Raw genomic sequence first — 57,671 nt, forward strand, 5'->3', positions numbered from 1 at the left:
GAGCGTTCCTGTGGACGCGGAGTGGAAGCGGGTGCGCGCCGGAACCTGCCGGTTGCCGTGCGGGTGCCGGTTCGTGGGTGTGGGTGCCGGAGTCGGCAGGTTGCCGCGCGGCTGCCGAACCGTGGGTGTGGGTGTCGCGGGCCGGCCGTTGCCGGTGGGGATGCGGGTGTCGCGCGAGCGGGTGGGGGTGCGGGCCGCATGAGCGTTCCTGTGGACGCGGAGTGGAAGCGGGTGCGCGCCGGAACCTGCCGGTTGCCGTGCGGGTGCCGGTTCGTGGGTGTGGGTGCCGGAGTCGGCCGGTTGCCGCGCGGCTGCCGAACCGTGGGTGTGGGTGTCGCGGGCCGGCCGTTGCCGGTGGGGATGCGGGTGTGCCGGGTGCGGGTGGGGGTGTGGGGCGGATGAGCGTTCTTGTGGACACGGAGCTGGAGCGGGTGCGTGCGGTGCTGGACGGGCTGCTCGCGGCGTGGCTGCCCGGCCGGCGCTGGTTCGCGGGCAAGGACACCGGGACGCCTGCCGTCACCACCCGGCTCCTGGAGCGGGTGCTGCCGGGCGATCCGGGGCTCCTGGTCGCGGTGTTCGACACCGGCGCCGACGGCCCGTACCAGGCGTTGATCGGGATGCGCCGGGGGCCGGCCCCGGTGCCGTCCGAGGCGGTGATCGGCCGCTCGACCGCACCTGGCGGGCCGGTCCTGACGCTGTACGAGGGCACGCAGGACCCGGAGTTGATGACCAGGCTGCTGGAGCGCTTCGACGCCGACGAGCAGGGGCCGGTGCGCTTCGAGCGCCTGCCCGGCAGCGAGCTGCCCTTCGGGGTGCCCGGAGTGGCGAGCACGGCGGAGCAGTCCAACACCTCGGTGGCCTTCGCCGACCGGGCGATGTTCAAGGTGCTGCGCCGGCCCGTGCCCGGGACCAGCCCGGAGCTGGAGCTGCTCGGCGCGCTGCAGCGGGCCGGCTCGGTGCCGAGCGCGGCGCCGCTGGCCCAGGTGCGGACCACGGGCGAGTCCCCGGTGGGCGCCTTCACGCTCGGCATCGTGCAGGAGTTCGTGCGCTCGCGCGGGGACGGCTGGGCGGCGGCCACCGCCCAGGCCCGCGTGTGCCTGGCGGCCGGGCGCGGCACCGAGGCGCCGCTCGGCGGCTTCGCCGAGGAGTCGTACGCGCTGGGCCTGGCCACCGCCCGGGTGCACACCGCCCTCGCCGAGCAGCTCGGCAGCCGGCCGCTCACCGGGCCGGAGAGCGCGGCCCTGCTCGACCTGCTGGGCGAGCGCCTGGCGGAGGGACTGCGGTCCGTGCCCCAGCTGTCCCCGTACACGGCCGGGTTGTGGGAGCTGCACGAGGAGCTGCGGGGCAGCGTCCTGGGCGGCCGGACGCCGCTGGTCCAGCGGATCCACGGCGATCTGCACCTGGGGCAGGTGCTGCGCACCGAACAGGGCTGGGTGCTCATCGACTTCGAGGGCGAACCCGGACACTCGCCGCAGGAACGCCGCCGGCCGCAGCCGGCCCTGCGCGATGTCGCCGCGATGCTGCGCTCCTTCGACTACGCGGCCCACCACGCCCTGACCGAGGTGCTGGACCGCCCGCCGGCCGAGACGCCGTCCGGCGATCCGCACGCGGCCCGGCTGGCCCGCCGGGCCACGGCCTGGGCGGTGCACAACCGGCAGGCGTACTGCGCCGGTTATGCCGCCGGGGGCGGCCAGGACCCGCGCCGCGAACCGCTGCTGGTGCGTTCCTTCGAGGCGGACAAGGCCGTCTACGAGGCGGTGTACGAGGCCCACAACCGGCCCGAATGGCTGCCCATCCCGCTGCTCGCCGTACGCCGGCTGACCGAAGAAATCCAGCAGCAGAATTGAAAGTTCAGGAAGTCCGCGACCGCTCTTTGTCGGTGAGATACGGGTCCGCTGAAGATGTGACACGTTCGCGAAATGTCAAGAACGGGAGATTCGATGGTTCATCAGTCCCGGACGAATTCAAAATCATAATGCGAAGGGTGTGACCATGTCCGACACCGTCAACTTCACGTTCTCCGACACCATCGCGGGCCGGGTGGCCGGATTCGACCGCGAGGCGCGCGTCTTCACCCTCGTCACCGCGGACGGCCGCCACTTCGACGTCTCGCTGGACGGCGGGCCCGGCGCGGAGCTGCTGCACAACCTCGGGGAGCCCTACCAGGACGCCTCCGGCCACATCGACTCACTGCTGGAGGAGGGCCGCTACGTCCTGGCGTACGGCATCTTCTACCCGCAGGCGGACGGGCTGCGGTTCGAGGCCAAGCGGCTGATCTTCACCGGCCGGCAGACGGACGACCACCGGTTCGAGGAGGCCGGCTGGTGGATCCGGCAGATCCGTGAGATAGCCGGCTTCTACCGCCGGGCCCAGTTCGGCGACGGGCCGGCCGACTTCTCGCGCTACCGCACCGAGATCCGGCTCAGCGGTGACAAGACCGCGAGCCACGTCCAGGAGACGGACACCATCTCCCGGCTGGTCTACGGCATGGCCTCCGCGTTCCTGCTGACCGGCGACGACGAGTACCTGGAGATCGCCGAGCGGGGCACCGAGTACCTGCGCGAGCACATGCGGTTCGTGGACGCCGACGAGAACGTCGTGTACTGGTACCACGGCCTCAAGGTCGACGGCGACATCGAGACCAAGCTCTTCACCTCGGAGTTCTCCGACGACTACGACGCGCTGCCCGCCTACGAGCAGATCTACGCGCTGGCCGGCCCGATCCAGACCTACCGGATCACCGGCGACCCGCGCATCAAGGCCGACGCGGACGCCACCATCCGGCTCTTCGACCGGTTCTACCTGGACCCGGAGCACGGTGGCTACTTCTCGCACATCGACCCGATCCTGCTCAGCCCGGAGCACGAGTCGCTCGGCCCCAACCGGGCCCGCAAGAACTGGAACTCCGTCGGCGACCACGCACCGGCCTACCTGATCAACCTGTACCTGGCCACCGGCGAGAAGACCTACGCCGACATGCTGGAGTACACCTTCGACACCATCGTCGGCCGCTTCCCCGACCCCGAGCACAGCCCCTTCGTGCAGGAACGGTTCCACAAGGACTGGTCCCACGACACCACGCACGGCTGGCAGCAGAACCGCGCGGTCGTCGGCCACAACCTCAAGATCGCCTGGAACCTGCTGCGGATGCACTCGCTGCGTCCCAAGCAGAGCTATCTGGAGCTGGCCACCGCCCTCGGCGAGACCATGCCCGAGTGGGGCGCGGACCGGCAGCGCGGCGGCTGGTACGACGTGGTGGAGCGGATCCGGGTGGCCGGCGAGGACCGGCACCGGTTCACCTGGCACGACCGCAAGGCGTGGTGGCAGCAGGAGCAGGCGATCCTCGCCTACCTCATCCTGCACGGCACCACGCACCGCGCGGACTTCCAGAGCGAGGCCCGGGACGCCCAGGCCTTCTACAACGCCTTCTTCCTCGACCACGACGAGGGCGCCGTCTACTTCAACGTGCTCGCGAACGGGCTGCCGTATCTGCTCGGGGTCGAGCGGCTCAAGGGCAGCCACTCGATGTCGATGTACCACTCGGCAGAGCTGTGCTACCTCGCGGCCGTCTACAACAACCTGCTGCTGGGGGGCAGCGCCATGGACTTCTGGTTCAAGCCCGACCCCGCGCTGGTCGAGGGCCGGGTGCTGCGTGTGGCGCCGGACCTGCTGCCGCGCGGATCCGTACGCATCGAGTCCGTCGAGATCGACGGCGAGCCGCACAGCGCCTTCGACGCCGAGGGCCTGCTCGTGCACCTGCCCGAGACGTCCGGGCGGGTCAAGGTCAAGGTCCGGCTGGCCCCGGTGGCCCGGGCGGAGGTGGCGGCATGACCGTCAAGCTCAGCTCCCGTACCGAGGGCGACACCGCGGTGGTCGTCCTCGAAGGAGAGATCAACTCCACCACGTCCGGCGGGCTCCAGGCCCAGCTGCTGCCGTTCGTCGGGCAGGGCAGCCGGCTGCTGATCGACCTCAGCGGGGTCAGCTACGTCTCCAGCGCGGGCCTGCGCACCCTGCTGATCGTGCACCGCAGGGCCCAGCAGCTGCAGACCGCGGTGATCCTGGTGGGCCTGTCGGAGGAGGTCCGGTTCGTGATGTCCGCCACCGGGTTCCTGGACTTCTTCCAGATCGAGGAAGACCTGGACGCCGCACGGGAACACACGGGCCGATGACCGTCCAGGAGACACGTGAGCGCGTCGACGCGTTCCCCACCCGCCGGATCGGCGGCTACCGGGTCCGGGCCGGACGGCCCTTCCCGTACGGCGCCCATCCGGTACCGGGGGGGATCAACTTCTCGGTCTACTCCGACCGGGCCACCGCGATGCGGCTGGTCCTCTTCGAGCGGGGCGCCCGCCGGCCCGTCGCCGAACTGGAGTTCCCGCCGGAGTTCCGCATCGGCAGCGTGTACGCGATGACGGTCTTCGACCTGGACGCGGAGAACCTGGAGTACGGCTTCCGCGCCGACGGCCCCTTCGACCCGGAGGCCGGCGACCGGTTCGACCCGGGCAAGGTGCTCAGCGACCCCTACGCCCGGCTGGTCTCCGGCCGGGACGTGTGGGGGCGGGAGCCGGACTGGCACGACGTCTACCCCTACCGCGCGAAGGTGCTCGACGACGACTTCGACTGGGGCGACGACACTCCGCTCAACATCCCCACCGAGGACCTGGTCGTCTACGAGACCCACGTCCGCGGCTTCACCCGCCACCCCTCGTCCGGGGTGAGCGCCCCGGGCACCTACGCCGGTCTGCGGGAGAAGATCCCCTACCTGACGGACCTCGGCGTCAACTGCGTGGAGCTGCTGCCGGTGTTCGAGTTCGACGAGCTGGACAACCCGCGCACCGACCCGGCCACCGGCGGACGGCTCCACAACTACTGGGGCTACAACACCGTTTCGTTCTTCGCGCCCAAGGCCGGGTACGCGGCCACGGGCCGGTTCGGGATGCAGGCCGACGAGTTCAAGACCCTCGTCAGGGAGCTGCACCGGGCCGGCATCGAGGTCATGCTCGACGTGGTGTTCAACCACACCGCCGAGGGCAACGAGCACGGCCCGACCATCTCGTTCCGCGGCCTGGACAACGCCACGTACTACATGCTCACGCCGCGGGGCGAGTACTACAACTTCAGCGGGACCGGCAACACCGTCAACTGCAACCACCCCGTGGTGCGCGACTTCGTGCTGTCCTGTTTGCGCTACTGGGTGGCCGAGTACCACATCGACGGCTTCCGCTTCGATCTCGCGGCCATCCTCGACCGGGCGCCCGACGGCACCCCGCTGCCCAATCCGCCCCTGCTGGAGCAGCTGGCCCACGACCCGATCCTGCGCCACACCAAGCTGATCGCCGAGGCCTGGGACGCGGCCGGCCTCTACCAGGTGGGCGCGTTCCCGAACTACGGCCGCTGGTCGGAGTGGAACGGCAAGTACCGGGACACCGTGCGCCGCTTCGTCAAGGGCGAGCCGGGTCTGGTCGGCGAGCTGGCCACCCGGATGGCCGGCTCCCCCGACCTGTACCGGGGCCGCACCTCCTCGGCGTCGGTCAACTTCATCACCGCGCACGACGGATTCACCCTCAACGACCTGGTGTCGTACAACGACAAGCACAACGAGGCCAACGGCGAGGACAACCGCGACGGCGGCAACGACAACCACAGCTGGAACTGCGGCGAGGAGGGGCCCAGCGCCTCGGCGCACGTCCGGGACCTCAGGACGCGCCAGATGAAGAACCTGCTGGGCATCCTCCTCACCAGCCAGGGCGTTCCGATGGTCCTGGCCGGGGACGAGGTCGGGCGCACCCAGCTCGGCAACAACAACGGCTACTGCCAGGACAACGAGCTCTCCTGGTTCGACTGGGGGCTCGTCGAGGCCAACGCCGAACTGCTGGAGTTCTCCCGGCGCCTGATCGCCTTCCGGCACGTCCACCCGGTCCTGCGCTCCGCCGACCACCCGGTCGGCTCCGACCGGGTCGGCAGTGGATACCCCGACATCAGCTGGCACGGGGTACGGGCCTGGCACCCGGACTGGTCCACGCACAGCAGGGTGCTCGGGCTGATGCGGTGCGGCCGGCACGCCAAGGGCGGCACCGTCGCCGACGACCACGTCTACATCGCGGTGAACGCCCACTGGGAGTCGCACGACCTGGAGCTGCCCGGCCTGCCCGAGGGACAGGCGTGGCATCTGTTCGCCGACACCTCTCTCGCCGCCCCGCACGGTCTCGCCGAGGTCGGCGGCGAGCGCGAGCTGCACCATCCGGGCCGTTACCACCTCGGCCCGCACGCGCTGGTGATCCTCGTCGGCCGCGACCGGCGCACCGGCTGACCCGCGGCACGCACGCCTCGCAGACGCATGCCTCGAGACGGAGGCCTCACTCACAGAAGGAGAGCTGTTCATGTCGTTCGACGGAAAGCTGAGCGTGTCCGAGGGCATCGCGACGATCGAGATCAAGGGTGAACTCGACGCGTCCACCGCACCCCGCTTCCACGACCTGGTCGACCGGGCCGCCGAGCAGGGCGCGGTGCGGCTGGAGATAGACGCCCGGAACCTCGACTTCATGGCCAGCGCGGGCCTGCGCTCCCTGGTCTTCGCCCGCCAGAAGATGGGCGACGAGGTGCGCATCGCCGTGATCGGGGCCACGGAGCCGGTGAGCCGGACCATCCGGCTCGCGGGCTTCGACCACAGCATCGAGCTGATCGACGCCTGAGAGGGGCGCAAGATGGCGATCGACTCCGGAGCCGCCTCGGCCGGACCCACCGCTGGACAGGAGTGGTGCGAGGCGGGCTGCGCCGGTCAGCCGCTCGCCGGGACCACGGCGGCGCTGAGGATCGCGGCCGACCTCGAATCCCTTGACCTGGTCGCCCGGTTCGTCCTCGAACTCGGGCGGTCGGGCCGGCTGACCAGCAGCGAGACCTACCGGTTGCGGCTGGCTGCCGACGAGCTGGCGACCAACATCGTCATGCACGGCTACTGCGGGGCACCGGGCGGCATCTGCGTGGACGGCGGGGTCACCCCGGACCGGGTGTGGGTGCGTTTCTCCGACGACGCCCCGCCCTTCGATCCCCGCGGCGGCATGAAGGCGCCCGACCTGGAGGTACCCCTGGCCCGGCGCGCCGTCGGCGGACTCGGGGTCTTCCTGGCGCTGACGGCGGTGGACCGCTTCGACTACGAGCTGGTGGCGGGGCGCAACGTCAGCGTGCTGACGATCCACCGCGACCACCACGGATAGATGAGACGAGATGTCACATACGAAGGTGCTGCTCCTTGACGAACACCGCCGGGCCCCGGCCGAGTTGCTGGCCACGCTGGAGGCACTGCGGTTCGAGGTCCGCCGCCGGACGCCGGGCGAGGCGCTCGCGCTGGCGCCGGGCGAGCTGGGCGAGACCGAGGTGCTGCTCGTCTCCGCCCGGCTCGCACCGGCCACGGTGAGAGCGGTCGTACGGCGGCTGGACGACGAGGGACGGCAGCCGACCGTCGTGGCGTTCGCCGACCACGATCTTCACCTGCTCGGCGGGCACGTCCAGGCCGGCTCCGACTACCTGGTACCGCCGTTCCATCCCGAGCTGGTCCGCGCCCGGCTGCGCAACTGCCATGAGCGCGCCGAGTTCAGCCGCACCCTGGAGGACGTGGCCGCCCACGCCGAACTGCTCAGCTACGAGCGGGAGCTGGAGATCGGCCGGGAGATCCAGCTCGGGTTCCTGCCGGACGCCCTGCCCAGCCCCGACGGCTGGGAGATCGACGTCCGCTTCCGGCCTGCCCGCACCGTCGCCGGGGACTTCTACGACGTCTTCGAACTGGTCAACCGGCGCCGGCTGGCCCTCGTGGTGGCCGACGTCTGCGACAAGGGCGTGGGCGCCGCCCTGTTCATGGCGCTGATCCGCAGCCTGCTGCGGCACACCGCCGAGCAGAGCGGGCTGCAGAACCTGATCGCCGCCGACGTGCTGAACGAGTCCACCGTCTGGGAGGAGCAGACCCGAGCGATCCCCGTCGTGGGAGCCACCCCGCTGCTGAACGCGGTGGTGGGCACCAACAACTACCTGACCCGCAACCACATCAGACAGGGCTACTTCGCCACCCTGTTCTTCGGTGTCCTCGACCCGGTCACCGGCAACCTCGTCTACATCAACGGCGGCCACAACCCGCCGGTCCTGGTCAGTGCCGACGGATCCGAGCCGGTGCTCCTGGAGCCCACCGGGCCGGCCGTCGGCGTCATCCCCGACGTCACCTTCTCGCTGGGCTACGCGCAGATCAGCCCGGGTGACACCCTCTTCATCTACACGGACGGGGTCACCGAGGCGCGTTCCGGAACGGGACGGTTCTTCGGGAACGACCTGATGCTCAAGCAGCTGACCGAGGCGGCGGTGCGCGGCGAGGAACTCCTCGACCACATGGACGGTGTGCTCAACGAGTTCGTCGGTCCCGCCGAGCAGTCGGACGACATCACCATGATGGCCGTGCACCGACGCGCCTCCTGACGGAATCCCGGGTGGAGACCATGTCGCAGATCATCACCGTGCACTCGTACCGGGGCGGTACGGGCAAGTCCAGCACGGCCGCCAACCTGGCGGTGCTGCTGGCCTCCTCCGGGCACCGGGTCGCACTGGTGGACACCGACATCCAGACGCCTGCCCTGGACGTCATGTTCGGCGACGCGCTCGGCACGGTCCGGCACTCCCTGAGCGACTACCTGATCGGGCGCTGCGAGATCGAGGAGGCCGCCTACGCCGCGGAGGCGGACGCCGGGCACGACGGCTTCTTCGTGGTGCCGGCCCGCAGCCGGGCCGCGGGCATCAACGAGATCATGGGGCGCGGCTACGACGTCGGGCTGCTCCGCGAGGGCTTCGACCGGCTGATCGACTCGCTCGCCCTCGACGTGCTGCTCCTCGACACCCACGCCGGGTTCAACAACGAGACGGTCACCTCGATGGCCAGCTCGGACGCCCTGGTGGTGGTCACCCGGGCGGACCGGCTGGACATGGCGGGCGCCGCCGAGACGATGTCGCTCGCCGAGCGCCTCGGCTGCGGGCAGCTGAGCGTGGCGGTGAACCTGGTGCCGGCCGGAACGGCACCGGAGCCGCTGCGCGCGAAGGTGGAGAACGCCTTCGGCACCCGGATCACCGTGGCGCTGCCCTACGCCACCGAGATGGCGTCACTGGCCGGTGAGCGGCTGTTCAGCACGGCCTATCCGCACCACCCGCTGGTGGCCGGCTACCGCCGCATCATCGCCGACGTGAGCAACGGGACCACGGCGCTGCGCCGGCCCGCGCCGCATCCCCATTCCCTGCCCTGACCCCGGTCCGCGCGACATCCGGCGCAACGTCCGGGCCCACGACCGTACTTCGGTGCCAGGAGGCATGACCATGCAAGGCAAGCCCGACGTCCGTCGGCCGGCCCCCACCGTCGGCCGGATACCCGTGCGGGACGTCCGCCCCCAGGTGGACGCGGGCCGCCGCCCCGTCCGTGCCGTGCCGGGCGAGCTGTTCGAGGTGTCCGCCACCGTCTTCCGGGAGGGACACGACGCGGTCGCCGCGAACGTCGTCCTGACCGGTCCGGACGGTGTGCCCGGACCCTGGACGCCCATGCGGCTGCTCGCCCCCGGCACCGACCGGTACGCCGCGCAGGTCTCGGCCGGCCGGGAGGGCGAGTGGACGTACCGGGTCGAGGCGTGGACCGATCCCCTGGCCACCTGGCGGCACACCGCACGCATCAAGATCCCGGCCCGGATCGACGTGGAGCTGGTCCTGGCGGAGGGGGCGCTGCTGCTGGAGCGGGCGCTGCACAAACTGCCGGCCGCCGCTCCGGAGCGGGCCCGTGAGGTGCTCGGGACGGCGCGCGACCGGCTCCTGGACGGCAGACTCGCCCCCGACGACCGGCTCTCCGCCGCACTCGACGCCGAGGTGACCGGCATCCTGGCCGCTCATCCGCTGCGCGAGCTGGTGACCTGTTCCGAGGAACTGCCGCTGCGCGTCGACCGGGCGCGGGCGCTGTCCGGGTCCTGGTACGAGTTCTTCCCGCGCTCCGAGGGGGCCGTGCCGGCCACGGTGAATGCCGAGGGCGTACTGGAGCCGCCCCGCTCGGGGACCCTGCGCACCGCCGCTGAGCGGCTGGAGGCCGTCGCCGCGATGGGCTTCGACGTGGTGTACCTGCCGCCCGTCCATCCCATCGGCACCACCCACCGCAAGGGCCGCGGCAACACCCTGGCCGCGGGCCCGCACGACCCGGGATCGCCGTGGGCGATCGGCTCACCGGACGGCGGCCACGACGCCGTCCACCCGGACCTCGGCACCCTGGACGACTTCGACCACTTCGTCGCCCGGGCCGCCGAACTCGGTCTGGAGGTGGCGCTCGACTTCGCGCTGCAGTGCTCACCGGACCACCCCTGGGTCACCGAGCACCCGGAGTGGTTCCGGCACCGGCTGGACGGCTCGATCGCCTACGCCGAGAACCCGCCGAAGAAGTACCAGGACATCTATCCCCTCGACTTCGACACCGAACCCGAGGGGCTGTACGCGGAGTGCCTGCGCGTACTGCGCCACTGGATGGCCCACGGGGTGCGGATCTTCCGCGTGGACAACCCGCACACCAAACCCGTCTGGTTCTGGGAGCGGCTCATCGAGGAGGTGCGCTCCACCGACCCCGACGTGCTCTTCCTCGCCGAGGCGTTCACCCGTCCCGCGATGATGCACAGCCTGGCCCGGGTCGGCTTCCACCAGTCGTACACGTACTTCACCTGGCGCAACTCCAAGGAGGAGGTCGAGTCCTACCTCGCCGAACTGGCCGGGCTCGGCGGCGAGGAGAGTGCGGCCTACCTGCGGCCGAACCTCTTCGTGAACACCCCGGACATCCTCAACGCCTTCCTGCAGTACGGCGGCCGCGCGGCCTTCGCGGTCCGCGCCGTGCTCGCCGCGACGGCGGCCCCCACCTGGGGTGTCTACGCGGGCTACGAGCTGTACGAGAACGTGCCCGCCGGACCGGGCAGCGAGGAGTACCTCGACTCGGAGAAGTACCAGTACCGGCCCCGGGACTGGAAGGCGGCCGACGCCTCCGGCGGCACCCTCGCCCCGCTGATCACCACGCTCAACCGGCTGCGCCGCGAACACCCCGCCCTGCGCCAGCTGCGCAACGTGCGCTTCCACCGGGCGGACAACGACGCGGTGGTCTGCTTCTCCAAGCGGGTCGGGGACGACTGGGTGCTGGTGGTCCTCAACCTCGATCCGCACAGCGTGCGGGAGGCGACGGTCCATCTCGACCTGCCGGCCCTCGGCCTCGACCGCGCCGACACCTTCGACGCGCACGACGCGCTGTCCGGCGAGACGTACCGCTGGGGCCGTGAGAACTACGTACGCCTCGATCCGGAGCACCAGGTCGCCCACATCATCACGGACAGGACGCGCCTCTCGTGAACCCGCCGGTTTCCCCCCACCCCGTCCGGACGGCCCCCGCACGGCTGCCGGCCACCGACCTCAAACGCCTGACCACCGGCGAGTCGAGCGATCCGCACGCGCTGCTCGGCCCGCACCGGGGACCCGAGGGTGTGACCCTGCGCGTTCTCAAGCCGCTCGCGGAGGCGGTGTGGGCGATCGGCCCGGCCGGGGAGGTCCTGGCCGAGCTGGCCCACGAGGGCGGCGGCGTCTTCTCCGGGCTGCTGCCCGACGGCAGGTCCGACTACCGGCTGCGGGTGCGGTACGCCGAGTGCGACTGCGAGACGGACGACCCGTACCGCTTCCCGCCCGTGCCGGGGGAGCTGGACCTGTACCTGATCGCCGAGGGCCGGCACGAGCGGCTGTGGACGGTGCTCGGCGCCCAGGTGCGCGAGCACCGTTCCGTCTCCGGCACCGCGTTCGCGGTCTGGGCGCCCAACGCCCGCGCCGTCCGGGTCGTCGGCGACTTCAACCACTGGGACGGCACCGGGCACCCCATGCGGTCGCTGGGCACCTCCGGCGTGTGGGAACTGTTCGTGCCGGACGTCGGCGACGGCTGCCGGTACAAGTTCGAGATCCTCGGACCCGACGGCACCTGGCGGCAGAAGGCCGATCCGCTGGCCCGCTCCGCGGAGGCCGCGCCCGGCACCGCCTCCGTCGTCTTCGCCTCCCGCCACCGGTGGACGGACGCCGAATGGATGGCGGCCCGCGGCCGGCGGCGCGCCGAGCGGGCGCCGATGAGCGTGTACGAACTGCACCTCGGCTCCTGGCGGCCGGGCCGGACCTACCGGCAGCTGGCCACCGAACTGCCCGGCTACGTCAAGGCGCTGGGCTTCACCCACGTGGAGTTCCTGCCCGTCGCCGAGCACCCGTTCCGCGGCTCCTGGGGCTACCAGGTCACCTCGTACTACGCGCCCATGGCCGCGCTCGGCACCCCCGACGACTTCAGGTACCTGGTCGACGCGCTGCACCGGGCCGGCATCGGCGTGATCCTCGACTGGGTGCCGGCACACTTCCCGAAGGACGACTGGGCGCTGGCCCGGTTCGACGGCGCCGCCCTGTACGAGCACCCCGACCCGCGGCGCGGCGAGCACCCCGACTGGGGCACCCTCGTCTTCGACTACGGCCGCGAGCAGGTGCGCAACTTCCTGGTCGCCAACGCCCTCTACTGGTGCACCGAGTTTCACATCGACGGTCTCAGGGTGGACGCCGTCGCCTCCATGCTCTACCTCGACTACTCGCGGCCCGAGGGCGGCTGGCTGCCCAACGCGTACGGCGGCCGGGAGCACCTGGAGGCGGTGGAGTTCCTGCAGGAGATGAACGCCGCCGTCTACCGCAGCTGTCCCGGGGTGGTCACCGTCGCAGAGGAGTCCACCGCCTGGGAGGGCGTGACCCGGCGCACCGACCACGGCGGGCTCGGCTTCGGGTTCAAGTGGAACATGGGCTGGATGCACGACTCCCTGGTCTACATGGGCAAGGACCCCGTGCACCGGCAGTACCACCACCACGCGCTGACCTTCCCCATGGTGTACGCCTACGCGGAGAACCACCTGCTGCCGATCAGCCACGACGAAGTGGTGCACGGCAAGGGCTCGTTGCTCGGGAAGATGCCCGGCGACCCCTGGCAGCGGTTCGCCGGTGTGCGGGCCTACCTGGCCTTCATGTGGGGCTTCCCCGGCAAGCATCTGCTCTTCATGGGGCAGGAGTTCGCCCAGGCGGGCGAGTGGTCGCACGACACCGGGCTCGACTGGGCGGCGCTCGGCCACGCTCCCCACGCGGGCGTGCGCGACCTGGTGAGCGACCTCAACGCGCACTATCTCGGGCTGCCCGCCCTGTGGGACCTGGACGCCGCCCCCGAGGGATTCAGCTGGCTGGACGCGGACGCGGCCGAGGACAACGTGTACTCCTTCGTCCGCCACGACGCCGACGGCACCCCGCTGGTGTGCGTGCACCACTTCCAGCCGAGCGTGCGCCACGGCTACCGCATCGGCCTGCCCGCCGGCGGCGAGTGGACCGAGATCCTCAACACCGACGCGGACCGCTACGGCGGCTCGGGCGTGGTCAACTCCGAGCCGCTGCGGGCCGGTCCGGTCCCCTGGCAGGGCCAGGGGTGGAGCACCGAGGTCACCCTGCCGCCGCTGGGTGTCATCTGGCTGCGGCCGCGGCGCCGGGCCGCGGGCGGGGAACGCGACGAAGAGGGGACATACGCATGAGCGACTACCTGTGGGACGAGTACCGGCGCATTCTCGGCGGGGCCCGCACGATCGCCGTGGTGGGCGCCTCGGCGGAGCCGGGCAAGGCCGCGCACGAGATCCCGGCCTACCTCCAGGGCAAGGGCTTCAACGTCATCCCGGTCAACCCGCACCACCGCGAGGTGCTGGGCCGGCCGGCCTTCGCCACGCTGCTCGACATCGGTGAACCGGTCGACGTCGTCGACGTGTTCCGGCCGGCGCCGCAGACCCCCGCCGTGGCCCGGCAGGCCCTGGAGATCGGGGCGCGGGCCCTGTGGCTGCAGCTCGGCATCGTCTCCGACGAGGCACGCGACATCGCCGAGGCGGGCGGCCTGCGCGTGGTCATGAACCGCTGCCTCGGGGCGGTGTACGCGGAGCTGGAGCTGGCCGGGGCACTGAGCCGGACGACCTGAGAAAGGGGACCGACGCATGAGGCTCGTCGACACCATCGTCGTGGGAGGTGGCCCGGCGGGCCTCTCCGCGGCGCTCTACCTGGCCCGCTACAACCGCGAGGTCCTGGTCTTCGACACCGGCCACGGGCGCTCGACGCACCACCAGACCAACCACAACTACCTCGGCTTCCCCGAGGGCATCCCCACCGTCGACCTCCGCAAGCTCGGCCGGGAGCAGCTCGGCCGCTACGCCAACGCCCGGGTCCTGCACCACCTGGTCACGCACGCCGAGGGCGATGCCGAGCGGGGCTTCACGGTCCGCTCCCAGGGGCACGCCTGGCGGGCCCGGGCACTGGTGCTGGCCACCGGCGTCCTCGACCACTTCCCGCACTTCGAGGGCTGGGAGTCGTACGTCGGCCGGTCGATGTTCTGGTGCATCACCTGCGACGGGTACGAGAACCGGGGGCGGCGCATCCTGGTCGTCGGGCACACCGACGCGGCCGCCGGTGAGGCCATGCAGCTGCACAGCCTCACCGACCGGGTGCGGGTGCTGACCAACAGCGGGAGCGACGAGATCAGCCCGAAGTTCCGCCGCCGTCTGGAGCGCGCCGGCATCCCGGTGGTGCACGACCGGATCGGGGAGGCCGAGGGCGCGGACGGGATGCTGTCGGCCGTGCTGACCCGCGAGGGCCGGCGGCTGGAGCTGGACGCGCTGTTCTCCATCCAGGGCGCCACCCCCGAGACCACGCTCGCCCGGCAGCTGGGCGTCCGGCTCGCCGCCACCGGATATGTCGAGGTGGATTCCGAGCAGAGGACCAGCGTGCCGGGCGTCTACGCGGCCGGCGACCTCACCGCGCTGCACTCCCACCAGGTGACGGCCGCCGTCCACGAGGGAGCGCAGGCGGCGTCGGCCGCCAACTACTTCCTGCATCCGCCGGAGCTGAAGGCGGACTGAGCACGGGTGCGGGTCAGCGGCGGGCGCCCTGGATCTGGGCGGCCGCCTCGGTCAGGCGGGACAGGTCGTCGGCGGTCAGCGTGATGTCCGCGGCGGCCGTGTTCTGCTCCAGGTAGCTGATCCGCTTGGTGCCCGGGATCGGCACGATGTCGGCGCCCTGGGCGTGCACCCAGGCCAGCGCGATCTGGCCGGGCAGCACGTCGCGGGCGGCGGCGATCTCCCGGATCACGTCGACGACCTTCTGGTTGGCGTCCAGGTTGTCCTGCGAGAACCGCGGCAGGTTGCGGCGCATGTCGTTCGAGGCCATGGTGTCCCGGCTGGTGACCGCGCCGGTCAGGAAGCCCCGGCCGAGCGGGGAGAACGGGACCACGCCGATGCCCAGCCGGCGGGCGGTGGGCAGCACCTCCGCCTCGATCTCGCGGCTCCACAGCGAGTACTCGCTCTGCAGGGCGGTGATCGGGTGCACGGCGTGGGCGCGCTCCAGCTCGTCCGCGGACACCTCGGAGACGCCGATGTAGCGGACCTTGCCGGCCTGCACCAGCTCCGCCATGGTGCCGATGGACTCCTCGAGGGGCGTCTTCGGGTCCACCCGGTGCAGGTAGTACAGGTCGACGTGGTCCACCCCGAGGCGCTCCAGCGACTCGTCGATGCAGCCGCGGATGTAGTCCGGGTCGGCCCGCAGCATCATGCCCGCGCCGGGCTTCACGTCGACGATGCCGCACTTCGTGGCGAGGGTCACCTCGTCCCGGCGCTCCCGCAGCGCGTACCCGACCAGCTTCTCGTTGGCGCCCACGCCGTACAGGCCGGTCGCCCCGTACACGTTGGCCGTGTCGATCAGGGTGACGCCCAGATCGAGGGCCCGGTGGATGGTCCTGATCGACTCCTCGTCGTTGCCGACTCCGTACGACTGGCTCATGCCCATGCAGCCGAGTCCCTGTGCGGAGACCCGCAGACCCTGGCTGCCCAGAGCGACCTGACGCATCAGTGTTTCCCTTCGTGGTGGTGGAACCAGTGGCTGAGCCGGCGGCCCACCGCGTGGCCGCCGGTCAGCAGGTAGAACGCGTGCGCGAGCCCGGTCCGCCGACCGTGCCGCACCCACAGGAAGTGGTGGTGGGGCCGGCTGTCGTGCGGGTTCGGAAGTGCATAGACCAGGACGAACGACACCAGACTAAGCGCCGCCATGAGCAACAGGGCCGATTGATAGGCGACTTGGTAACGGCTTGACGCTGCGGCCGTGCCCGGGTGGGCGCCGAGGACGGAGAAGACCGTACCGATTCCGGCCACCCCGAGAGCCTGGCCGATCTGGAACGCGGTGGTCAGGGCACCCGACGCGGAGCCCTTGTCGGAGGGGCGGATACCGGTCAGGACGACACCGATCAGCGGCGACATCGTCAGGCCCTGGGCCGTGCCGATCAGCAGCAGGGGCAGGGCCAGCTCGCCCGCCGACAGACCGGAGCCGGTGCCGCGCACGGTGGCCCAGGCGGCGATCAGACCGCCGAGCAGCAGCACGTGCCCGAGCACCAGCACGGACCGGCCGAGTCGCGGCACGAGCCGGGGCACCACCAGCGACGAGGCGAAGAACGCGATGCCGACCGGGGCGAACGCGAGCCCCGCCTGCAGCGGGTCGAGTCCGAGGCCGACCTGGAAGGTCAGCGAGGTGTAGACGGCGAGGCCGACGATGGTGATGAAGTACAGGACGCCGATCGCGATGCCCACCCCGAAGGCCCGCTGCCGGAACAGGGACGGGCGCAGCAGCGGGGTGCGGCCGGTGCGGTCCAGGCGCTGCTCGTACCGGATGAACAGGGCGAACCCGGGGACGGCTGCGGCGAACATCACCCAGGTCCACCAGGCCCAGCCCACGCCGGGACCGATCAGCAGCGGCAGCACGAGCAGCAGCAGGGCGCCGCCGAGCAGCCCGGTGCCGGCCAGGTCGATGTGGGGGCGGCCGGCGGGTTCGTCCCGGGCCATGACCCGGCGGCCGGTGAGCAGCGCGGCGGTGCCGAGCGGGACCAGCACCAGGAAAGCGGGGCGCCAGGCCAGCCCCGCCAGGTTCAGCTGGATCAGCGCGCCGCCCACGAGCTGGCCCACGACGATGGCGACGCCGATGGTGGCGCCGAACAGGCCGAGCGCGAAGTTGCGTTCGGCGCCCTCGAAGGTGTCCTGGATGATCGACAGGATCTGCGGGTAGATCAGCGCGGCGCCGAAGCCCTGCACCAGGCGGGCGCCGATGAGCACGGGCGCGTTGGGCGCCAGGCCGCTGACCAGCACGGCGACGGTGAACAGCACCAGACCGGCGAGCAGCACACGGCGCCGGCCCATCACGTCACCGAGCCGGCCGCCCGTGATCAGGAAGACGGCGTACACCAGCCCGTACCCGGCCACCACGAACTGCACGGCCCCGAACCCGACGTGCAGGGTCGCCTGGAGGGACGGCATCGCGAGGTTGGCGATGGACACTCCGCCGACGACCAGGAAGGTGCAGGTGAGTCCGACGGCGAGGACGAACCAGCGGGCGCGGCCGGTGGGCGGGGCGGCGAGGGGCGGGTACGGATCGGCTGCCCCGACCGCCTCCCCGGTCGTCGGTGCCGTCATGCGGACGCCAGGGCCAGGACGGTCGCCACGGCCGTGTCCGTGGCCGAGGCCGGGTTCTGGCCCGTGACCAGGCGGCCGTCGGTCACCGCGTGGGCGGTGAACTCGGGGGCGCTCTCGTGCTTGCCGCCCAGCTCCTCCAGGGCGGTCTGCAGCGCGAAGGGAACGACACCGGTCAGGCCCATCGCGGCCTCCTCGGCGTTGCTGAACCCGGTCAGCCGCTTGCCCTCGACCAGCGGGCGCCCGTCGGAGAGCCGCACCCCGACCAGCGCCGCCGGGCCGTGGCAGAGCGCCGCGACCACACCGCCCGCCTCGTAGACGTCCCGGGCGAGCGCGGCCAGGGCCGGGTTGCCGGGGAAGTCCCACATGGTGCCGTGGCCGCCCGCGAAGAAGACCGCGTCGTAGCCGGCCGGGTCCACGTCCTCGGCGCGCAGCGTGCCGGCCAGCTTCGCGCTCATCTCCGGGTCCTCCAGGAAGGCCTTCTGGACCCTGTCGTCCATGTCGACGCCGGAGGCCGGGGGGCGGCCGCCGCGCACCGACGCGAGGTCGACGCGGTGGCCGGCCTCGCTGAACACCCGCCAGGGGTGGGCGACTTCGGGCATGTAGTAGCCGGTGGCGCGGCCGGTGTCGCCCAGCTCCGCGTGGCTGGTGAGGACGATGAGGACCGTCTTGGTACGGGACATGGTCGGTCTCCTGAGGGGGACGTCAGGCCTGGGGAGCGGCGAGGTTGCGGAAACGGGGGCCGTAGAACACCGGCCGGTCGAGGTCGGTGTAGTTGTGCAGGAAGCCGAACTCGGCCGGGTACAGGCGCGGCAGGTCGTCGATGAGCGCGGGCGGGATCTGGCGCTGCATGAAGGTGAAGGAGGAGAACACCCGCAGCTTCATCATGTTGTGGACCGCCTCGCCGAAGGTCGGCCACTGCTGCTCGGGATCGCCGTTCCACATCGCGTCGAGGTGGGCCATCATGTCGGTGTAGTCCTGGTCGAAGACGAGCAGCGCCTCCGTGATCTCCTTGCCGTCCGGGTCCTCGGCCAGCAGCTTGTCGTAGCCGTCCGCCGGGACCGCGAGGGTGTTGATCACCGACGGCCAGTCGATCTTCGCGCCCTGGAAGTGCACGGCCTCGGTCTCGGGGGTCAGCTCGACCGCCGGCTCGGGCTCACGGTAGGTGCGCCCGTACCAGAGCTCCGCGAACTTCCCGTAGTGGGACTCCTCGTGCTGGTAGGCGGCGCCGGTCCGGATCGTCCCGCTGGTCGCGCCCTCCCCCTGCTGCAGGATCTCGTCGATGCCCTCGAGCAACTGGTCCACCGGGTCGACCCCCGGCGTCGGCACGATGGTCTTGAAGCCGATGTTGTCGCCCACCTGGTTGGCCACCCCGCCACCCTGCACGGCGGCGCGCAGTTCCGCGGCGTTGGCGACGATGGCGTCCTTGATCTGGGCGTAGAGCTTGCCGATGGTCGGGAAGTCCTCGTGGCCGTACTCCTCCGGCAACAGGAAGAGCGGGGACTCCAGCCGCATGAAGTTGCGCAGCTGCGGCTTGGAGAGCCGGGCGAGCCCGATGTGCAGGTCCGGCTCCACACCGCCGGGCAGGCCGTGCGAGGGGAACTTCGGGTCGAGGTCCTTGATCCTGGGCCGGCCGCCGATCGCGGCGAGCATGTTGGCGGCGATGGACATGTGCACCATCTCCTCCATCAGCACGCTGCGGATCGTGTTGTAGCTGGTGAAGTTCTGCACCTCCAGCGAGAGCATCGCCGAGGTGTAGATGGGCAGGGTGGAGTGCTCCAGCTCGATCGCCGTCTGGAGCGCGGAGCGGATCCAGGCGACGTTGTGCCGGACCGGGACCTTGACGGGCTCGTCCTGGGCGGTGGTCATGGCTCGCTTCCTTTCATCGGGTGGGTCAGCTGAGGGGAAGGGGCGTGTGCCGCCCGGTCGTTCAGGCGTCCTGCGTGGCCCTCGCCCGGCTGAGCAGGCCCACCAGGAGCAGCGAGCCGAGGCCGAGCACGAGGACGGCGAGGCCGATCCGGTGCATCGAGACCAGCGTTCCGAGTACGGCGACGCCCAGCGCGGAGCCGGCCTGGCGGGAGGCGTTCAGCGCTCCCTGGGCGGTGGCGGCGAACTGCTGCGGCGCGGCCGTCGCCATGTCGGCGGTCGAGGCCGGGATCGACGTGGTGGCGCACAGGGCGAGAGCGAGCTGGGCAGCGACGAGGAGCGCGAGGGGGGTCTCGGTCCCCGAGAAGGAGAGGATCAGGCCGGAGAGGGCACCGGCGGAGAGACCGAAGAGGATCAGCGGCCGGGTGCCGATCTTCGCGACCAGGCGGCCGGTGAAGAACGGCAGCACCGCGAGCGGCAGCGTCATGGGCAGGAACGCGAGCCCGGTCCGGAGCGCCGACATCTGCCGTTCCTCGACCATCCACTGGGTCATCGCGAACAGCAGCCCGTAGAAGGCGAACGAGGCGGCGGAACCTGCCACCAGGTCGGCCCGCACCCGGGACAGCGAGAGCAGCGCCGGGGGCAGCGCCGGGTCCTGGGCACGGCGTTCCACGAAGGCGAGCGCGACGAAGGCCAGCACCGCGATCGCGATGGCCGCCACCGGCACGGCACGCGCCCAGCCGTCGGTGCCGCCGTCGACCAGGCCGAAGGTGAGTGAGCCCAGGCCGACGACGGACAGCAGCAGGCCCGGGTAGTCGATCGGCCGGTGGGTGGCGGGCCGGTCGGCCGACAGGTTCCGCGCCAGGACCACGGTGATCAGCGCGATCGGCGGGTTGACGAGGAAGACCAGCTGCCAGCCGCCGAGGGCCACCAGGGCGCCGCCCAGCACGGGGCCCGAGACCAGACCGAGCGCGCTGATCGCCGCCCAGGCACCCACGGCGCGGGAGCGTTTGGCGGGGTCCGGATACAGCCCGGCGAGCAGGGCGAGCGAGGCGGGCACCAGCCCCGCCGCGGCGACGCCCAGCAGCGCACGTCCGGCGATCAGCAGCCCCGCGGAGTTCGCCGCCGCGCACAGCGCCGAGACGACACCGAACGAGATCAGGGCCGCACGGTAGATCCGGCGCGGTCCCCAGCGGTCCGCGATGGAACCGGCGGCCAGCATCAGGCCCGCGAACACCACGGTGTACGCGTCCACCGTCCACGGCAGCGCACTCGCCGAGGCGTGCAGATCGTCGCGCAGGTCCGGCACCGCCACGTTCAGGATGGAGGCGTCGAGCAGGACCAGGAAGTTGCCCACGACGATGCCTGCGAAGCGACCCGCCGTGCGCGTGCTCCGCCGTGCCCGCCGGCTCTCGCCGGCCGGCCGAGTCAGCAGCTCAGAGCTCTCAGAAGTCATGGCGCCAGGCTTCCCGGCCCGCGTGCGGGCGGCCAGAAACCCGGATGGACTTCGTGAACTCGGCCTGATGCGCGTCGGTACGACGGCCCTCGCCGCGGCTCCGGCCACCGTACCGACGCGGCCGCGAACCAGGCGCGTCGGAAAGCGCCGCCGAGTTCAGGAAGTAGCCGCGGGAGGCTCTGAGGATATTCCCGGGCGCGCTAGCTTCGCCACCAGAGACCGGAAATTCCGTGCAGCGCCGGGACATTGGGTGAATGCCGCGGACCGGTAATCCGGAGTGGAGCGGAGAGGGATTTCATGACTGAGATCAAAAGCATCGGGGTGCTCGCGTACGACCGCTGCAGCGAGTCGGACACCATCATTCCCTGGGAGATCCTGATCGGTGTCGCGGTCTATCTGAAGGAAACGACCGGCGAGGACATCGAGGTCAAGCTGGTGGCCCTGGAAGAGGGTCCGGTCACCATGCAGATGGGCGCGAAGGTCGAGCCGCACGCCGTGCTCCGGGACGACGACCTCTACGACGTGCTGTACATCCCGGGTGGCCGCGGCTCCGGTGTCGCCACCAAGAACGAGCGGATCCTCGACACGATCCGGCACCACCACGTCAACGGCAAGTTCATCGGCGCCAACTGCGTCGGCGTCGGCATCCTGCAGCGCGCCGGAATCCTCGGCAAGACCCCGGTGACCTGCAGCCCGCCCATCTCCCGCCGGCTCAAGGAGGAGGGCGCCAACGTCGTGGAGCCGCGCCGGATGTGGCTCGGCGCGCCGGAGGACCGCATCTGGACCACCGCCGGTGCCGCGTCGATCAACGCGGGCACCCTCGCGATGGTCAACCACCTGTTCGGCGACGAGGTCGGCAAGGAGATGTCGATGTGGTTCGACACCCGCGCCGCCGAGGGCCACGCCCTGTTCGGCCCGGTGGGCACCGAGCTGTTCGGGTACCCCGAGGCCGAGGCCAAGATCCAGGACGAGACCGCCGACATCCTGCTGCCGCCGCTGCACTGACGCCCCGCCGGCCGAGCAGACTGGAGGACCAGTGATCACCTGCACCACCGTCCTGGACGTCGCCGAGGGCAGTGAGGAGCCCTTCGAGAGGGTGCTCAAGCTCCTGGTGAAGCAGGTCAGGGAGAACGAGCCCGGCACTCCGGTGTTCGAGTTCGTACGCCACCGGACCACGCCCCGCCGGTATCTGGTCGTCGAGCAGTACGTGGACGACGCGGCGCTCGCCGAGCACAGCGCCAAGGAATACCTCAAGGAAATCGTCCCGGAAATGCTGACGTACCTCGCGCAGCCGCCGCAGCTCGACGCGTACGACCCGGTAGACGGGTGAACCGGAAATTCAGGGAGCGGAGATGAGCGAGCAGCCCTACTTCCACATCGGTGTGGTCGTGCCCGATCTGGAGGCGGCGATCGAATACTACTCGCGGATACACGGGCTCGAATTCACCAAGCCCGCGCACGTGACGAATCCGCGACTCGAGGATCCGCACCCGCACGAGCAGGTCGTGCATGTGGCCTTCTCGAAACAGGGCCCGCCGTACTACGAGTTGATCGAGTCCGACGGGGACGAGGGAATCTTCTCGTCCGCCAACGAGGGCCGGATCCTCTACCTCGGGCTCTGGGAGCCGGACATGGAGGGCCGGCTCGAGGCACTCCAGGCCGAGGGGATCGCCGTCGAAGCGGCCTCCCGCAGCGCGGAGGGCGCCACCCCGGGCTGGATCATCACGGAGCCCGACCTCCTGGGAGTCCGGTACGAGTACGTCGATCTCGCCGAGAAGCAGGCCATCGAGACCTGGATCGAGACCGATGAGTTCCCGGGTCTGTGACCCCGGACCCCGGTAGCGGTTCGGAGAGGGAGAACCCATGAAGTATGACCACATAGTCGTCGGCGCGGGCTCTTCGGGTGCCGTGCTCGCGAGCCGGCTCACCGAGGACACCGGCGTCAACGTCCTGCTCCTCGAAGCCGGACCCGACTGGGCGGACATCTCCCAGATCCCCGGCGACATCACGAACGCGCGGACCGTGTCCGTGGAGGAGCACGACTGGGGCTACACCGCCGAGGCCGTGCCGGGCCGTTCGCTGACGTACGCCCGCGGCAAGGTGGCCGGCGGCTGCTCGGCCGTCAACGGCGCCATCGCGCTGCGCGGCATCCCGGCGGACTACGACGAGTGGGCCCAGCTGGGCAACGACTCGTGGTCGTGGAACGAACTCCTCCCGTACTTCCGCCGGATCGAGGACGACCAGGACTTCGACGGCCCGTTCCACGGCAAGGGCGGCCCCACCCCGATCGTCCGGCACACCCGGGACCAGCTGGTGCCGTTCCAGGCCGCCTATCTGGAGGCCTGCATCGACCAGGGCTTCGGCTACGTCGAGGACCACAACGACCCGGAGTCCACCGGTGTCGGCATGATCCCCATGAACCGCCGCGGCGACCTGCGGGTCTCCACCGCCGTCGCCTACCTCACCGAGGCCCGCGGGCGGAAGAACCTCACCATCCGCTCGGGCGCGACCGTGCACCGGGTGCTCTTCGAGGGCACCAGGGCGGTCGGTGTCGAGGTGGAGACCGGCGGCCGGCTGGAGAGGATCAGCGCCGACCACGTCACGCTCTCCGCCGGTGCCCTCAACTCGCCCGCGATCCTGCTGCGTTCCGGCGTCGGCCCGAAGGAGCAGCTGCGCGCCCTCGGTATCGAGGTGGTCCTCGACCAGCCGAACGTCGGCGAGAACCTGATCGAGCACCAGCAGATCACGGTGGGCCTGCTGCCCAGGGAGGGCGTCACCGACCCGGACGACCCGGACGTCCAGGTCCTGGTGCGGTACACCAACCCGGGCTCGCAGAACTTCAACGACATGCAGATGTACTTCGTCAGCCGCTATGTCGAGGTCACCCACCGGCCGATCAGCGTGATGAGCGTGCTGCAGAAGCCGGAGTGCCGCGGCCGGGTCTCGCTCGGCAGCGCCGACCCCACGGTGCAGCCGGACATCTTCCTCAACTCCTACGGCACCGACGCCGACCGCAGGATCGCCCTGGACGGGGTCCGGCAGGCCTGGGACATCGCCAACTCCAAGCAGATCCGCGACCTCTCCAGCGGCCTGTCCGAGAAGCTGACGCAGCGCCAGGTGAGCGACGACGCCCTGCTGCTGCAGTACATCCGGGAGAACTCGGCCACTCTGTGGCACCCGGTCGGCACCACGAAGATGGGCCCGAGCAGCGACGAGAGCGCGGTCGTGGACCAGCGGCTGCGGGTGCACGGTCTCGACAACCTGAGCGTGGTCGACGCCTCCGTGATGCCCACGCACGTCAGCGCCAACCCCAACCTGACCTGCTATGTCATCGGCGAGCGCGCCGCCGAGTGGTTCCTCGCGGACGCCTGAGCGGACGCCCGGACCACCCGGCCGGGTCCGGACCGCCGGCGCTGACGCGGGCGGTCCGGACCCGGTAACCCCATGAAGCCAAAGGAGTTGACCCATGGCCGAACTTTCCGACGAGGGCTCCAAGCTCGTCCGGACGTACTACGAGCAGTTCCTGACCGCCCCGGGCGATCTGAAGATCGCGGACGAGATCCTCGCCCCCGACGTGGTGTTCGACAACCCGATCTCCCCGGACGGCATCCACGGCCTGCCGGCGTACAAGGAGTTCGCGCTGCGCTGGTACGGCGGTTTCCCGGACCGTGTCTTCACCATCGACGAGCTGCTGGAGCAGGGGGACAAGGTCGCCGCGTCCTTCACCATCACCGGCACCCACGACGGTGTGTTCATGGGGGCGGCGCCCACCGGCGAGCACATCACGGTCCGCGGCGCGAACATCTTCCGGATCGAGGAGGGGCGCATCAAGGAGGTCCACGCCTTCTTCGACCCGCGCCAGCTGCTCGGCCCGCTCGGCCTGGGAGCGTGAACCGGTGCCGGCGCCCAAGGGCCGGATCGCGGTCCTGATCGAGGAGCACTTCGACCCGTCGGAGTTCCGCGACTTCAACGCGTACTTCCCCGCGCAGGGCTACGCCGTCGACTACGTCTCCCACCTGTGGGGCCAGCCCTCGCTGACCTTCGGCAGCAACCCCGACAACGGCTATGTCGAGGAGCACGTCACCGTCACCCTCGAGGTGGGCTCGCTGGACCTGGCCGACTACGCGGGCGTGATCCTGATCGGCGCGTACGCCATGGACCGGCTGCGCTACCAGGTCGAGGTGCCGGGGCCGGGCAGCCGCAACAAGGCGCCCGCCGTGGAGTTCCTGCGCGCCGCGATGGCCGCACCGGGCCTCAAGGTGGGCACCATCTGCCACTCGCTGTGGCTGCTGTGCGCCGACCGCGCCCTGCTGGCCGGCCGCAGGGTGACCTGCGCCCACAACATCGTCTGCGATGTGGAGAACGCCGGCGCCGAGATCGTCTACGCGGGCAACGGCACCGCGGACCTGGTGATCGACGGCGACCTGATCACGGCCAAGCACCCACAGGTGACAGGGGAGTTCATGGCCGCCTTCGTGCGCGAGATCGAGGCGGCCGGCTGAGCCCGGCGCCCCCCACACCCACGTACCCACGCAACCACGTACGGAGAAGTGTCATGCCAGAGCAGCAGCAGATCCGCGCCGCCGTCGAGGGGTACGCGGAGAGTTTCACGAAGCAGGACCGGGAGCGGTTCGCCGCCCTGCTCGCCGCGGACGTGGTCCAGTACGAGCCGGTCGGCGGTCCCGCCAACCGTGGCCGGGCCGCGGTGACCGCCTTCTTCGACGGCGTCTTCGAGGTGATCGACCGCGTGGAGTTCCGCGTCACCGACCTGGTGATCACCGGGGACGAGGCCGCGTTCACCTTCCACATCACCGCCCACAAGAAGGACGGCGGGGTCGTCGAGGACCGCGGCATCGACACCTTCCGGGTCGGCGACGACGGCCTGATCACCGAGATCAAGGGCTACCACGACGACGCCCATACCCAGGTCGCCGGGGGTTGATCGGCGTGCGGGGGGCTGCGGGTGCGCCGGAGGCGGGTGTGGCGCGCGGCACGTACACCGGCAAGGTGCATCTGCACCGGGGGCGGGTGCGGCTCAGGGTGCCGGAGGAGGGGCACCACCGGGCCGCCTCGCCCCTGGAGCTGTTCTTCGACCTGGTCTTCGTGGTGGCCGTCGCGGAGCTGACCCAGGTCCTGCTGCACGCCCCGACCTGGGCGGGGGTGCTGCGCTTCGGGGCGCTGTTCGTCCCGATCTGGTGGGCCTGGGTCGGCTACTCCTTCTATGCCGACCGCTTCGACAACGACGACCGGATCTACCGGCTCATCATGATCATCGCGATGATGTCGGTCCTGTCGGTGTCGGTGGCCGTGCCCCAGGCCTTCGCGGGCACCGCGGGGGCGAAGCGCTTCGCCCTCGGCTATTTCCTCGTCCGCCTGATCCTGCTGGGGCTCTACCTGCGGGCCCACTACCACGTGCCCCGGGCCCGCACCCTGACCCGCCGCTTCCTCCAGGGCTACGGTCTCGGCGCCGCGGTCTGGGGAGCGTCGGCTCTGCTGCCGGTCCCCTACTGCTACGCGCTGTGGGCCGCGGGCCTGCTGGCGGAGCTTCTGACCCCCATCCTGTCCGCCTCCGCGGTGGCCCGGGTGCCGTTCAACGCCTCGCACATCCCGGAGCGGTTCGGCCTGTTCACCATCATCGTGCTCGGCGAGGTCGTGGCCCTCAACGCCACCGGGATAGCCGCCAGCGGTCTGCGGCCCCAGACCCTCGCCGTGGTGGCGGGCTCCTTCCTGATCGCCGCCTGCCAGTGGTGGCTCGTCTTCGACCACGTCGACGCCTCACCGCTGCGCAAGTGGCGGCTGACCGGCCAGGCGTACGTCTACGGTCACGTCTTCGTGCACGGCGGCATCACCGTGACCGGCGTCGGCGGACTGCTCGCCGCGCAGGCGGCCAACGCCCGCGGCCACGGTCACGCGGCCCTGGCCGGCGGTCCGGTGCTGTGCTTCGGCATGGCCGTGTTCCTGCTCGGGGTGGGCGGCATCCACCTGACCAACGTGGGCGTACGGGGCGACCTGCGCGCCTGGTCCCGGCTCGCCCTCGGCGCGGTCTTCACCCTCTTCGGCGCGGCCGGCGCAGACCTGCCCACGCTCCTCCTGGAAGCGGTACTGGTGCTCGGCCTGTCCTGCCAGATCCTCATCGAGACCCGAGCCCCGGCGGTACTCCACACCCTGCACGACACCTGATCCCCCCACACCCCACCCCAAGCAGGCCACCCCGGGCCTGGCGATCAGGGTTCGTCGCAGAAATCTGCCCGACCGCTCGCGCTCGGCGATGACGAGTTCACTGCATGAGGGCGCTGCCCTCGGGCCCTCCGGCGACGATTCGTTGCAGGAGTCTGCCCGGCTGCCCGCGCTCGGCGACGGTGAGTTCACCGCTTGTGGGTGCTGCTCACCGCGCTCGGCGCGGGCAAGTTCGTTGCACGAGGTCGCTCGGCCATCCGCGTTCGGCGACGGCGATTTCGCTGCATGAGAGCGCTGCTCGCCGTGCCCGGCGAGGGCTGGTTCAGTGCAGGAGGCTGTCCGGCCGCCCGCGCTCGGTGATGGCGAGCTGACCGCATGAGGCTGCCCGGTCGCCCGTGTTCGGCGAGGGCGAGTTCGTTGCACGAGTGCGCCCGGCCATCCGCGCTCGGCGACGGCGAGCTGACCGCACGACGGCGTCCCGCCACCCACGCTTGGCGACGGCGAGCCGACCGCACGACGGCGTCCCGCCACCCACGCTCGGCGACAGCAAGTCGACCGCACGAGGTTGCCCGGCCGCTCGCGCCCGGCGAGGGTGGGCTGACCGCTCGACGGCGTCCCGCCACCCGTGCTCGGCGACGGCGAGCTGACCGCACGACGGCGTCCCGCCACCCGTGCTTGGCGACGGCGAGTCGATCGCACGACGGCGTCCCGCCACCCACGCTCGGCGACGGCGAGTCGACCGCACGAGGTTGCCCGGCCGCTCGCGCTCGGCGACGGTGGGCTGACCGCGCGATGGTGGCCCGCCAACCGTGCCCGGCGACGGTGGGCTGACCGCGCGCTAGCGCCCCCCACCCGCACCCGCCGGCGGCGAGTCCGCCCCACCGGGGCCACCCGCACCCGACGACGATTGCCGCACGGGTGGTGCGGGTGGGAAGACAGACCCGGCCGGAGGCCGGGTGCCCGGGGCCCACCCACCCGCACCGCCCCCTCAGACCAGCACCCCCCGATAGACGTCCAACACCCTCTCCGCCGCCGCCCGCCAGGAGAACCGCTCCCGGGCCCGTACCCGCCCCGCCTCCCCCATCGCCCGCGCCCGCTCCGGCTCCCCGAGCAACCGGTTCACCGCAGCGGCGAACTCGGACGCGAACCGCTTGGGATCCAGCGGCGTACCCGTACCGTCCCGCTCCTGCTCGACCGGCACCAGCAGACCGGTCACCCCGTCGTCCACCACCTCCGGTATCCCCCCGGTGGCCGTGGCCACCACGGCCGTGCCGCAGGCCATCGCCTCCAGATTGACGATGCCCATCGGCTCGTACAGTGAAGGACACACGAACACACACGCATGGGTGAGCAGTTGCCGCAGCGAGACCGCATCGAGCATGCCGTCGATGCGCACGACACCCCCTCTGCTCAGCCGCAACTCGTCGACCAGCGCGGCAGTCTCCGCCGCGATCTCCGGGGTGTCCGGCTGCCCGCAGCACAGCACCAGCTGGGCCGCGGGGTCCAACTCGAAGGCGGCACGCAGCAGATGGGGCAGCCCCTTCTGCCGGGTCACCCGCCCCACGAAGAGCACGATCGGCCGGTCCGGATCGATGCCGTACCGCTCCAGCGCGGCCGTTCCCGGGTCCGGCCGGTGCACCTCGGTGTCGATGCCGTTGTGCACGACGTGGACCCGCCCCGGGTCGACGTCCGGATACACGCGCAGCACGTCCTCGCGCATGCCGTGAGACACGGCGATCACCGCGTCAGCCGTCGTCACGGCGGTGCGTTCCACCAGTGAGGACAGCCGGTAGCCGCCCCCCAGCTGCTCCGCCTTCCACGGCCGCAGGGGTTCGAGGCTGTGCGTGGTCACCACATGCGGGATGCCGTACAGCGTCCGGGCCAGCTGGCCCGCGGAGTTCGCGTACCAGGTGTGGCTGTGCACCAGGTCGGCCCCCTCGCAGCCGGCGCCCATCTCGATGTTCGTGGCGAGGGTGCGCAGTACGGGGTTGGCGCCGTCCACCAGATGCGGTTCCCGGTACGCGGACACCCCCGGCTCCGGGCGCGGCTCGCCGAAGCAGCGCACCCGCAGGTCCACCAGGGTGCGCAGCTGCCGGGCGAGTTCCGTGACGTGCACACCGGCTCCGCCGTAGACGGCGGGCGGGAATTCCTTGGTGAGCAGATCCACGCGTGTGTTCATCCGTACTTCCTGACGTCTGCGGCCGTGAGCGGCGGTTTCCGTGCATGCCGAGGCCCGGCCTCCGAGGGGGAGGCGCGGGGGGGAGCACGGGAAGGGGCATGTCCGTGCCTGGTGGTGCCCGGTGTGACCAGGGAATCCGCGGCCTCGCGACGACGGGGGTCGGCTTCGGAGGCCGCGGACCCCGAATCCACGCTAGAGCGATACGGGTGTGGCGCATGTCACGCCGCCCGAGGGGGAATCGCTGGGGACATGACAGATGACGCAAGAGCGAGCACGGGAGCGGCCGGGCTGTCGGACGAGGAACGTCTGGCCCAGCTCGGCTACACCCAGGTCCTCGCCCGCCGCATGTCGGCGTTCTCGAACTACGCCGTGTCCTTCACGATCATCTCGGTCCTGTCCGGCTGTCTCACCCTCTACCTCTTCGGCATGGTCACCGGCGGTCCCGCGGTGATCACCTGGGGCTGGGTGGCGGTCGGCCTGATGACCCTGTTCGTGGGCCTCTCGATGGCCGAGATCTGCTCCGCCTATCCGACTTCGGCGGGCCTGTACTTCTGGGCCCACCGCCTCGCGCCCCCGCGCTCGGCGGCGGCCTGGGCGTGGTTCACGGGCTGGTTCAACGTGCTGGGCCAGGTGGCCGTGACGGCGGGTATCGACTTCGGAGCGGCGTCCTTCCTCGGCGCCTATCTGAACCTCCAGTTCGACTTCGTCGTGACTCCCGGCCGCACGGTGCTGCTGTTCGCGGCCATCCTGCTGCTGCACGGCCTGCTGAACACCTTCGGCGTCCGCATCGTCGCGTTCCTGAACAGCGTGAGCGTCTGGTGGCACGTCCTGGGAGTCGCGGTGATCGTCGGCGCCCTGGCCCTCGTCCCCGACCACCACCAGTCGGCGTCCTTCGTCTTCACGAAGTTCGTCAACGGGACGGGCTGGGGCAGCGGTCTCTACGTGGTCCTGCTGGGCCTCCTCATGGCCCAGTACACCTTCACGGGTTACGACGCCTCCGCGCACATGACGGAGGAGACCCACGACGCGTCCACGGCGGGCCCGAAGGGCATCGTCCGCTCGATCTGGACGTCGTGGATAGCCGGCTTCGTCCTCCTGCTCGGCTTCACCTTCGCCATCCAGTCCTACGACAAGGAGCTGGCGTCCCCGACCGGCGCACCCCCCGCCCAGATCCTCCTGGACGCCCTGGGAGCGACGACCGGCAAGCTGTTGCTGCTGGTCGTGATCGGTGCACAGCTCTTCTGCGGGATGGCCTCGGTCACCGCCAACAGCCGTATGATCTACGCCTTCTCGCGTGATGGCGCGTTGCCTTTCTCGCACATCTGGCACACGGTCAGCCCCCGCACCCGCACCCCCGTGGCCGCGGTCTGGCTGGCCGCGCTCGGCGCCCTCGTCCTCGGCCTGCCCTACCTCATCAACTCCACGGCGTACACGGCGGTGACCTCGATCGCGGTGATCGGCCTCTACATCGCCTACGTCATCCCGACCCTGCTGCGGGTGCGCAAGGGCGAGGCCTTCGAGCGCGGCCCCTGGCACCTGGGCCGATGGTCGGTCCCGATCGGCATCGTGTCCGTCACCTGGGTCGCGGTGATCACGATCCTCTTCATGCTCCCTCAGGTCTCCCCGGTCACCTGGAAGACCTTCAACTACGCCCCGGTCGCCGTCCTGGTCGTCCTGGGCTTCGCCGCCACGTGGTGGCTGGCCTCGGCCCGCCACTGGTTCCTCGATCCGGCCCGCACCCGGTCCCCCGAACTGGTCGAAAAGTAACCTTCACCCTCCTGACGCGGCCGCGTCCTCGATACCCGATCGGCGACACGGCCTCGTCCGGCTATGCTCGGACAGGCAACATCGCCTGGGCCCTTAGCTCAATTGGCAGAGCAGTGGACTTTTAATCCATTGGTTGTGGGTTCGAGTCCCACAGGGCCTACGGCTGCGGGGGGAGGGTTGATCCCCTCCGACCTGCCACGCAGCGCCCGGATCGGCTTCGGCCGGCCCGGGCGCTGAGTCGTTTCCGAACGCCTTGCTCGTGAGGCTTCCAGCCTTGCCTGGCAGGCGAGTTCCGCCACAGCGCCGAGCCCCGGCCGGCTACGTCGGGCTGACGGCCATGGTGAAGGCCGCGTCCCGGCGGGCGCCCTCCCAGTTGTGCCAGACGTGGATGTGGACGGGCCTCGCGTCCCGGCCGCCGTTGATGTCCCACTCGGCCATCAGCTCACCGGCGACGAGGGTCGCGGCGTACTCGGCGTCCTGGCCCGGGCTGTGGGTGGTGATCCTTCCGCGCCACTGGTTGGGGTGGATGCCGTAGGTGCGACACCCGTCGGATCCGCAGGGCTCGTCCACCCGGTACGCCCACCGTGTTGTCCTGCTCGTGGTCCCGTTGGTGCTCCCGTTGGTGGTCCCGTTCGTCCCGAGGAGGGATATGCGCTGATCGAGGGTGGTGCCGTTGTGGGGGAGGGCGCCCGGCCGGCCGTCGACACCCAGTCGCCGTGCGATGACCTCCCCTGCCAGCTGCGCGTAGAGCCCCATGATGCGGAGGTCCTGTTCGGGCGGCCGGCCGGGCTGTGACGTGTGGGTCGAGATGATGCCGATCAGCTGCCCGGTGTGGTCGACCAGCGGCGTGGACAGGACCGAGCGGACACCCGCGGCATGAAAGATCTTCTGGTGGGGTGCGAAGGCCGGGTCGTCGCGCACGTCCGCCGCGACCGTCTGGGTGCCTTGCCGGGCGGCCCGTCCGCAGACGGAGTGGTCGTCATGGACGACCGCGAAGTGGTCGAGGAACTCGTGACCGAAGCCGGACTGGGTGACCAGGACGAGCGAGTCGTCGCTCGGGTCCACGAACTGGATGTTCCCGAACTCGGCGCCCATGAGTGCCATCGCTCCTGAGGCGACCCGCGGAAGCACTGCGGCCAGCTGAGGGGCGTCGCGCAGTTCCGCCGCTTCGTCCTGGAGGCTCTTGAGGGCCGATGGCTCGTCCAGGCTGAGGGCGACCCACGCGGCGAGCTGGTCGGCTCTCTCCGTGGCGGCCACCTTGCGCGCAGGCCGTGGCCGCGCGGAACGGTACGAGGCCGTCACATGCTCGAGCGGCCTCACGAGGTTGTGAGTATGGCTCATGTGCACCACACCCTCGATCAGGTGCCTTTGCGATGAGTTTACGTCGCTGCTGCCGCCCTGGACAGTGCCGGCTTTCAGAGCCCCGGCGCCGACGCCTACGGGGGCCGAGGCGGCCCCCGCACGATCGCCGGCTCCGCGGTCGGCGCGGGTACCATCGCGGGGTGAACTCCTACTGGCACGTCGTTCTGCCGCCGCTCTGCGCCTGACCGGGCGCAGACACCGACGGTTCTACTCCTGACCCCGGCCGACCCGCAGGGCGGCGAGGGGCCTGTCGTGCGCCCGTTTCGGATCCAGTCCCGGACGACATTCGACGACGGAAGTTCACGACCGTGCCGAACCGCACCACCCCTCTGAATCCCGCGCGCCCGGCCACCGCCGGCCCGCGTCCTTCTCGCGCGGGCCTTCTCGCCGGCCCCGCTCCCATCCTGACCTCGGCCCTGCTGTGGGGCACGACCGGGACCGCCGCTTCCTTGGCGCCCGCCGGCGCGCCGGCGGCCGCCATCGGCGGTGCCGGGCTGGCCCTCGGCGGCGTCCTGCTGTTCCTCGTCTCGCGCGGCGCCCGCTCGCTGCCCGCCGCCTGTACGCGCGCCGAGCGACGGCTGCTCGTCCTCGGCGCGCTCGCGGTGGCGGGTTATCCGGTCACCTTCTATCCGGCGGTGGCCCGGACCGGCGTGGCCGTGGCCACCGTGATCGCGCTGGGCAGCGCGCCGGTCTTCGCCGGCCTGCTGACCTGGATCACCGGACGGGCCCGGCCGACCGCACGCTGGACCGGCGCCACCGTGGCCGCGGTACTCGGCTGCACCCTGCTGGTGCTGGGGCCCGGGCTGACCGGCCGTGCCGCGCCGATCGATCCGACGGGCGTCGTCCTCGCCGCGTGCGCCGGACTGTCGTACGCCGTCTACGCGTCGATCGGCGGCGGGCTCATCACCCGCGGGCACCCGTCCGACGCGGTGATGGGTCTGCTGTTCGGCGCGGCCGGGCTGCTCGTCCTGCCGCTCGTCGTGTTCGCCGGCACGGGGTGGCTCGCCACCACCCGGGGCGCGGCGGTCGCGGTGTACCTCGCCGTGTTCACCGTCTGCCTGGCCTACCGGCTCTTCGGGCACGGGCTGCGCCGCACCCCGGCGTCGATGGCCACCTCGCTGACGCTGGCCGAGCCCGCCGTGGCCGCGGTCCTGGGCGTCACCGTCCTCGGCGAGCGCCTGCCGGCCGTCTCCTGGGGCGGGCTGGCCGTGCTGGGTTCGGGCCTGGTTCTGCTGGCCGTTCCCGTCGGCGCGGGTGGCCGGGGCCGGTAGCCGCCGGGCACTCCTTCGGTCCGGTCCCGGTCGTTCCGGGGCCGGACCGGGGTTCAGCCCACGCTCAGTTCCGTCAGCTCCCCGAGCGGCAGCGTGTGCTGGGTCTGCAGGACCTTCGCGCGCAGGTACCGGACGTTGTGGGCCGTGGTGAAGACGCCGGTCGGCACCCGGTCCCGGACGACGACACCGAGCGAGCGCAGCTGCTCCGCCTTGTCGGGGTTGTTGGACAGGAGGTCCAGCTCCCCGATGCCGAGGGCGCGCAGCATCTGCGCGGCGGCCGTGTAGTCGCGCGCGTCCTCCGGGAGGCCGAGCGCGGCGTTCGCCTCGTAGGTGTCGAGGCCCTGGTCCTGGAGGGCGTACGCGTCGAGCTTGTTGTAGAGGCCGATGCCGCGCCCCTCCTGGCGGAGGTAGAGCAGGACGCCCCCGCGCTCGGCGATCCGCTCGACCGCCTCGCGCAGCTGGGGACCGCAGTCGCAGCGGGCCGAGCCGAAGACGTCTCCGGTCAGGCACTCGGAGTGCAGGCGCACCAGGGGCACCGGGCCGGGGTCGCCGAGAACGACGGCGACGTGCTCCTGACCGTCGGCCAGGCCGTGGAAGGTGACGAGTTCGGCGTCGACGCGGTAACCGTCCTGGAAGCGCAGCGGTACCCGGACGCGGGCGCGCTGCGTGGCGGCGGGGGTGTCGGGCATGCGGATCCCTCCGAGGCGAGGCAGTTGCTTCAGTTTTGAAGCAGTGATTCGAAGGGACCCTAACCCATGTTTCAAACTTAAAGCAATTACTTTCCGGGCGACGGGCGCGACTCAGGAGCCGGAACAGGACGACCGGCGCCGCCAGGGGACGTCGTCGGCCCCGGCCTGGGCCTCGTCGCCCTGCAGCCCGCGCGCGACACTCGTGAAGATCTCCTCCATCTGCCTCACCTGCTCCGGCGTGAGCCGGTCGAACAGGGTCGCGCGGACCGTCTCGACGTGCCCGGGCGCCGTACGCTCCAGGACGGCCATCCCCTCGTCGGTCAGCACCGCGATGCTGCTCCGCTTGTCCCAGCTGCAGTCCTCGCGCCGCACCAGCCCGTCCCGCTCCAGCCTGGTCACCACGTACGTGAGCCGGCTGCGGGTGATCTTCAGGGTCTCCGCGAGGTCCGTCATGCGCAGCCGCCGGTCGGGCGCCTCGGAGAGGTTGGCCAGGACGGAGTAGAACAGGTGTGGCATGCCGGCGTCCTGCTGGAGGTTCCGGTCGATCGCGTCGTCCAGGAGCCGGGCGGCGGCGAGGTACGCGCGCCAGGCGCGCTGCTCCTCCGGAGTGAGCCAGCGGGTCGTCATACCGCCAGTGTAAGTTTGTTTCAAACTTGAACCAAGATCGCAGCTCGTGACCGTTCGCCAGGGAGACCGCGCCGATGCCGTACCCGTACGTCCTGCTGTCCGCCGCCGTGTCCCTCGACGGCTACCTGGACGACACCGGCCCCGACCGGCTCCTGCTCTCCAGCCCGGCCGACTTCGACCGGGTCGACGAGGTACGGGCCTCGGTCGACGCCATCCTGATCGGCGCCGGCACCATCCGCGCCGACAACCCGCGCCTGCTGGTGAACTCACCCGCGCGAAGGGCGGCCCGCACCGCCGACGGCCGGCCCGAATACCCCCTGAAGGTCACCGTCACCGCCTCCGGCGACCTCGACCCGGCCGCCAACTTCTGGCACACCGGCGGCGAGAAGGTCGTGTACACGACGGACGAGGGCGCCGAGCGGGCCGCCCGCGCCCTCGGCCGGACCGCCGACGTGGTCCCCCTCGGCCCCGGCCTCGACTGGCGCGCCCTGCTGGAGCATCTGCACGACGTGCGCGGGGTGCGGCGCCTGATGGTCGAGGGCGGCGGCACCGTCCACACCCAGCTGCTCCAGCAGGGCCTCGCCGACGAGGTCCAGCTGGTCCTCGCCCCGCTGTTCGTCGGCGACCCGGCGGCTCCGCGCCTGTTCGGCCCGGGGGCGTACCAGGGCGGCCGGCTCCGCCTCACCGAGACCCGCCGGATCGAGGACGTCGTCCTCATGCACTACGAGCCCACCGCGCCCGGCACCGGCCCGGAGCCCGTCGCCGCCGACCGCCACTGGCTGCGCACCGCCTGCGAACTCGCCGCCCTGTGCCCGCCCTCGCGGACCGCCTTCAGCGTCGGCGCCGTGGTGGTCGCGGCCGACGGAACGGAGCTGGCCCGCGGTCACTCGCGCGAGGGCGGCGACGCCGTGGTGCACGCGGAGGAGGCGGCCCTCGCGAAGATCGACCCCGCCGACCCGCGGCTGCCCGGCGCCACCGTCTACAGCAGCCTGGAGCCCTGCACCCGCCGCGCCTCCCGCCCCGCCCCCTGCGCCGAGCTGATCCTGCGGGCGGGCGTACGGCGGGTGGTCACGGCCTGGCGGGAGCCGGACACCTTCGTGACGGCGGCGGACGGGACCGGGGCGCTGCAGAGCGCGGGCGTGGCGGCCGTGGTGCTGCCGGAGTACGAGGCCCTGGCGAAGGAGCCGAACGCCCACCTGCTGTCCTGAGCGACACCTCGCGGATACCTGTGTGCATCGTGTCCTGCGGATGGCGTATGCTTGAGACACAACGACGCGGGGTGGAGCAGCTCGGTAGCTCGCTGGGCTCATAACCCAGAGGTCGCAGGTTCAAATCCTGTCCCCGCTACTGAAGGCTCAGGGCCGGAATCCAGCAATGGATTCCGGCCCTGAGTGTTTCCCGGCGTTCCCCGGCGGAACGCAGGGCATCCCTCTGCGGAACGCAGAGTGGCATGCGTCACAGTCGGTCATCCGCTCGGTCCACAGCAGTCGCCCGCCCTTTCCGCTCCAGCCACGCTGGACGCAGGTCAAGGACACGGGAGACGAGCAGTGCGCCCTGGTGAGCTGGAGGAGAGCCCGTACGCCTGGGCCGACGGCCGACTCCCGGGTGAGCCCGCCCCGGACCCAGGCCCGGGCGCGGACCGCGCACCCCTGCCACCGGACGGACGCCGCGTCCGCCCGCCCACCCCGCGCGCCCTGGCCCGCGCCCTGCCCGCCCTCCTGATCGCCGCCGGGATCGGGTACGACCTGCTCACCCCGCGCGCCTTCACCGCCGTGCCCTTCTTCACGGCCGCCCCGCTGATCGCCGCGCCCCTGTCCTCGCTGCGCACCACGCTCCTCACCGGCCTCGCCGCCCTGGCGGCCACCGTCGTCGTCCGCACCCAGTTCGATCCCGACATGGACGTGCACACGATCACCGAGGTCGTCACCGTGGCCACGGTCGCCGTGCTGGCCGCCGCCATCAACCGTGTCCTGCGCCTCGGCGACCGGCGGCTCGCCTCCGCCCGGGAGATCGCCGAGGCCGCCCAGCGGGCCGTCCTGCCCGAACCGGACGACCGCATCGCCGGCTTCGACATCGCGGCCCGCTACGAGGCGGCGCAGGAGGACGCCTTCATCGGCGGTGACCTGTACGCGGTGCAGGACAGCCCGCACGGGGTGCGGCTGGTCGTCGGGGACGTGCGCGGCAAGGGCATGGGTGCGGTCGCCGCCGTCGCCGTGGTCATCGGGGCGTTCCGGGAGGCCGCCGAGCAGGAGGCCACGCTGGAGGCGGTGGCCGCGCGGCTGGAGCGGGCGCTGGCCCGCGAGGGCACCCGGCGGGACGGGATCGACGCCTTCGAGGGCTTCACCACCGCCGTCCTCGCCGAACTCCCGCACGGTGGCAACGGCGACGGTGTGGTCCGGATCGTCAACCGCGGCCACCCGCCACCGTTGCTGCTGCACGAGGACGGCACCCTGCGCACGCTGGCCGTGCGCGAACCCGCGCTGCCGCTCGGCATGGCGGATCTCGGCCGGTGGCCCGACCGCGCGACCGAGTCCGGCTTCCCGAGCGGTGCCACCCTGCTGCTCTACACGGACGGCCTGTCCGAGGCCCGCGACGTCCACGGCCGCTTCTACGACCCGCTGCGCCGGCTCGCCGGACGCCGCTTCCCGGACCCTCGCTCCCTGCTCGGCCGCCTCGCCGCGGAGGTGCGCCGGCACTCCGGGGGCGGGATGGCGGACGACATGGCGCTGCTGGCCGTACGGCGACCCTGACACCCTGCGGTATCACCCACGGTGATCGGACGGACGCCCTCCGCATAACATCTGAGACACCATCAAAACTGCCGAGACTCCTGGACGTCGGTCAACTCGCCCGTTTTCCACCGGTCGTGACGCCTAAGTCCGCCCTGAAATCCGTTAATGATCAAGCAGAACGGCTTGGAATCTGACGTCCGGGTCTATTAACGTTCGATAACGCAGCGCGGTCGTCCCAGCCGTCACAAGAGGCGGCTCCGTGCGCACGCGCCGAATCCCGCAAGGGAACCGGGGAACCACCACCTTGGGGTGAATCACGCGGATGCCGCCGTGGAAGCACGGCAGGTATACGCGCGTAGGAGACCTTCCTGCTCCGAACCCGTCAGCTAACCCGGTAGGCGGAGGAAGGAAAGGAGTGCGCCTTCGTGGCGTCCAACCGGCCTGCCCCAGAAGCCCCGTTCATGCCGAGCGAGACCGAGACGTTCAGTTACTTCGGCGCTCAGCGCACCGACGAGGGCCCCTGGGAAGAGTGGAACCCCACCGAGGAGTCCATACGGCCGGTACGCGGTCGGCACCGCGTCGCGAAGCAGCGCGGCGGCGGACTCGCCCGCAGCTCCACGGTCCTCGGCGTCGGTGTCATCGCCGCCGTCGGCGCGGGCGGCATGGCCAGCGCCCACACCGGCAAGCCGCCGGTCTCCATCTCCATGCCCGACCTGGACTCTGTCGGCTCCCTGTTCGACGGCGGCTCCTCCGACGCGTCCAAGGCCACCACGGCCTCGCTGAGCAACGTCGGCACGACCGACGCCGACAGCGACCAGGGCGACGCGGGCGAGGCCCTGCGCAACCGCATCATGGCCCAGGCCGAGCAGCAGCAGAGCAAGGCCGACATCAAGGCCACCGCGGTGGCGGCGGCCGCCGCCGAGAAGCAGGCCGCCGACGCGGCCGCCAAGGCGCAGAAGGCCGCCTCGGCCAAGGCCGCCGAGGCCAAGAAGGAGGCCGAGGCCGCGGCCAAGAAGAAGGCCGAGGAAGAGCGCCTGGCCGAGCTGGCCAAGCAGTACAAGCTCCCGGTCGTCTCGTACACGATCACCGGCACCTTCGGCCAGCCCGGATCGATGTGGTCCTCCGGCTACCACACCGGCCTCGACTTCGCCGCGCCCACCGGCACCCTCATCAAGGCCATCCACAGCGGCACCATCACCCAGGCGGGCTGGGCCGGCGCCTACGGCTACCGCACCGTCCTCACCCTGGACGACGGCACCGAGCTGTGGTTCTGCCACCAGTCCTCGATCGGTGTCTCCGTCGGTCAGAAGGTCAGCACCGGCGACGTCATCGGCCGTGTCGGTGCCACCGGCAACGTCACCGGCCCGCACCTCCACCTGGAGGTCCACCCGGGCGGCCAGGCCACCGGCATCGACCCGATGACGTGGCTGCGCGGCAAGGGCCTCACCCCCTGAGCGGCCCGCGGGCCCGTTCCTGACCCACCCCTCATCCGGTCCCCGGCCCACCTGTTCACATCCCGTTCGCAGCAATTCCGGAATGGGTGGGACGGCAGTGATCGTTGAACTGAAGCATGAACGGCTCTCATGCTTCCCTGCGCACACTCGGCTCCTCCGACCTCCAGGTCTTCCCCCTCGCCCTCGGCGGCAACGTCTTCGGCTGGACCGCCGACGAGGAGACCTCCTTCGCCGTCCTCGACGCCTACACGGCCGCCGGCGGCAACTTCGTCGACACCGCCGACGCCTACTCGGCGTGGATCGAGGGCAACAAGGGCGGGGAGTCCGAGACGATCATCGGCAAGTGGGTCAAGGCCCGAGGCAACCGCTCCGACGTCGTGATCGCGACCAAGGTCAGCCAGCACCCCGAGTACCAGGGCCTGAGCGCGGCCAACATCAAGGCGGCAGCCGACGCCTCCCTGCGCCGCCTGGACACCGACCACATCGACCTCTACTACACCCACTTCGACAAGCCCGAGGTGCCGGTCGAGGAGATCATCGGCGCCCTCGACGAGCTGGTGAAGGCGGGCAAGGTCCGGCACATCGCCGCCTCGAACATCTCGCCGGAGCGCCTCCAGGCCTCCCTGGACTTCTCCGACCGCGAGGGCCTGGCCCGGTACGTCGCCCTCCAGCCCCACTACAACCTGGTCTCCCGCGACACCTACGAGGGCCCGCTGCAGGACCTCGCCGGCCGTGAGGGCCTCGCGGCGGTCCCGTACTTCGCTCTCGCCTCCGGGTTCCTCACCGGGAAGTACCGCCCCGGTGCGGCGGTCGAGAGCGCCCGCGCCGGTTCGGCCGCCAAGCACCTGGAGTCCGAGCGCGGCCGGCAGGTCCTCACGGCCCTGGACGAGATCGCCGCAGCCCACGAGGCCCCCGTCGCCACGGTCGCCCTCGCCTGGCTGGCCGCCCAGCCGACGGTGACGGCCCCGATCGCGTCGGCGCGGACGGTGGAGCAGTTGCCGGCGCTGCTGGGTGTGGGGGAGCTGGTGCTGGCCAAGGAGGAAGTGGACCGCCTGACCGAGGCTTCCGCCTGATCTCCCGGCCTTCGCCGCGACGACGCTCAGCCGTGACGGCGTGAGCCGGCGGCGGCGGACTCCGCGCAACCGGTACGGCTAGGACCGATACGGGTTGTGGGCGGGGTGGGGTGCCGCCGGCCGGCCGTACCAGTGGGGCACCGGCGCCGCGTACAACGGCCGGGCCGGCGCGGACACCCTCGCCGCGTACTCCAGAGCGGGCCGGGCGACGCCCCTGCGCTGCCACAGCTCCGCGAGCAGTTCCTGCTCCCGTACGACGAAGTCGGCCCCGGCCCGCCCCCGCCGCCCCCGGTGCCGCAGGAACGCCAGCGAGGTGGCGTACGCCTCGTACTGCGCCACGGCCCGGGCCGCTGGCCGCCCGCCGAAGTGCCGGCGGGCGTGGTCCCGGGCCGTCCGCCGCGCCCGCATCGACCCGAGCACGAACGGCTCGGCCGGCCCCAGCCACCCGGCGTACACATACGCCGGCAGCTCCTCCCGCACGGTGCGCAGCTCCCGCTGCCGCGTCCAGATCGCGAGCCACGTCAGCAGCCCGAAGGCGGGCAGCATGAAGGCGCCGTAGACGGCGAAGAACCCGAACTCGCCGAAGCTCGAGGAGCCGTTCCAGAACGCGTGCATGCTCATCGCGAGCAGCAGCCCGCCGAGCGGAAGCAGGACGCGCCGGGCGTGCTGCCGTTCCGAGGAGAGCGCGGAGATCCCGAAGCCGATGCCGGTGAGCACGGTGAACAGGGGATGCGCGAACGGGGACATCACGATGCGCACGAAGAAGGTGGCTGCGGTGACGGAGGCGATGCCGCTGTCACCGGTGAGCTGGTCGGTCCCGAAGGCCGTGCCCAGGTAGAGGATGTTCTCGGTGAACGCGAACCCGGTGGCGGTGACCCCGGCTATCACCACACCGTCGACGATCCCGGTGAAGTCGCGTCTGCGGAAGAGGAACACCAGCAGCACGGACGCGGCCTTGGCGGACTCCTCCACTATGGGCGCGATCACGGTCGCGCCGAGGGTGTCGGCACTGGCGGGGTCGGCGGTCGAGGTGGCGATCCACTTCGTGGCGAAACTGTTCGCGACGATGGCGATCAGCGCAGCCGCGCAGGCGCCCCAGGCGAACGCGAAGACCAGATTCCGCCAGGGACCCGGTTCGACCCGGTCCAGCCAGCGGAAGGCGGCTATGAGCCAGGGCACGGGCAGCACGGCGAGGCCCAGCCCGACCAGGAATCCCTCCGTGCCGGTCTGCCGGCGCACCAGCGCGAGGATCACCAGACCGGACAGCGCGAGCAGCGTGATCAGCGCTCCGTAGCGCACCCACCGGCGCTGCCACCAGTGCGGATGCGCTCCGCTTCCGGGGCCGGGGGAGTAGGTCGGGTACGGAGGACTGATGGCCACGGCATCGACCCTAACGACGACAGGACGAAGGGGGCTGCTACTGCTGCTGATGCGGTACGCGACGGAACAGCAGATCGTTCACCACATGTCCCTTGTCCAGTCCCTGCCCCTCGAAACGGGTCAGCGGCCGGAACTCGGGACGTGGCGAGAAACCGCCGTCGGCCTGGGTGTTCTCGAAGTCGGGATGCGCGGCGAGCACTTCGAGCATCTGCTCGGCGTACGGCTCCCAGTCCGTGGCGCAGTGCACGATCGCTCCGGGCTTCAGCCGGGTCGCGGCCAGCGACAGGAACTCGGGCTGGATCAGCCGCCGCTTGTGGTGCCGCTTCTTGGGCCAGGGGTCCGGGAAGTACACGCGCAGCCCGTCGAGCGAGTCGGGCCGGAGCATCTCCCGGAGCAGGATGATCGCGTCCCCGTTCCCGACCCGGACGTTGGACAGCCCGTTTTGGTCGGCCAGGTTGAGCAGGTTCCCCTGCCCCGGCGTGTGCACGTCCACGGCGAGGACGTTCGTGTCCGGGTCCCCGGCGGCCATCTGCGCGGTGGCCTCGCCCATGCCGAACCCGATCTCCAGCACGACGGGCCTGTCGTTCCCGAACAGCTCGCCGAGATCGATGACGCACTGCCCGTCGATGTCCAGCCCCCACTGGGGCCACAGCCGTTGCAGCGCGTCCGCCTGCCCGGCCGTCACCCGGCTCCGGCGCGGCTGGAAGCTCCGGATCCGCCGCTCGAAGTGCGACCCGGCGGGATCGGCCTTGGGCCCGTCCGGGAACCGCGGTTCCCCCTTGGCCCGGCTGTGCCGGACGGACACACCGGGAACATGCGACGACACCGGCTCGGCAGCACCGGACCGGGGGGCTTCGGGGGCGTTAAGGGAGTCAGACACAGTGCCTCGATTTTACGGCGCCTCTCCACCCGCCCGGGCCGAGCAGGTCCGGGGCGGCACTACAGCGAGTCGAGCATGGACAACGCCCGCCGCGCGACTTCCCTGCCGATCGGCAGGGAGGCGGTGGCCGCCGGAGACGGAGCGTTGAGCACATGCACGGCCCGGGCTCCCTCCCGGATCAGGAAGTCGTCCACCAGCGTCCCGTCCCGCAGCACCGCCTGCGCCCGCACCCCGGCAGGGGCCCGCACCAGATCCTCCTCCTCCGCCGCGGGCAACAACCTGCGCACCGCCTGCAGAAACGCTCCCTTGGACACCGACCGCCGCAGCTCTCCCGCCCCGTACCGCCAGTGCCGCCTGGCGATCACCCAGGACCCCGGCCACGCGACGGTCCCGGCCAGCTCCCGGGGCTGTACGACCCCCCACCCGTACCCCTCCCGGGCCAGTGCCGGCACCGCGTTGGGGCCGATGTGCACGCCGCCGTCGATCCCGCGGGTCAGATGCACACCGAGGAACGGGAACGCCGGATCCGGCACCGGATACACCAGCCCCCGCACCAGCTCGGGCCGCGCCAGCTCGTAGTACTCCCCCCGGAACGGCACGATCCGCACCTCGGGCTCGTCCCCGGTGAGCCGGGCCACCTCGTCGCAGTACAGCCCGGCGCAGTTCACCAGCACCCGCCCGCGCACGACGTCCCCGCCCGAGGTGAGCACGGCCACACCCCGCTCCGGCCGCCGGTCCACCCGTACGACCCGGGCCCCGTAACGGATCTCCGCTCCCGAGGCCCGCGCCAGCTGCCGGGCGACACCCACGAAGTCGCACACGCCGGTCGTGCCGACGTGGATGGCCGCGAGTCCCCGGACCTCCGGCTCGTACTCGGCGATCTGCGCGACGCCCAGCTCCCGCACCGGGATGCCGTTCTCCCGCCCGCGCTGGACGAGCGCGTGCAGCCGCGGCAGCTCCTCCCGTTCGGTGGCGACGATCAGCTTGCCGGTGACGGCGTGCGCGATGCCGTACTCGGCGCAGAACTTGACCATCTCGGCCGCGCCCCGCACCGCGTACTGCGCCTTGAGCGAGCCCGGCCGGTAGTAGATCCCGCTGTGGATGACCCCGCTGTTGCGCCCCGTCTGGTGCCGGGCCGGGCCCGGCTCCTTCTCCAGCACGGTCACCCGGGTCCCCGGCGCGGACCGCGTGATCGCATACGCCGTGGACAGCCCGACGATCCCACCTCCGACCACGAGCACATCACAGTCGTACGCCCCGACACGCACCGTGCACCACCTCCCACCTCGATAGTGCACTGCGCCACTGACAGTGCCTTCAAACGCGGGAGGGGTGTCGCGCGCCTACGCCGGAGCCATCAGCAACGGCCTGGCCCGCTCCCGCAGCTCCACCACTCTCGGTTCGTCTCCGTACGGCTCCAGCCGGTGCAGAAGATCCTTCACGTACTCGGTGGTCCGGGCGGAAGAGATCCGTCCGGCCACCTCCACGGCCCGTACCCCCTGCTCGCACGCCGCATCCAGATTCCCCGACTCCAGCTCGGCGACGGCGGAGACGACGAGCCGCAGTCCGTGCGACCGCACGAACTCCTCCGTCGGCTTGGACAGCGCCTGCTCGGTGAACCTCCGCACCTGCCGAGGCGCCTTCAGGTCCCGGTAGCACTCCGCAGCATCAGCGGCAAAACGGTCGTATCCATAGAAACCGAGCCAAGAAGGATCGTTGTCACCCTCCCGTGACCGCTCCAGCCACCCCTCGGCGGCCTTCAGCGCAGCGCCGGCGGCCTGCGCATCCCCCGCGCGCGCGTGCGCCCGCGCCTCCACCAGCCGGAAGAAACTCATCGTGCGTGCGGTCGCCAGCCCCCGGTTGCGCTCCAGGGCGGCCTGCGCCAGATCGACGCCCTCGTCGCCGAAGCCCCGGTACGTCGCCTGCAGCGACATGGAGGCCAGCACATAGCCCCCGAGCGGGACGTCCGCGGCCGCGCGCGCGAGCCGCAGCGCCTGGATGTAGTACCGCTGCGCCGCCTCCTGCTGACCGGTGTCGAAGGCCATCCAGCCCGCGAGCCGGGTGAGTTCGGCGGTGGCCCCGAACAGGGCGCGGCCGACCTCGTCGGAGTACGAGCCGAGCAGCAGCGGCGCCGCCTCCACCCTTAAGCACTCGGGCACCATCGACGAACGCCAGTCGCCGCCTCCGTACTTGGAGTCCCAGCGCCTGGCGTCCTCCGCGGCCTCCCGCAGCTTCTGCACATCGCTGTGGCCGACTTTGATCGGTGCACCGGACTCCTCGGCGGAGTTCGCCTCCCGCGCGACCGAGCTGTCGGCGGGGGTTATCAGCCATCGCGAGGCAGGCGTTGCGTATGCGCTCACTGCGAACGACCCGGCGAGCGACTGCCAGATGCCCCCGGAGCCGGCCCGGCGCCCTGCGAGGTCGAGCCGGTACAGCTCAGTGGCCGACTTCACCGCCTGCCCCACGTCCCTGGGGAAGGCGAGACCCACTTCGGGTGCGGGGTCCGCGTCCGCCAGGCCTATCTCGTGGAGCGGCACCGGGCGGCCGAGCTTCTGGCCGATGGCGGCCGCGATGAGGTGCGGCGCCGCGCCCTGCGGCACCATCCCCTTCGACACCCAGCGCGCCACCGAGGTCTTGTCGTAGCGAAGCGTCAACCCGCGTTGAGCGCCAAGATCGTTGACGCGTCGCGCGAGTCCTGCATTGCTGATTCCCGCGAGGGCGAGAACGGCGCCGAGTTTCTCGTTCGGCCCGCGTTGCTCCCTGGACATGCGCCACCCCTCGACACAGACGGCTGCCGCACTGGCATAACCGTGCGGCATTCGTAAACCCAGCGTAGTTCGCCGCATCCCAAGCGTTAAGGGGCATTGTTCCGGTTGGCGGGATTGTGGTCCGTACGCGAGTGCGGCCCTGTACGCACCGTGCACACTCTGTCGCGACGTGCCCCTGTCCGTGTGGCCGTGCGCCCGCCCGTGCGCTCTTCTCCGGCCATCTGGGGAGCGGTTCCATGGGTGATGCGTGGGTCGGCCCGCTGTACTGGATCCAGCGGGCTGGGGGACACCGCCACCTTCATCCCCGCGGGTGGCGGACCGGTCCGGGAGGCGATGCCCGCCTCCCGGACTGTGCGCGTTCCGGTGCCGTCGGGCGCTCCGCAGGCCTGTACGGAGCGTGCTCGCTTTCGTGCGGCCGCCGCTGATTTGGCTGAAAATCGACCCAGGTTCCAGCGGGTGATTTCCGCTCCCACCATGGGACTTGAGGGCGCGAAGGGTGTTTTCGGGGCGCATATCGGGGGCGCATTCGCGTCGCACCCACCTGGCGCTCTGCCGTCATCCGCTGTGCCTCGTACGGGCGTTCAGCCGCTCACCCCTCGCCCGCCCGCGCGGCTTCCCGTCGGCGTCCGCCCGGTGTCCGACCGACGTTCCCTCGATCGAAGGCGGTGCCACCGCCCCTCCACAGCGCGTTCTTCATGGCAGCATGGGGACCCGGTTTCTGCGGTGCGCTGGTTGTCCACAGGCTGTGGAGGTGTCGATGCGGTGGTTGGTGGGTTGGAGCAGCACCGCCACGGGCGCCTCCGGGATCGGTTCCGCGGGCGCCACCGGATACGACGGCGAGACCCTGCACCCGGTCGGCTCCCAACTCCTGTGGGGCGACCCCGATCCCCTGTGGGCCGTCGGCGACTGGCGCCCTGACGAGGTGCGGGTGGTGAAGGCCGACGCGCAGAACAGGATCGCCGTCCTCGGCACCTGCGGCGCGACCGACGAGGAGCTGCGGCGCGGACTGTTCACCGCGCGCGGGGGCGCACTGCGTCATCTGACCACCTGGCCCGGCAGTTACACGGCCGTCGTCCAGGTGGGCCGCCGGATCACCGTCTGCGGCGATCTCGCGGGCGCCCGCCCGGTGTTCCACACGCCCTGGGCCGGCGGCACGGCCTACGCCACCGCCGCGCTGCCGCTCGCCGACCTCATCGAGGCCAACCTCGACTTCGGCCACCTGGCGGCCCTGCTCGCCGCCCCCGACGTCCCGGCAGCCCTGCGCGACACCACCCCGTACGACGGCGTACGGCGCATTCCGCCGGGGCATGCCCTCGTCCTGCGCGCCGGAGCACGCGAGATCGCCGGGTACGAGCCGGTCGCCTCCCTCGCGGTGGCCGCGCCCCCGGCGGACCCCGACCGCGCCGTGGACGCCGTACGGGACGCGCTAGTCGAGGCGGTGCGCGCGCGGCTGTCGGCGCCGCGGCACGTGCCCGACCTCGACCCCGGGCCGGTGCCGGGCATGGGCCCCGCCGAGCGGCGGGCCGCGCGCGGGATGCCGGTCCCGGGGATCGGCGCCGACCTGTCCGGCGGACCGGCCTCCGGCACGCTGGCGCTGCTGGCCGCCGGACTGCCCGGCCGGCCGGGCACGCTGCTCGGCCACGGCACGGGCGCCGGGGAACGGCTGCTCGCCGTCACCTTCAACGACCTGGCCGTCGGCGGCCGTGAGGCGGAACGGGAGCGCGCGGGAGCCCTCGCGGCCGGCCCGCGGCTGCACCACGTGGTGGTGACCGGCGGCGAGGAGACCCTGCCGTACGCCGAACTCGACGGCCCCCTCACCGACGAGCCGGGCCCCTCCCTGGTCACGGCCGCCCGCCACCGCGCCCGGCTCGCCGCCGGCAGCGCCGACCACTTCACCGGCCACGGCGCCCGCCAGGTCCTGGACGCCCACCCCGCCCGCCTCGCGGACCTCCTGATGGACCGCAAACGACGCCACCTGGTCCGGCCGGTCGCTGCACTCACCCGGGCCGAGGGCTCGGTGATGGTCCCCGCGCGCGTGTACGGCGCGGCCCGGCGGCTGGCGCGCACTCCGTACCGGGCGGGCCTGGAGCTGCTCGCCGAGCGGCTGATCCGGCACCGCTTCGACGAGCCGGGGGGCGCCGTCGGCGCGTCCCTCGCCGCGCTGACCTGGGGGAGACCGGGGCCGGCGGCGCGCTGGCTGACGGGGGAGGCACTGGCTGAAGTATCGGTTCTGCTCCAGAGCGGGGCGGAGCGCTCACCCGCGGGATCCGCCCAGCGCCCCGGGGAGTTCCGCGCGCGTGCCGTGCTGGCCCGCCACGCGGCCGACCTGCGCGTCCTCGAACAGGCAGCCGAGATCCGCTCCCAGCGCCTGCACGCGCCCTTCCTCGACAACCAGGTCGTCCGCGCCTGCCGTGCCCTCCCCGAGGCCCTGCGCGTCCAGCCCGGTGCCCGCTCCGCCGTCCTGCGTACGGTCCTGGAGGGCGCCGGCGTCGCGGGCCTCCCGCCCGGCTGGGGCGCCCCCTCCCACGGCTCCTCCGCGGCGGCCGCGCGCGCGGGGCTGCGCGTGGCGGCGGACTCCCTGGTGGACCTCTTCTCCACGCCCCTCCTGGCCGAGGCCGGTCTGGTGGAGGCCCGGGTGGTCCGCAAGGCCCTCCGGGCGGCGGCAGAGGGCGCACCGCTCCCCCTGGACGGCCTGGCCGACCTGATCTCTGTCGAAGTCTGGCTCCGCCGCCTCCTCTCCCGCCGGGGCACCTGCTGGACGGGCACACCCGCACGCGCGCGTGCCGTACCCGAGGGCATCGCACCGCGCCGCGGCGCCCTGGGCGCGGGAGCCGCGGGAGCCGCGGGACTGAGCGGCTAGGCCGCCGTACGACCCCGTGCGGCGTACGCAAACCCCCGTGCCTCCGCTCCCGCCTCCGGCGACAATGTGCCGGTGCGGTACAGAATCCTGGGCGTCACCCAGGCGGAGGACGACCAGGGAACCCTCAAGACGGTCGGCGGCCCCCGCCTGCGCGCGCTGCTCGCCGCACTCGCGCTTCGCCCCGGCCGGGCCACCGCCCCGCAGACCCTGATCGGCGAGGTCTGGGCCGACGATCCGCCCGAGGACGCCCCGGCCGCCCTCCAGGCCCTGGTGGGCCGGCTCCGCAGGGCCCTCGGCAGGGACACCGTGGGCTCGGTGCCCGGCGGTTACCGCCTCGCCGCCACCGAGGACGACGTGGACCTCTTCGTCTTCGAGTCCCGGGTGCGCACGGCCACGTCGGCTCTGGACCGCGGCGACGCCGAGGCCGCGGCCCGCGACCTGGACGCGGCGCTCGCCCTGTGGCAGGGCCCCGCCCTCGCCGACCTCCCGGACCGCACCGCCGCCGCCCGCGCGGACGCGCTCCGCCTGGAGGCGCTCCGGGGCCGCGCCGAGACCCGCCTGCGCCTGGGCCGCGCCCAGGACGTCGTACCGGACCTGACGGAACTGACCGCCGCCCACCCGTACGACGAACCCCTGCACGCGCTCCTCATCCGCGCTCTGCGCGACACCGGCCGAACCGCCGACGCCCTCGCCGCGTACGAGTCCGCCCGGCGCACCCTCGCCGACACCCTCGGCACCGACCCCGGCCCGGAACTGCAGGCCCTGCACGCCTCGCTGCTGCAGCAGGAGCCGCCCGCGGCCGCCCCCGCCCGCCCCCCGGAGCGGACGGGCAACCTCCGCCCCCGCCTGACGTCCTTCGTCGGCCGGGAACCCGAACTCGAAGCCATTCGTTCCGACTTGCACAGAGCCCGCCTGGTCACCCTCACCGGACCGGGCGGCTCGGGAAAGACCCGCCTCGCCGAGGAGGCCGCCGCGGGGCTGCCCCAGGCATGGCTGGTCGAGCTGGCCCCGCTCGACCGGCCCGAGGCGGTGCCCGGCGCCGTGGTCAGCGCCCTCGGTCTGCGCGAGACCGTGCTCCTGGCCAACGACCTGGCGACACCGCAGGACGACCCCACGGCCCTGCTGATCGAGTACTGCGCCCCGCGCAGCCAGCTCCTGATCCTCGACAACTGCGAACACGTCATCGGCGCGGCCGCCGCCCTCGCCGAGACCCTCCTCACCCACTGCCCCGGGCTCACGGTCCTCGCCACCAGCCGTGAACCGCTCGGCGTCCCCGGCGAGTCGGTGCGCCCGGTCGAACCCCTCGTCCCCGAGCAGGCCCACCGCCTCTTCGCGGAGCGCGCGCGGACCGTCCGCCCCGACGCCGACGCGGTGCTCCGCGACACCGAGGCCGTCGCGGAGATCTGCCGCCGCCTGGACGGGCTGCCGCTCGCCATCGAGCTGGCCGCGGCCCGGCTCAGGCTGCTGACCCCGCGCCAGATCGCCGACCGGCTGGACGACCGCTTCCGCCTGCTCACCTCCGGAAGCCGCACGGTCCTGCCCCGCCAGCAGACCCTGCGCGCGGTCGTCGACTGGTCCTGGGACCTGCTGGACGAGCGGGAGCGGACGATGCTGCGCGAGGTGTCTGTGTTCGCCGGCGGCTGGGACCTCACCGCGGCCGAGGCCGTGTGCACCGGCCCGGCGGCGGAGCTGACCGGCGCCCTGGTGGACAAGTCCCTCGTCGTGGCCGCGCCGGACGGCCCGGACTCCTTCGGCACCATGCGGTACCGGATGCTGGAGACCATCCATGAGTACGCCACCGAGCGCGCCGCCGAGATCCCCGAGCTGCGCGCGGCGGCCGAGCGGCGCCACCGCGCCTGGGCGCGCGCACTGGTCGAGCAGGCCGAGCCCCAGCTGCGCTCGGCGGCCCAGCTTCCCTGGATCGGCCGCCTGGAGGGCGAACTCGACAACATCCGCGCGGCCCTGGACCGCACGCTGCGGGCCGGCGACGAGGCGGAGGCGGGCGCGATCGTCCTGGCGATCGGATGGTTCTGGTGGCTGCGCAACTACCGGCAGGAGGCGATGGAGTGGGTGCGGCTGGTGCTGCGCCTGGGCGTCGCCCGCGACACCCGGCCCGAGGGCGCGGGTCAGGCCGGTCTCGCCGCGTCGACGGAGTCGGCCGACCCGGTCGGCGCCTTCCTCGCCGCACCCGACGGCGAGGCGGGGCACCCGCTGCGGGAGCTGCGCATGGACCTGCGGATGCTCGACCTGTTCCTGACCTCCGAGTCGAGCACGGCGACCCTCGCGGCCGACCCTCGCGCCCCGGAGTACATCGCCCGGGTCCGGGCCTGCTTCGAGCACGGCGGTCCGCAGGCCGCCCGCCTGCCCGGCATCGTCTGGCCGCTGACCGCCTACTACCTGGGCGGCCCGGCCGACGTGGCGCCCGACATGGCCGCCGCGGTCGCCAACTGCCGCAGATACGGCGGGGACTGGGAGATCGGCGTCTCCCTGATGTACCGCACCCATGTGGTCGTCGACTCGCCGGGCAATCTGCGGGGCGTGGACGAGGACCTGGCGGAGCTGCGGGCGCTCAGCCGGCGTGTCGGGGACCGCTGGATGCGGGCGCAGGTGTGCAGTGCGGCCGGCGAGGCGGCCATGGCCCGCGGCAGGTTCAAGGAGGCCCGCGCCGAGTACGAGGAGGCGCTGCGGCTCGCCTACGAGGTCGGCGCCTACGCCGAGTCGCCGTTCCTCATGGCCCGGCTCGCCGAGATCGCCTACCGCTCGGGAGACCGCACGAGCGCCCTGGCTGCCCTGGACGGCGCCGCCACGGCCGCCGACGTGTACGGGGTGGCGGAGTCCCGGGCGTTCGTCCTGATGATGCGGGCCCACATCGCCGAGAACGACGGCGACCTGGCCCAGGCGCGAGAGCTGTACGACATGACCCGCGCGGTCGCGTCGGGCGGTACCCCGCCACCGCAGTTCACGGCCGCCCTGAGCACCGTCGAGGCCATGATCACCGCCGGCGAGTCCGGTCCCGGGGCCGCGCTGCCGATCGTGGCGGCCGCGTTGCGCGAAGCGGTGGAGCGGCGCTGCGCCGAGTCGATCACGGCGGGGCTGGTCGACGTCGGCGCCGTCCTGCTGGCCAGGCTCGGCGATCTGGCGGGTGCGGTACGGCTGTTCGCGGCCGCCGAACACTGGCGGGCCGGCCACCCGCGCCCCGAGCCGGAGCACACCCGCGCCGAGCAGATCGCCACCGCGGCCGGCCGGGCGCTGACCCCGGACCGCTACGCGGCCGAGCGGGCCCGGGGCGCCTCCTTCACCACGGAGGACGTTCTACGGGACCTGGCAGCACCGGCACCCACCCACGCCCCCGAGCCCCGCTAGCGGCAGGTGAACCGGGACTCGGCCCAGTCCGCGAGCGCGCCCCGGTCGAGGACGTTGCTGTGCGGTTCCACGACGAGCCGTACGGTGCTGTACCCGGTCAGACCGACATGGACGGGCACGGCCGCGTCCCGGCCCTTGACCATGCCGGACTGCCACAGCCGGACCCCGTCGGCGTAGACGGAGAAGGAGACCTTGCCGAGTCCGAGGGTCAGGTCGTCCACACCGGCCAGGGCGTCGAAGGCCGTGCAGCGGCGGTTGAGGTCGATGGTGACGGAGGACTTGCCGTGCACGGTGACACCGCGCGCGTACTGCTTGCCGGCGATCGACATCCCGTACCGCTGCCACACCCAGCTGCTCTCGCGCAGCCGCATCTCGGGCCCGGTGCCGTCGCCGTTGACGTCGTACCGCAGATCGCTCCACTCGTAGACGACCGGAGCCGGAGCCGGTGGCGGAGTGGGGGAGGGGGTGGGTGCGGGCGGTGGGGTCGGCCTGGGCGTCGGTTCCGGGGTGGGCGTGGGGGCCGGCTTCGCGCTGGACGTGGATGTGGGAGCAGGCGTGGGTGCGGGAGCGGACGTCGGCGTGCGGCCCGGCTCGGGACCCAGCCCCACCGGCACCGAAGCGGGCTTCTTCCTGCTCGGCGTGGCGGAGGGCGTGGGTACGGAGGGCGTGGGTGCCGACGGCTGCGGCTGCCCGGCGGCGGGCGGGGACTGCGCCGGCTTGGCCACCTCCTCGGCCGGGTGGCCGTCGTTCAGCAGTGCCATGGCCACCGCGGCGACGGCCACCGCGACCACACCGGCCGCGATGCCGGCCTTCACCGGCGCCCCGAGCCCTTCGGCGGCGGCGCCACCACTCGCACCCGAGCCGGCGGACGACCCGCCGGCGGCGGCGCCACCACCCGCACCCGAGCCGCCGGACGACCCGCCGGCGGCGGCCGCGCCACCACTCGCACCCGCAGCGCCGGACGACCCGCCGGCGGCGGCCGCGGCACCCACCCCGGCACCGCCGGCGATGATCCCGAGCGCCTTCCCGTACCCGGCGGCCCCGAACCAGCCGATGACCGCGACCGGCACCACCGCGGGGATCCCGCCCGCGACTTCCTCGATCTGCGCGGCCGCCAGCCGGCACCTGGCGCACTCGTCCAGGTGCTTGCGCAGGCCCCGTTCGGCACGGATGCGCAGCTTGCGGCGGGCGTAGGTGCCGAGCTGGTCGGCGTAGCGGGAGCACTCCTCGTCCCCGGCGAGCGAGGCGCTGACGTGAGCCTGCAGATAGGCCTGCTTCAGCCCCTCGCGGGCACGGCTCGCCAGCACCCGGGTGCCGTTGGCGTCCAGCCCGAACAGGAAGGCCACCTCGCTCGGCGACTCGTCCTCCACCTCGGTGTGCCACAGCACGGCCTGCCAGCGTTCGGGCAGCGAGCGGAAGGCCTGCATGGCCATGGACTGCTCGGCCTCGTGCAGGGCCCGCACATCGGCACCGGGATCCAGGGCGTCGTCGTCGGACACCTCGGACCTGCGCGAGGCCTGCTGCGCGAACACGGCGAAGTCGTCCACGAGCTGCTCGCGCCGCGCGGACCTGCTCCAGTGCGCGGCAACGCGCCGCACGGAGGTCAGCAGATAGGCCCGTACGGAGTGTTCGGGCCCCGAACCGCCGCGCACCGCCTGCAGCATCCGGGCGAAGACCTCGGCGGTGAGGTCGTCCGCGGTGTGCCCGTCACGGCAACAGGTACGGGCGTAGCGGCGCACCGCATCCGCGTGCCGCCGGTACAGCTCCTCGTAGGCGGAGTCGTCCCCCGCCCGCATCCGCTCGATCAACTCGCCGTCGGCGGGCGGCATCCGCCGCGGCGGCGAGCCACTCCCGCCCCGCTGAGCGGGCACGCTCTGGTCCGGGGCCGTCCCGCCCCGTCCGCCCTGACTCGGCACCTGCGGCGAGGTCAGCCCTCCGGTCTCGGAGCGACCGTCATCGCGTGACCCGTCCCACCCGTCAACGCCCATCGCGCAAAGCCCCCGACACCGGCCCGGCCCAACTCGTCACCGGCTCAGGGTGCCACATCGTCTTTCGTTCAAGTACGGCCCGTACGCCCCATCCACTCATCCGAGCGCACCCGCGACCCGCAACAGAACACCACCCGAACGAGCCCCGCGCGCGACAGCAACACGCAGCCCACCCACATGACGACCGGCCCCGGCGCCCACGCCCCACAGGAGCCACCCGCACCCGACCGTGCCGGTTGCACGGGTGGTGCGGGTGGGAACGCAAACCTGCCGAAGGCGAAGCCGAGACGGTTGCCGCAGAACCTACGCCGGCCGGGACCGAAGCCCCTCCAGCAGAATCTCCAGCAGCCGAGCCGAAGCCGCCGCCTGCTGCGCCGGATCCGGCAGCGAGGGCGCCGCCGTGGCGATCACCAGCAGCACATCCGCCACGGACACGTCCGCCCGCAACTCACCCGCGCCCCGAGCCCGCTCGACCAACTGCCCCACGACCTCGAGCAGCGCACCGGCTCCACCGTCGTCCGAGCCCGACTCCGGCACCAGCCGCAGCTCACCCGCACCCGGCTGAGACCGCTGCTGAGGCACCCGGGCCTCCTCGGCCGGCGCGGCAGAACCGACGGCCCCGGCGTCGCCCTCCTCCGCGACCCCGACCCGCAGCACGTGCGGCGGCAGCAACCGCCCCGCCCCGGACGCCACGGACGTCCGCAGGAACCGGGACAGCGCCGACCACGGCTCGTCCTCCTGCCCGAGCGCGGTCCGCGCCTGGTCGGTCAGCCGCGCGGTCTCCTCCTCGGCTATCCGCCGGACCAGCACGTCCTTGCTCGGGAAGCGTCGGTACACCGTGCCGACACCGACCCGAGCCCGCCGTGCCACGTCCTCCATCGGCGCGCCGTACCCCAGCTCGCCGAACACCTCACGCGCCGCACGCAGCACGTGCTCCAGATTGCGCTGTGCGTCCACCCGCAGCGGTGTCGTACGCATCCCGTCCGCGCGCCCGTTGCCCGCCGCCGCGGTCACCGCCGGTCCGCCCGAAGCGAGAGCGGCTGCCGACGACCAATGAGTGTCCTGAACATGCATGTGTTTCCCCCGGTTAATGACGTCTCCCCCCGGAGACTCTCCCCGCCACTGAATACCGGAGTGTGCGGAACTGGCATCGGTCACGACCGGACCCGCCCGTCGCGGACCCGCATCGACCACATTCCCTACACCCCGTCGACACACGAACATAGTTGAGTGAGGGTCAATTCAGAAGGGGCAGGTTCCGCACAGAGCGCCCCCCGATCGGAGTACGGGTCATCTATGTCCCGATTCCTCGCCTTCGCCCCCTCCCTCCCGCCCCCGCTGACCTGCCCGCTTTCGCCCCACCCGGACGGCGCGCCCGGCCCCGTGCACACCCGCTCCCCGGTCACACAAATTGCCGGGGCTGTGGACAAACAACAGCGCCGGGTGCGTCATGGGATGGTGAAGGAACGTGCGCGCATTCTGGTTGTCGGCGGCGGCTACGTCGGGATGTACACGGCCCTGCGTCTGCAGCGGAGGTTGAAGCAAGAGCTCAGGCGGGGCGAGGTCGACATCACTGTCGTCACCCCCGACCCCTACATGACGTACCAGCCGTTCCTCCCCGAAGCAGCCGCCGGTTCGATCTCCCCTCGTCATGTCGTCGTACCGCTGCGCCGCCTCCTGTACCGGTGTCACGTCGTCATCGGCGAGGTGACGTCCATCGACCACGCGGTGCGCGCCGCCGCCGTCACCACGCTCGCCACCGCCGAGGAGGGCAGGACCGCCGAACTGCTCGGCTACGACGAACTGGTCCTCGCCCCCGGCGCGGTCTCCCGCACGCTGCCCATCCCCGGCCTCGCGGAGTACGGCATCGGCTTCAAGACCGTCGAAGAGGCCATCGGCCTGCGCAACCACGTCATCGAGCAGATGGACATCGCCTCCTCCACCCGCGACCCCGCGATCCGCGACGCCGCCCTCACCTTCGTCTTCGTCGGCGGCGGCTACGCCGGAGTCGAGGCACTCGGCGAACTCGAGGACATGGCCCGCTACACCGCGCGCTACTACCACAACCTCCGTCCCGAGGACATGAAGTGGATCCTCGTGGAGGCCTCCGACCGCATCCTCCCCGAGGTCGGCGAGGAGATGGGCCGCTACACGGTCACCGAGCTGCGCCGCCGCAACATCCAGGTCCTGCTCGACACCCGCCTGGACTCGTGCGCCGACCGCGTCGCCGTCCTCAGCGACGGCCAGCGCTTCCCGACCCGGACGGTCGTGTGGACCGCCGGCGTCAAACCGCATCCGCTGCTCGCCGCCACCGACCTGCCGCTCGACGGCCGAGGCCGCCTCAAATGCACCGCCGAACTGGCCGTCGACGGCGCTCCGCACGCCTGGGCCGCGGGCGACGCCGCAGCCGTCCCCGACGTCACCGCCGCCGAACCCGGCACCGACACCGCCCCCAACGCCCAGCACGCGGTCCGCCAGGCCAGGGTCCTCGGTGACAACATCGTCCACGCGCTGCGCGGCGAGCCCCTGGAGACGTACGCGCACAAGTACGTCGGCTCCGTCGCCTCCCTCGGCCTGCACAAGGGCGTCGCCCAGGTCTACGGGCGCAAGCTGAAGGGCTACCCTGCCTGGTTCATGCACCGCGTGTACCACCTCAGCAGGGTGCCCACCTTCAACCGAAAGGCCCGCGTGCTGGCGGAATGGACCCTGGCCGGGCTCTTCAAACGGGAGATCGTCTCGCTCGGCTCGCTCGAACATCCCCGTGCGGAGTTCGAACTCGCGGCCGGTGGAAAGCCTCCTCACAGCCCCTCGGACAACCCGAAGGGGTCGTCCTGACCGGACTCAGGAACTACCCGGCCCGCCCCGGCGTCTGACGGATATCGCCGCGGACGGCCACCTGCCAGACTGCCCCACGTCCTCGGACGGGCACCTGCCCGCCCTCAGCACCCACGAGGCTTTCCCCACTGTGAACTTCACGCGCTGGAGCGCCCGGCTCCCCGGAACGCAGCGCCGCGCCGCAGCGCGGACCGAGACCGCGGTCTCCCCGGACCGGCGGGGGGAAGGCTCCGTGCCCGCGGCCCGGGCCGAACAACCGGCCGACGGGACACCGCCCGTACCCGCCGTCGACGAACTGCCCGCGCGCGCCGTCCTCGACCGCGTCCCGGCCCTCGTCGCCCTCCTCCATGGCCCCGACCACCGGATCGCCTACGTCAACGACGCCTACACGGCCGCCTTCGGCGTACGACCGCTCGGCGAACCCGCCCGAGAGGCCCTCCCGGAACTGGCCGAACTCGGTCTGCTGCCACTCCTCGACCAGGTACTGCGCAGCGGCAAGCCCCGCACGCTCAAGTCCCGCAAGGCCCTCGACGGCCGTTCCTACACGTTCACCTGCACCCCGGCCTCCGAGACCGGCGGAGACGGCGCCGTACTCGTCTTCGCCACCGACGTCACCGACCACGCGGAGGCCGCGGAGCGCCTGCGCGCCAGCGAGCGCCGGCAGCGCGAGACGGCCGTGACCCTGCAACGCTCCCTCCTGCCCCAGGAGCTGGAGCAGCCCGACGACCTGCGTATCGCCGCCACCTACCAGCCCGGCGGCACGGAGGCCGCGGTCGGCGGCGACTGGTACGACGTGATCACCCTCGGCGGCGGCCGCACCGCCCTGGTGATCGGCGACGTCATGGGCCGCGGCGTCCGCGCGGCAGCCGTGATGGGCCAGCTGCGCACCGCCGTCCGCGCCTACGCCCGCCTCGACCTCCCGCCGCACGAGGTCCTGCAACTCCTCGACGGCCTCGCCACCGAGATCGACGCCAACCAGATCGCCACGTGCGTCTACGCCATCCACGACCCGAACGAGGGCCGCCTGGTGTACTCCTCCGCGGGCCATCTGCCCATCCTGGTCCGCGACGAGAACGGCACGGTCCTGCGCGCCGACGAACCCACCGGACCGCCCCTCGGCACCGGCGGCTGGATGCACGCCTCGGGCTCGATCCCGCTGGGCCCCGGCTCCACGGCGGTCCTCTACACGGACGGCCTGGTCGAGCGCCGCGACGAGGACCTGGACGAGGGGATCGCCTCCCTGGAGCGCGCCCTGTCCGGCGCGACCGGCACTCCCCAGGTCGTCTGCGACCGCCTGGTCCGCTCGGCCGGCGTCACCGCCGACCACGACGACGACGTAGCCGTCCTCGTCCTCCAGCACCCCGCCCGTAC

Annotated in this window: 45 protein-coding genes, 2 tRNA genes and 1 riboswitch (1 of these 48 only partly in view); of the genes, 32 read left to right on the forward strand and 15 right to left on the reverse strand. The window is 72.0% G+C overall.

Annotation, left to right across the window (positions count from 1 at the left end):
• Positions 1 to 398: 398 nt before the first annotated feature.
• The 12 genes from AC07DS_RS41605 to AC07DS_RS41660 all read left to right on the forward strand — a co-directional run bounded on the left by AC07DS_RS41605 (position 399) and on the right by AC07DS_RS41660 (position 14,984).
• The gene (locus AC07DS_RS41605; protein ID WP_479153937.1) at positions 399 to 1,847 is read left to right on the forward strand and encodes a maltokinase N-terminal cap-like domain-containing protein; all 1,449 of its coding nucleotides are present in this window, start codon (positions 399 to 401) and stop codon (positions 1,845 to 1,847) included.
• A gap of 145 nt (positions 1,848 to 1,992) precedes the next feature.
• Positions 1,993 to 3,831, forward strand: a complete 1,839-nt coding sequence (locus tag AC07DS_RS41610) for an AGE family epimerase/isomerase (RefSeq protein ID WP_479153938.1) — start codon at positions 1,993 to 1,995, stop codon at positions 3,829 to 3,831.
• Positions 3,828 to 4,169, forward strand: a complete 342-nt coding sequence (locus tag AC07DS_RS41615; RefSeq protein WP_145885149.1) for an STAS domain-containing protein — start codon at positions 3,828 to 3,830, stop codon at positions 4,167 to 4,169. Before AC07DS_RS41610 ends, AC07DS_RS41615 begins: the two co-directional genes overlap by 4 nt.
• On the forward strand, positions 4,166 to 6,310 hold the full coding sequence (gene glgX, locus AC07DS_RS41620; protein ID WP_479153939.1) for a glycogen debranching protein GlgX: 2,145 nt from the start codon (positions 4,166 to 4,168) through the stop codon (positions 6,308 to 6,310). Before AC07DS_RS41615 ends, glgX begins: the two co-directional genes overlap by 4 nt.
• 70 nt (positions 6,311 to 6,380) lie before the next feature.
• Positions 6,381 to 6,692 (forward strand): STAS domain-containing protein, encoded by a 312-nt coding sequence (locus AC07DS_RS41625; protein WP_479153940.1) that lies wholly within the window; start codon positions 6,381 to 6,383, stop codon positions 6,690 to 6,692.
• A 12-nt stretch (positions 6,693 to 6,704) separates the two neighbouring features.
• Positions 6,705 to 7,214, forward strand: a complete 510-nt coding sequence (locus AC07DS_RS41630) for an ATP-binding protein (RefSeq protein WP_479153941.1) — start codon at positions 6,705 to 6,707, stop codon at positions 7,212 to 7,214.
• A gap of 10 nt (positions 7,215 to 7,224) precedes the next feature.
• Positions 7,225 to 8,460, forward strand: coding sequence for a PP2C family protein-serine/threonine phosphatase (locus AC07DS_RS41635; protein WP_479153942.1), 1,236 nt, complete (start codon positions 7,225 to 7,227; stop codon positions 8,458 to 8,460).
• Positions 8,461 to 8,480: 20 nt separating this feature from the next.
• A complete protein-coding gene (locus AC07DS_RS41640) occupies positions 8,481 to 9,275 on the forward strand; it encodes a MinD/ParA family ATP-binding protein (protein ID WP_479153943.1) in 795 nt (264 codons plus the stop codon).
• 70 nt (positions 9,276 to 9,345) lie between these two features.
• Positions 9,346 to 11,388: an alpha-1,4-glucan--maltose-1-phosphate maltosyltransferase gene (locus AC07DS_RS41645; protein ID WP_479153980.1), complete on the forward strand. Its 2,043-nt coding sequence runs from the start codon at positions 9,346 to 9,348 to the stop codon at positions 11,386 to 11,388.
• Positions 11,385 to 13,619, forward strand: a complete 2,235-nt coding sequence (glgB, locus tag AC07DS_RS41650; RefSeq protein WP_479153944.1) for a 1,4-alpha-glucan branching protein GlgB — start codon at positions 11,385 to 11,387, stop codon at positions 13,617 to 13,619. The genes AC07DS_RS41645 and glgB overlap by 4 nt, the downstream gene beginning before the upstream one ends.
• The gene (locus AC07DS_RS41655; RefSeq protein WP_479153945.1) at positions 13,616 to 14,050 is read left to right on the forward strand and encodes a CoA-binding protein; all 435 of its coding nucleotides are present in this window, start codon (positions 13,616 to 13,618) and stop codon (positions 14,048 to 14,050) included. Before glgB ends, AC07DS_RS41655 begins: the two co-directional genes overlap by 4 nt.
• Before the next feature lie 16 nt (positions 14,051 to 14,066).
• Positions 14,067 to 14,984, forward strand: coding sequence for an NAD(P)/FAD-dependent oxidoreductase (locus AC07DS_RS41660; RefSeq protein WP_479153946.1), 918 nt, complete (start codon positions 14,067 to 14,069; stop codon positions 14,982 to 14,984).
• A 13-nt stretch (positions 14,985 to 14,997) separates the two neighbouring features.
• Here AC07DS_RS41660 and AC07DS_RS41665 read toward each other — a convergent pair whose 3' ends face one another.
• From AC07DS_RS41665 to AC07DS_RS41685, 5 genes are all read right to left on the reverse strand, one after another.
• On the reverse strand, positions 14,998 to 15,966 hold the full coding sequence (locus tag AC07DS_RS41665; RefSeq protein ID WP_479153947.1) for an aldo/keto reductase: 969 nt from the start codon (positions 15,964 to 15,966) through the stop codon (positions 14,998 to 15,000).
• Positions 15,966 to 17,576 carry an MFS transporter gene (locus AC07DS_RS41670; protein ID WP_479153948.1) on the reverse strand — a complete coding sequence of 537 codons (1,611 nt, stop codon included), beginning with the start codon at positions 17,574 to 17,576 and terminating at the stop codon, positions 15,966 to 15,968. The genes AC07DS_RS41665 and AC07DS_RS41670 overlap by 1 nt, the downstream gene beginning before the upstream one ends.
• Positions 17,573 to 18,256, reverse strand: coding sequence for a type 1 glutamine amidotransferase domain-containing protein (locus tag AC07DS_RS41675; protein ID WP_479153949.1), 684 nt, complete (start codon positions 18,254 to 18,256; stop codon positions 17,573 to 17,575). The genes AC07DS_RS41670 and AC07DS_RS41675 overlap by 4 nt, the downstream gene beginning before the upstream one ends.
• A gap of 22 nt (positions 18,257 to 18,278) precedes the next feature.
• On the reverse strand, positions 18,279 to 19,442 hold the full coding sequence (locus AC07DS_RS41680) for a ferritin-like domain-containing protein (protein ID WP_479153950.1): 1,164 nt from the start codon (positions 19,440 to 19,442) through the stop codon (positions 18,279 to 18,281).
• A 61-nt stretch (positions 19,443 to 19,503) separates the two neighbouring features.
• The gene (locus tag AC07DS_RS41685) at positions 19,504 to 20,895 is read right to left on the reverse strand and encodes an MFS transporter (protein WP_479153951.1); all 1,392 of its coding nucleotides are present in this window, start codon (positions 20,893 to 20,895) and stop codon (positions 19,504 to 19,506) included.
• 297 nt (positions 20,896 to 21,192) lie between these two features.
• Here AC07DS_RS41685 and AC07DS_RS41690 point away from each other — a divergent pair, with 297 nt between their 5' ends.
• The 8 genes from AC07DS_RS41690 (at position 21,193) to AC07DS_RS41725 (ending at position 27,075) form a co-directional block, all read left to right on the forward strand.
• Complete coding sequence (locus AC07DS_RS41690; protein ID WP_145885135.1) at positions 21,193 to 21,900, forward strand: DJ-1/PfpI family protein; 708 nt, start codon at positions 21,193 to 21,195, stop codon at positions 21,898 to 21,900.
• A 31-nt stretch (positions 21,901 to 21,931) separates the two neighbouring features.
• Complete coding sequence (locus AC07DS_RS41695; RefSeq protein ID WP_479153952.1) at positions 21,932 to 22,225, forward strand: putative quinol monooxygenase; 294 nt, start codon at positions 21,932 to 21,934, stop codon at positions 22,223 to 22,225.
• A gap of 22 nt (positions 22,226 to 22,247) precedes the next feature.
• Positions 22,248 to 22,721, forward strand: coding sequence for a VOC family protein (locus tag AC07DS_RS41700; protein WP_479153953.1), 474 nt, complete (start codon positions 22,248 to 22,250; stop codon positions 22,719 to 22,721).
• Positions 22,722 to 22,758: 37 nt separating this feature from the next.
• The gene (locus AC07DS_RS41705; protein WP_479153954.1) at positions 22,759 to 24,267 is read left to right on the forward strand and encodes a GMC family oxidoreductase; all 1,509 of its coding nucleotides are present in this window, start codon (positions 22,759 to 22,761) and stop codon (positions 24,265 to 24,267) included.
• Positions 24,268 to 24,361: 94 nt separating this feature from the next.
• Entirely contained in the window at positions 24,362 to 24,787 is a 426-nt protein-coding gene (locus AC07DS_RS41710; protein WP_479153955.1) for an ester cyclase, read from the forward strand.
• A 4-nt stretch (positions 24,788 to 24,791) separates the two neighbouring features.
• The gene (locus AC07DS_RS41715; protein ID WP_479153956.1) at positions 24,792 to 25,397 is read left to right on the forward strand and encodes a DJ-1/PfpI family protein; all 606 of its coding nucleotides are present in this window, start codon (positions 24,792 to 24,794) and stop codon (positions 25,395 to 25,397) included.
• 53 nt (positions 25,398 to 25,450) lie between these two features.
• Entirely contained in the window at positions 25,451 to 25,837 is a 387-nt protein-coding gene (locus AC07DS_RS41720) for a nuclear transport factor 2 family protein (protein ID WP_479153957.1), read from the forward strand.
• 38 nt (positions 25,838 to 25,875) lie between these two features.
• The gene (locus tag AC07DS_RS41725; protein ID WP_479153958.1) at positions 25,876 to 27,075 is read left to right on the forward strand and encodes a low temperature requirement protein A; all 1,200 of its coding nucleotides are present in this window, start codon (positions 25,876 to 25,878) and stop codon (positions 27,073 to 27,075) included.
• Positions 27,076 to 28,060: 985 nt separating this feature from the next.
• Here AC07DS_RS41725 and glgA read toward each other — a convergent pair.
• Positions 28,061 to 29,251, reverse strand: coding sequence for a glycogen synthase (glgA, locus tag AC07DS_RS41730; protein ID WP_479153959.1), 1,191 nt, complete (start codon positions 29,249 to 29,251; stop codon positions 28,061 to 28,063).
• A 249-nt stretch (positions 29,252 to 29,500) separates the two neighbouring features.
• On the opposite strand from glgA, the gene AC07DS_RS41735 reads away from it, so the two are divergent.
• Together AC07DS_RS41735 and AC07DS_RS41740 are read left to right on the forward strand one after the other, a co-directional pair.
• Entirely contained in the window at positions 29,501 to 31,018 is a 1,518-nt protein-coding gene (locus AC07DS_RS41735; protein WP_479153960.1) for an amino acid permease, read from the forward strand.
• Between the two features lie 87 nt (positions 31,019 to 31,105).
• Positions 31,106 to 31,178: transfer RNA gene (locus AC07DS_RS41740), tRNA-Lys, on the forward strand.
• Between the two features lie 158 nt (positions 31,179 to 31,336).
• Here the strand turns inward: AC07DS_RS41740 and AC07DS_RS41745 are convergent.
• Positions 31,337 to 32,359 (reverse strand): GAF domain-containing protein, encoded by a 1,023-nt coding sequence (locus tag AC07DS_RS41745; RefSeq protein ID WP_479153961.1) that lies wholly within the window; start codon positions 32,357 to 32,359, stop codon positions 31,337 to 31,339.
• A 329-nt stretch (positions 32,360 to 32,688) separates the two neighbouring features.
• Here AC07DS_RS41745 and AC07DS_RS41750 point away from each other — a divergent pair, with 329 nt between their 5' ends.
• The gene (locus AC07DS_RS41750; protein WP_479153962.1) at positions 32,689 to 33,651 is read left to right on the forward strand and encodes an EamA family transporter; all 963 of its coding nucleotides are present in this window, start codon (positions 32,689 to 32,691) and stop codon (positions 33,649 to 33,651) included.
• Positions 33,652 to 33,704: 53 nt separating this feature from the next.
• On the opposite strand, the gene AC07DS_RS41755 is transcribed toward AC07DS_RS41750, so the two are convergent.
• Together AC07DS_RS41755 and AC07DS_RS41760 are read right to left on the reverse strand one after the other, a co-directional pair.
• Positions 33,705 to 34,340 carry a GTP cyclohydrolase II gene (locus AC07DS_RS41755; protein ID WP_479153963.1) on the reverse strand — a complete coding sequence of 212 codons (636 nt, stop codon included), beginning with the start codon at positions 34,338 to 34,340 and terminating at the stop codon, positions 33,705 to 33,707.
• 111 nt (positions 34,341 to 34,451) lie between these two features.
• Positions 34,452 to 34,967: a MarR family winged helix-turn-helix transcriptional regulator gene (locus AC07DS_RS41760; RefSeq protein ID WP_479153964.1), complete on the reverse strand. Its 516-nt coding sequence runs from the start codon at positions 34,965 to 34,967 to the stop codon at positions 34,452 to 34,454.
• A 74-nt stretch (positions 34,968 to 35,041) separates the two neighbouring features.
• On the opposite strand from AC07DS_RS41760, the gene AC07DS_RS41765 reads away from it, so the two are divergent.
• From AC07DS_RS41765 to AC07DS_RS41785, 5 genes are all read left to right on the forward strand, one after another.
• A complete protein-coding gene (locus AC07DS_RS41765; protein ID WP_479153965.1) occupies positions 35,042 to 36,175 on the forward strand; it encodes a dihydrofolate reductase family protein in 1,134 nt (377 codons plus the stop codon).
• Between the two features lie 65 nt (positions 36,176 to 36,240).
• Positions 36,241 to 36,314: transfer RNA gene (locus tag AC07DS_RS41770), tRNA-Met, on the forward strand.
• 200 nt (positions 36,315 to 36,514) lie between these two features.
• Positions 36,515 to 37,717 carry a PP2C family protein-serine/threonine phosphatase gene (locus AC07DS_RS41775; RefSeq protein WP_479153966.1) on the forward strand — a complete coding sequence of 401 codons (1,203 nt, stop codon included), beginning with the start codon at positions 36,515 to 36,517 and terminating at the stop codon, positions 37,715 to 37,717.
• A 240-nt stretch (positions 37,718 to 37,957) separates the two neighbouring features.
• Positions 37,958 to 38,115: riboswitch (cyclic di-AMP (ydaO/yuaA leader) on the forward strand.
• Positions 38,116 to 38,124: 9 nt separating this feature from the next.
• Positions 38,125 to 39,153 (forward strand): M23 family metallopeptidase, encoded by a 1,029-nt coding sequence (locus AC07DS_RS41780; RefSeq protein WP_479153967.1) that lies wholly within the window; start codon positions 38,125 to 38,127, stop codon positions 39,151 to 39,153.
• Positions 39,154 to 39,269: 116 nt separating this feature from the next.
• Positions 39,270 to 40,226 (forward strand): aldo/keto reductase, encoded by a 957-nt coding sequence (locus AC07DS_RS41785; protein WP_479153968.1) that lies wholly within the window; start codon positions 39,270 to 39,272, stop codon positions 40,224 to 40,226.
• Positions 40,227 to 40,304: 78 nt separating this feature from the next.
• Here the strand turns inward: AC07DS_RS41785 and AC07DS_RS41790 are convergent, their stop codons facing one another.
• From AC07DS_RS41790 to AC07DS_RS41805, 4 genes are all read right to left on the reverse strand, one after another.
• Entirely contained in the window at positions 40,305 to 41,606 is a 1,302-nt protein-coding gene (locus AC07DS_RS41790; protein ID WP_479153969.1) for a PrsW family intramembrane metalloprotease, read from the reverse strand.
• A 37-nt stretch (positions 41,607 to 41,643) separates the two neighbouring features.
• Positions 41,644 to 42,486, reverse strand: coding sequence for a tRNA (guanosine(46)-N7)-methyltransferase TrmB (gene trmB / locus AC07DS_RS41795; RefSeq protein ID WP_479153970.1), 843 nt, complete (start codon positions 42,484 to 42,486; stop codon positions 41,644 to 41,646).
• A gap of 59 nt (positions 42,487 to 42,545) precedes the next feature.
• The gene (gene lhgO / locus AC07DS_RS41800; protein ID WP_479153971.1) at positions 42,546 to 43,754 is read right to left on the reverse strand and encodes an L-2-hydroxyglutarate oxidase; all 1,209 of its coding nucleotides are present in this window, start codon (positions 43,752 to 43,754) and stop codon (positions 42,546 to 42,548) included.
• Positions 43,755 to 43,829: 75 nt separating this feature from the next.
• The gene (locus AC07DS_RS41805; RefSeq protein ID WP_479153972.1) at positions 43,830 to 45,254 is read right to left on the reverse strand and encodes an MFS transporter; all 1,425 of its coding nucleotides are present in this window, start codon (positions 45,252 to 45,254) and stop codon (positions 43,830 to 43,832) included.
• 757 nt (positions 45,255 to 46,011) lie between these two features.
• Between AC07DS_RS41805 and AC07DS_RS41810 the strand changes: the two genes are divergently transcribed.
• Together AC07DS_RS41810 and AC07DS_RS41815 are read left to right on the forward strand one after the other, a co-directional pair.
• Positions 46,012 to 48,114, forward strand: a complete 2,103-nt coding sequence (locus AC07DS_RS41810) for an asparagine synthase-related protein (RefSeq protein WP_479153973.1) — start codon at positions 46,012 to 46,014, stop codon at positions 48,112 to 48,114.
• A 72-nt stretch (positions 48,115 to 48,186) separates the two neighbouring features.
• Entirely contained in the window at positions 48,187 to 51,477 is a 3,291-nt protein-coding gene (locus tag AC07DS_RS41815) for an AfsR/SARP family transcriptional regulator (RefSeq protein WP_479153974.1), read from the forward strand.
• On the opposite strand, the gene AC07DS_RS41820 is transcribed toward AC07DS_RS41815, so the two are convergent.
• Together AC07DS_RS41820 and AC07DS_RS41825 are read right to left on the reverse strand one after the other, a co-directional pair.
• Positions 51,474 to 53,465, reverse strand: coding sequence for a sigma-70 family RNA polymerase sigma factor (locus AC07DS_RS41820; RefSeq protein WP_479153975.1), 1,992 nt, complete (start codon positions 53,463 to 53,465; stop codon positions 51,474 to 51,476). The two genes, AC07DS_RS41815 and AC07DS_RS41820, sit on opposite strands and share 4 nt — an antisense overlap.
• Before the next feature lie 303 nt (positions 53,466 to 53,768).
• The gene (locus tag AC07DS_RS41825) at positions 53,769 to 54,539 is read right to left on the reverse strand and encodes a TetR/AcrR family transcriptional regulator (protein ID WP_479153976.1); all 771 of its coding nucleotides are present in this window, start codon (positions 54,537 to 54,539) and stop codon (positions 53,769 to 53,771) included.
• A 381-nt stretch (positions 54,540 to 54,920) separates the two neighbouring features.
• Here AC07DS_RS41825 and AC07DS_RS41830 point away from each other — a divergent pair, with 381 nt between their 5' ends.
• Positions 54,921 to 56,300, forward strand: a complete 1,380-nt coding sequence (locus AC07DS_RS41830; protein ID WP_479153977.1) for an NAD(P)/FAD-dependent oxidoreductase — start codon at positions 54,921 to 54,923, stop codon at positions 56,298 to 56,300.
• Between the two features lie 130 nt (positions 56,301 to 56,430).
• Positions 56,431 to 57,671, forward strand: partial view of an ATP-binding SpoIIE family protein phosphatase gene (locus AC07DS_RS41835; protein WP_479153978.1) — the 5' portion only. 403 nt of this gene lie beyond the right edge of the window; only the first 1,241 of its 1,644 coding nucleotides appear in the window; the start codon lies at positions 56,431 to 56,433; its stop codon lies beyond the right edge, outside the window.

Source organism: Streptomyces sp. NPDC044064, from assembly GCF_056434245.1.

Bases quoted from the DNA above. Each gene is read 5' to 3' on its own strand.
- AC07DS_RS41705 (WP_479153954.1), top strand. From the start codon at position 22,759: ATGAAGTATGACCACATAGTCGTCGGCGCGGGCTCTTCGGGTGCCGTG.
- AC07DS_RS41635 (WP_479153942.1), top strand. From the start codon at position 7,225: ATGTCACATACGAAGGTGCTGCTCCTTGACGAACACCGCCGGGCCCCG.
- AC07DS_RS41640 (WP_479153943.1), top strand. From the start codon at position 8,481: ATGTCGCAGATCATCACCGTGCACTCGTACCGGGGCGGTACGGGCAAG.
- AC07DS_RS41665 (WP_479153947.1), bottom strand. From the start codon at position 15,966: ATGCGTCAGGTCGCTCTGGGCAGCCAGGGTCTGCGGGTCTCCGCACAG.
- AC07DS_RS41610 (WP_479153938.1), top strand. From the start codon at position 1,993: ATGTCCGACACCGTCAACTTCACGTTCTCCGACACCATCGCGGGCCGG.
- AC07DS_RS41785 (WP_479153968.1), top strand. From the start codon at position 39,270: ATGAACGGCTCTCATGCTTCCCTGCGCACACTCGGCTCCTCCGACCTC.
- AC07DS_RS41660 (WP_479153946.1), top strand. From the start codon at position 14,067: ATGAGGCTCGTCGACACCATCGTCGTGGGAGGTGGCCCGGCGGGCCTC.
- AC07DS_RS41645 (WP_479153980.1), top strand. From the start codon at position 9,346: ATGCAAGGCAAGCCCGACGTCCGTCGGCCGGCCCCCACCGTCGGCCGG.
- AC07DS_RS41630 (WP_479153941.1), top strand. From the start codon at position 6,705: ATGGCGATCGACTCCGGAGCCGCCTCGGCCGGACCCACCGCTGGACAG.
- AC07DS_RS41805 (WP_479153972.1), bottom strand. From the start codon at position 45,254: ATGTCCAGGGAGCAACGCGGGCCGAACGAGAAACTCGGCGCCGTTCTC.
- AC07DS_RS41675 (WP_479153949.1), bottom strand. From the start codon at position 18,256: ATGTCCCGTACCAAGACGGTCCTCATCGTCCTCACCAGCCACGCGGAG.
- glgX (WP_479153939.1), top strand. From the start codon at position 4,166: ATGACCGTCCAGGAGACACGTGAGCGCGTCGACGCGTTCCCCACCCGC.
- AC07DS_RS41745 (WP_479153961.1), bottom strand. From the start codon at position 32,359: ATGAGCCATACTCACAACCTCGTGAGGCCGCTCGAGCATGTGACGGCC.
- AC07DS_RS41820 (WP_479153975.1), bottom strand. From the start codon at position 53,465: ATGGGCGTTGACGGGTGGGACGGGTCACGCGATGACGGTCGCTCCGAG.
- AC07DS_RS41670 (WP_479153948.1), bottom strand. From the start codon at position 17,576: ATGACGGCACCGACGACCGGGGAGGCGGTCGGGGCAGCCGATCCGTAC.
- AC07DS_RS41765 (WP_479153965.1), top strand. From the start codon at position 35,042: ATGCCGTACCCGTACGTCCTGCTGTCCGCCGCCGTGTCCCTCGACGGC.
- AC07DS_RS41755 (WP_479153963.1), bottom strand. From the start codon at position 34,340: ATGCCCGACACCCCCGCCGCCACGCAGCGCGCCCGCGTCCGGGTACCG.
- glgA (WP_479153959.1), bottom strand. From the start codon at position 29,251: ATGAACACACGCGTGGATCTGCTCACCAAGGAATTCCCGCCCGCCGTC.
- AC07DS_RS41810 (WP_479153973.1), top strand. From the start codon at position 46,012: ATGCGGTGGTTGGTGGGTTGGAGCAGCACCGCCACGGGCGCCTCCGGG.
- AC07DS_RS41655 (WP_479153945.1), top strand. From the start codon at position 13,616: ATGAGCGACTACCTGTGGGACGAGTACCGGCGCATTCTCGGCGGGGCC.
- AC07DS_RS41830 (WP_479153977.1), top strand. From the start codon at position 54,921: ATGGTGAAGGAACGTGCGCGCATTCTGGTTGTCGGCGGCGGCTACGTC.
- AC07DS_RS41720 (WP_479153957.1), top strand. From the start codon at position 25,451: ATGCCAGAGCAGCAGCAGATCCGCGCCGCCGTCGAGGGGTACGCGGAG.
- AC07DS_RS41615 (WP_145885149.1), top strand. From the start codon at position 3,828: ATGACCGTCAAGCTCAGCTCCCGTACCGAGGGCGACACCGCGGTGGTC.
- AC07DS_RS41735 (WP_479153960.1), top strand. From the start codon at position 29,501: ATGACAGATGACGCAAGAGCGAGCACGGGAGCGGCCGGGCTGTCGGAC.
- AC07DS_RS41625 (WP_479153940.1), top strand. From the start codon at position 6,381: ATGTCGTTCGACGGAAAGCTGAGCGTGTCCGAGGGCATCGCGACGATC.
- AC07DS_RS41760 (WP_479153964.1), bottom strand. From the start codon at position 34,967: ATGACGACCCGCTGGCTCACTCCGGAGGAGCAGCGCGCCTGGCGCGCG.
- AC07DS_RS41825 (WP_479153976.1), bottom strand. From the start codon at position 54,539: ATGCATGTTCAGGACACTCATTGGTCGTCGGCAGCCGCTCTCGCTTCG.
- AC07DS_RS41700 (WP_479153953.1), top strand. From the start codon at position 22,248: ATGAGCGAGCAGCCCTACTTCCACATCGGTGTGGTCGTGCCCGATCTG.
- AC07DS_RS41710 (WP_479153955.1), top strand. From the start codon at position 24,362: ATGGCCGAACTTTCCGACGAGGGCTCCAAGCTCGTCCGGACGTACTAC.
- AC07DS_RS41685 (WP_479153951.1), bottom strand. From the start codon at position 20,895: ATGACTTCTGAGAGCTCTGAGCTGCTGACTCGGCCGGCCGGCGAGAGC.
- AC07DS_RS41605 (WP_479153937.1), top strand. From the start codon at position 399: ATGAGCGTTCTTGTGGACACGGAGCTGGAGCGGGTGCGTGCGGTGCTG.
- AC07DS_RS41690 (WP_145885135.1), top strand. From the start codon at position 21,193: ATGACTGAGATCAAAAGCATCGGGGTGCTCGCGTACGACCGCTGCAGC.
- AC07DS_RS41680 (WP_479153950.1), bottom strand. From the start codon at position 19,442: ATGACCACCGCCCAGGACGAGCCCGTCAAGGTCCCGGTCCGGCACAAC.